The organism is Chitinophaga sp. 22620, assembly GCF_052044405.1.
Taxonomy (GTDB): domain Bacteria; phylum Bacteroidota; class Bacteroidia; order Chitinophagales; family Chitinophagaceae; genus Chitinophaga.
Map to the genome: position 1 here is coordinate 1,671,698 of NZ_JBQEMV010000001.1, position 57,671 is coordinate 1,729,368.

35 protein-coding genes (2 of these 35 running past the window's edge) are annotated in these 57,671 nt (G+C 54.0%); 29 read left to right on the top strand and 6 right to left on the bottom strand.

Annotation, left to right across the window (positions count from 1 at the left end; genetic code table 11):
- The 5 genes in view from ACTJIK_RS06935 to ACTJIK_RS06955 are tightly spaced (at most 34 nt apart) and all read left to right on the top strand, a layout consistent with a single transcriptional unit that may run on beyond the window.
- Positions 1–2,288: the 3' portion of a SusC/RagA family TonB-linked outer membrane protein gene (locus ACTJIK_RS06935; protein ID WP_440645631.1), read on the top strand. It extends 793 nt beyond the left edge of the window; 2,288 of the gene's 3,081 nt are visible here — the last part of the coding sequence; its start codon lies off the left edge, out of view; its stop codon occupies positions 2,286–2,288.
- A gap of 22 nt (positions 2,289–2,310) precedes the next feature.
- Complete coding sequence (locus ACTJIK_RS06940; protein ID WP_440645632.1) at positions 2,311–4,020, top strand: RagB/SusD family nutrient uptake outer membrane protein; 1,710 nt, start codon at positions 2,311–2,313, stop codon at positions 4,018–4,020.
- Positions 4,021–4,054: 34 nt separating this feature from the next.
- Positions 4,055–7,114, top strand: a complete 3,060-nt coding sequence (locus ACTJIK_RS06945) for a SusC/RagA family TonB-linked outer membrane protein (RefSeq protein WP_440645633.1) — start codon at positions 4,055–4,057, stop codon at positions 7,112–7,114.
- Positions 7,115–7,120: 6 nt separating this feature from the next.
- Positions 7,121–8,524, top strand: a complete 1,404-nt coding sequence (locus ACTJIK_RS06950; protein ID WP_440645634.1) for a DUF5005 domain-containing protein — start codon at positions 7,121–7,123, stop codon at positions 8,522–8,524.
- A complete protein-coding gene (locus tag ACTJIK_RS06955; protein WP_440645635.1) occupies positions 8,524–11,427 on the top strand; it encodes a discoidin domain-containing protein in 2,904 nt (967 codons plus the stop codon). The genes ACTJIK_RS06950 and ACTJIK_RS06955 overlap by 1 nt, the downstream gene beginning before the upstream one ends.
- 68 nt (positions 11,428–11,495) lie before the next feature.
- Here the strand turns inward: ACTJIK_RS06955 and ACTJIK_RS06960 are convergent, their stop codons facing one another.
- Positions 11,496–12,677, bottom strand: a complete 1,182-nt coding sequence (locus ACTJIK_RS06960; RefSeq protein ID WP_440645636.1) for a glucuronyl esterase domain-containing protein — start codon at positions 12,675–12,677, stop codon at positions 11,496–11,498.
- Positions 12,678–12,925: 248 nt separating this feature from the next.
- Between ACTJIK_RS06960 and ACTJIK_RS06965 the strand changes: the two genes are divergently transcribed.
- The 15 genes from ACTJIK_RS06965 (at position 12,926) to ACTJIK_RS07035 (ending at position 35,781) form a co-directional block, all read left to right on the top strand.
- The gene (locus ACTJIK_RS06965; protein WP_440645637.1) at positions 12,926–13,507 is read left to right on the top strand and encodes a sigma-70 family RNA polymerase sigma factor; all 582 of its coding nucleotides are present in this window, start codon (positions 12,926–12,928) and stop codon (positions 13,505–13,507) included.
- Between the two features lie 62 nt (positions 13,508–13,569).
- Positions 13,570–14,718: a FecR family protein gene (locus tag ACTJIK_RS06970; RefSeq protein ID WP_440645638.1), complete on the top strand. Its 1,149-nt coding sequence runs from the start codon at positions 13,570–13,572 to the stop codon at positions 14,716–14,718.
- Between the two features lie 175 nt (positions 14,719–14,893).
- Complete coding sequence (locus tag ACTJIK_RS06975; RefSeq protein ID WP_440645639.1) at positions 14,894–18,208, top strand: SusC/RagA family TonB-linked outer membrane protein; 3,315 nt, start codon at positions 14,894–14,896, stop codon at positions 18,206–18,208.
- Between the two features lie 19 nt (positions 18,209–18,227).
- Positions 18,228–19,682, top strand: coding sequence for a RagB/SusD family nutrient uptake outer membrane protein (locus ACTJIK_RS06980; protein WP_440645640.1), 1,455 nt, complete (start codon positions 18,228–18,230; stop codon positions 19,680–19,682).
- 14 nt (positions 19,683–19,696) lie between these two features.
- Positions 19,697–20,464: a DUF4843 domain-containing protein gene (locus ACTJIK_RS06985; RefSeq protein WP_440645641.1), complete on the top strand. Its 768-nt coding sequence runs from the start codon at positions 19,697–19,699 to the stop codon at positions 20,462–20,464.
- An 18-nt stretch (positions 20,465–20,482) separates the two neighbouring features.
- Positions 20,483–22,015, top strand: coding sequence for a PKD-like family lipoprotein (locus ACTJIK_RS06990; RefSeq protein ID WP_440645642.1), 1,533 nt, complete (start codon positions 20,483–20,485; stop codon positions 22,013–22,015).
- Between the two features lie 21 nt (positions 22,016–22,036).
- On the top strand, positions 22,037–23,401 hold the full coding sequence (locus tag ACTJIK_RS06995; RefSeq protein ID WP_440645643.1) for a TlpA family protein disulfide reductase: 1,365 nt from the start codon (positions 22,037–22,039) through the stop codon (positions 23,399–23,401).
- Between the two features lie 148 nt (positions 23,402–23,549).
- Positions 23,550–24,245, top strand: a complete 696-nt coding sequence (locus ACTJIK_RS07000) for a FadR/GntR family transcriptional regulator (protein ID WP_440645644.1) — start codon at positions 23,550–23,552, stop codon at positions 24,243–24,245.
- An 877-nt stretch (positions 24,246–25,122) separates the two neighbouring features.
- A complete protein-coding gene (locus ACTJIK_RS07005; protein WP_440645645.1) occupies positions 25,123–26,241 on the top strand; it encodes a sialidase family protein in 1,119 nt (372 codons plus the stop codon).
- 12 nt (positions 26,242–26,253) lie between these two features.
- Positions 26,254–29,235 carry a SusC/RagA family TonB-linked outer membrane protein gene (locus ACTJIK_RS07010; protein ID WP_440645646.1) on the top strand — a complete coding sequence of 994 codons (2,982 nt, stop codon included), beginning with the start codon at positions 26,254–26,256 and terminating at the stop codon, positions 29,233–29,235.
- A gap of 106 nt (positions 29,236–29,341) precedes the next feature.
- Positions 29,342–30,841, top strand: a complete 1,500-nt coding sequence (locus ACTJIK_RS07015; protein ID WP_440645647.1) for a RagB/SusD family nutrient uptake outer membrane protein — start codon at positions 29,342–29,344, stop codon at positions 30,839–30,841.
- Entirely contained in the window at positions 30,835–31,944 is a 1,110-nt protein-coding gene (locus tag ACTJIK_RS07020) for a sialidase family protein (RefSeq protein ID WP_440645648.1), read from the top strand. Before ACTJIK_RS07015 ends, ACTJIK_RS07020 begins: the two co-directional genes overlap by 7 nt.
- A 16-nt stretch (positions 31,945–31,960) precedes the next feature.
- Positions 31,961–34,498, top strand: coding sequence for a sodium:solute symporter family transporter (locus ACTJIK_RS07025; RefSeq protein ID WP_440645649.1), 2,538 nt, complete (start codon positions 31,961–31,963; stop codon positions 34,496–34,498).
- Between the two features lie 3 nt (positions 34,499–34,501).
- Positions 34,502–35,431 (top strand): DUF6772 family protein, encoded by a 930-nt coding sequence (locus tag ACTJIK_RS07030; RefSeq protein ID WP_440645650.1) that lies wholly within the window; start codon positions 34,502–34,504, stop codon positions 35,429–35,431.
- Positions 35,432–35,442: 11 nt separating this feature from the next.
- On the top strand, positions 35,443–35,781 hold the full coding sequence (locus ACTJIK_RS07035) for a hypothetical protein (RefSeq protein WP_440645651.1): 339 nt from the start codon (positions 35,443–35,445) through the stop codon (positions 35,779–35,781).
- A gap of 129 nt (positions 35,782–35,910) precedes the next feature.
- On the opposite strand, the gene ACTJIK_RS07040 is transcribed toward ACTJIK_RS07035, so the two are convergent.
- The 5 genes from ACTJIK_RS07040 to ACTJIK_RS07060 all read right to left on the bottom strand — a co-directional run bounded on the left by ACTJIK_RS07040 (position 35,911) and on the right by ACTJIK_RS07060 (position 44,148).
- On the bottom strand, positions 35,911–37,044 hold the full coding sequence (locus tag ACTJIK_RS07040) for a redoxin domain-containing protein (protein ID WP_440645652.1): 1,134 nt from the start codon (positions 37,042–37,044) through the stop codon (positions 35,911–35,913).
- Between the two features lie 20 nt (positions 37,045–37,064).
- On the bottom strand, positions 37,065–38,585 hold the full coding sequence (locus ACTJIK_RS07045; protein ID WP_440645653.1) for a RagB/SusD family nutrient uptake outer membrane protein: 1,521 nt from the start codon (positions 38,583–38,585) through the stop codon (positions 37,065–37,067).
- A gap of 13 nt (positions 38,586–38,598) precedes the next feature.
- Positions 38,599–42,057 carry a SusC/RagA family TonB-linked outer membrane protein gene (locus ACTJIK_RS07050; RefSeq protein WP_440645654.1) on the bottom strand — a complete coding sequence of 1,153 codons (3,459 nt, stop codon included), beginning with the start codon at positions 42,055–42,057 and terminating at the stop codon, positions 38,599–38,601.
- A gap of 198 nt (positions 42,058–42,255) precedes the next feature.
- Positions 42,256–43,362 carry a FecR family protein gene (locus tag ACTJIK_RS07055; protein ID WP_440645655.1) on the bottom strand — a complete coding sequence of 369 codons (1,107 nt, stop codon included), beginning with the start codon at positions 43,360–43,362 and terminating at the stop codon, positions 42,256–42,258.
- A 165-nt stretch (positions 43,363–43,527) separates the two neighbouring features.
- Positions 43,528–44,148, bottom strand: a complete 621-nt coding sequence (locus ACTJIK_RS07060) for an RNA polymerase sigma factor (RefSeq protein ID WP_440645656.1) — start codon at positions 44,146–44,148, stop codon at positions 43,528–43,530.
- Positions 44,149–44,496: 348 nt separating this feature from the next.
- Between ACTJIK_RS07060 and ACTJIK_RS07065 the strand changes: the two genes are divergently transcribed.
- The 9 genes from ACTJIK_RS07065 to ACTJIK_RS07105 all read left to right on the top strand — a co-directional run.
- The gene (locus ACTJIK_RS07065; RefSeq protein ID WP_440645657.1) at positions 44,497–45,120 is read left to right on the top strand and encodes an ImuA family protein; all 624 of its coding nucleotides are present in this window, start codon (positions 44,497–44,499) and stop codon (positions 45,118–45,120) included.
- 259 nt (positions 45,121–45,379) lie between these two features.
- On the top strand, positions 45,380–46,879 hold the full coding sequence (locus ACTJIK_RS07070) for a Y-family DNA polymerase (protein ID WP_440646140.1): 1,500 nt from the start codon (positions 45,380–45,382) through the stop codon (positions 46,877–46,879).
- A 284-nt stretch (positions 46,880–47,163) separates the two neighbouring features.
- Positions 47,164–50,358, top strand: coding sequence for an error-prone DNA polymerase (locus ACTJIK_RS07075; protein WP_440645658.1), 3,195 nt, complete (start codon positions 47,164–47,166; stop codon positions 50,356–50,358).
- Between the two features lie 126 nt (positions 50,359–50,484).
- On the top strand, positions 50,485–52,866 hold the full coding sequence (locus ACTJIK_RS07080; protein WP_440645659.1) for an ABC transporter permease: 2,382 nt from the start codon (positions 50,485–50,487) through the stop codon (positions 52,864–52,866).
- 63 nt (positions 52,867–52,929) lie between these two features.
- On the top strand, positions 52,930–53,904 hold the full coding sequence (locus ACTJIK_RS07085) for a hypothetical protein (RefSeq protein ID WP_440645660.1): 975 nt from the start codon (positions 52,930–52,932) through the stop codon (positions 53,902–53,904).
- 107 nt (positions 53,905–54,011) lie between these two features.
- Positions 54,012–55,406 (top strand): S41 family peptidase, encoded by a 1,395-nt coding sequence (locus ACTJIK_RS07090; RefSeq protein WP_440645661.1) that lies wholly within the window; start codon positions 54,012–54,014, stop codon positions 55,404–55,406.
- A 131-nt stretch (positions 55,407–55,537) separates the two neighbouring features.
- Positions 55,538–56,116 carry an RNA polymerase sigma factor gene (locus tag ACTJIK_RS07095; RefSeq protein ID WP_440645662.1) on the top strand — a complete coding sequence of 193 codons (579 nt, stop codon included), beginning with the start codon at positions 55,538–55,540 and terminating at the stop codon, positions 56,114–56,116.
- A 98-nt stretch (positions 56,117–56,214) separates the two neighbouring features.
- On the top strand, positions 56,215–57,222 hold the full coding sequence (locus ACTJIK_RS07100; protein ID WP_440645663.1) for a FecR family protein: 1,008 nt from the start codon (positions 56,215–56,217) through the stop codon (positions 57,220–57,222).
- A 149-nt stretch (positions 57,223–57,371) separates the two neighbouring features.
- On the top strand, positions 57,372–57,671 hold the 5' end (the start) of the coding sequence (locus tag ACTJIK_RS07105; protein WP_440645664.1) for a TonB-dependent receptor domain-containing protein. Its footprint extends 2,805 nt past the window's final position; 300 of the gene's 3,105 nt are visible here — the first part of the coding sequence; it begins with the start codon at positions 57,372–57,374; its stop codon lies off the right edge, out of view.

A 57,671-nucleotide genomic window follows, 5' to 3' on the forward strand; every position in this document is an offset into this window, starting at 1 on the left:
AAACCGGCGTGCAGCAATCTGTGAGCCTGCCGAAGCCTTTGCCTTCCTGGCAATATGCTTACCTGCTGAATGAAGCCCTGCAGAACGACGGTAAGGAACCTTTGTATAAAGAAGCCGACTTCCTCGCCTTCCGCAACCATTCCAATCAGTATACCCACCCTGATGTGAACTGGTACGACGCGATCCTCAGAGACAATGCCTTTTTATCCCGATACAACCTGAACGTTAACGGCGGCGGCAACGTGGCCCGTTACTCCGTTTCGCTGAACTACACCGATCAGCAGGGCATGTTCAAAACCTCCCCCGGCGCCAGCTACAACACCAACGCCGGCCTCAAACGTTACCTGATCAATACAGACGTGAGCATAGACGTGACCGACAACCTGAACGTAGGCATGCAGATCTTCGGCCGCCTGCAGGAAGGAACGCAGCCGGGGGCGGGCACCGGCAACATTCTCAGTACGCTGCTGGCAACGCCCAACAACGCCTATCCCATCTACAACCCCAACGGCAGCTGGGGCGGCACCAACAACCTGAACCACAACCTGCTCTCGCAAACGCTCAACAGCGGCTATATCCAGGACAACAGTAAAGATGTAATGGCGAATGTGGACCTCCGCTACGACCTGGGCGACTGGGTACCGGGGCTGTCCGTAAAAGGAAAAGGCAACCTGTCCATACAATCCGCCAACGCCATAGACCGCAGCAAGCAGGAGCTGGTGTACCAGATGGCCGTCACCCAGGGCGATACGATATATAACAAACACGGGGACGCTATTGCCCAGCGCAACAATTTCATGTCGGTATTTAACGCGCAGTATTTCTTCGGGCAGGTATCGCTGAACTACGAAAGGCAGTTTGGCAGCCATGGCCTGAATGCCGTGGTGCTGGCGGACAGGAGGCAGACGACCTTCAATTACGACCTGCCGGGCAAGGCCACGAATATTTCAGGGAAAATATCCTACAACTACGCAGATAAATATTTCATTGAAGGGGCAGTGAACAGGAGCGGCTATAACCGCTACATACCCAGCAAACAATACGGCACCTTTTTCGCCGGCGGCCTTGGCTGGGACCTGGCGCAGGAAAATTTCCTCAAAGGGACTACAAACTGGCTGAGCCAGCTGAAGCTGAGAGGCACTTACGCCCACACCGGCAACGGGATCGACAATTCAGGGTATTACATCTGGCGGCAGGCTTTCAGCGAGAACAACGGCGTTGGCGGCGGCATTTACGAACAAGGCTCCGCCCGTTCTCCGGCATCCGGCTTCCAGGAAAATGGCCTGGCCAATGTGAATATTTCCTGGGAAACCGCGAAGAAGCTGGACATGGGGATCGACGTTTCCCTGTTCAACGACCGCATACAGATAACGGGGGATTATTACCACGACCGTTATGAGAACATGCTGCAGATAAGAGGCAAAAGCATCGCGCTGTCCGGCGCCAGCTATCCGCCGGAAAATATCGGCGTGAACCTGTACCAGGGCGGCGAGCTGACCGTTACTTACCAGGGCCGCGTGAACAGCTTCAATTATTTCATTACCGCCAACGGCAACATCGAGCAAAGCAAAGTCATTTATATGGACGAGCAGCGCCGGGAATATGAGTGGAACAAAAGAACAGGGCAGCCGGTGGGCATGCGTTTCGGCTACATTGCCGACGGGTTTTTCCAATCCGCCGAAGAAGCCACAGGGAGCGCCACCATTGCAGGTTACAAGCCGGTACCGGGCGACATACGGTATAAGGACCTGAATGGCGACGGCGAGATCAACCAGTTCGACGAGGCGCCTGTGGGCACTTATAAGCCGCGTATCTATTACGGCGCCACCATCGGTTTTTCCTGGAAAGGGATTGAGGCGAGCGCACTGTTGCAGGGCGTGGCCAACCGCGTGAATTACGTGGCCAATTTCGCTACGGAGATGGGCTTCCAGTTCAACAACTTCACCTACGGCCAGGCCTACGAGCAGATCACCGGCCGCTGGACGCCGGAAACAGCCGCTACGGCTACTTATCCCCGGTTGACCGCGGACGCGAACCATACCTACAACAAAGCATCCTCTTCTTTCTGGGTGCGCGACGGCAGCTACTTCAGGCTAAAGAACCTGAGCATCGCCTACAACCTGCCATTCAGCTGGACGCGGCGCATCAAAGTAGGCGGCGTCAAAGTGTTCGCCAACGCGCAAAACCTCTTTACACATGCGGCCTACGACTTTGTAGATCCCGAAGTGGGAGTGGGGGCTTATCCCATACAGCGCGTGCTGAACACCGGTATCAATGTTAAATTCTAGTCAGCCATCTAAATAAAGCACAATGAAGCAATTCCGCATAATGATATTCCTGGCCGGCTGCCTTGCTGCCCTGGCGGCCTGCAACAAGGATTACGAAAAGATACCGCTCGAACAGGTTACCATAGAATACGTTTTTGATAAAGATGATTCGCTGGGTACCTATGCGAATAAATTCCTGAACAGCATTTACTCCAAACTCCCCGGCGGTTACAACCGCGTGGGCGGCGACCTGCTGGATGCCGCTTCAGACGACGCCATTTCCGGGCTGACAGGCACTTCCGCCGTGTTGCAGCTTGCTACCGGCGCTTATACTTCTTACTCCACTATCTCCGGGGAATCGCCCTGGAACGATGCTTACGCGGCTATCCGCTCCGCCAGCATTTTTGTGTCCAATATAGATGTGTCGCCGGTGAAGGAAAAGCTTCCTAACGGCCGCTCCATCCGTTATGCATGGAAGGCCGAAGCGAGGTTTATACGCGCGCTTTTTTATTTTGAGCTGCTGAAACGTTACGGTGGCGTGCCGCTGATGGGCGATAAAGTGCGTGAGCTGGGCGATGATGTACAGGTGGCCCGGAGCTCGTTTGCGGAATGCGTGAACTATATCGTGGGCGAATGCGATGCCATCAAAGACAGCCTGCGGCCCAACCCTATCGTGGCGCCGGAGCTGCACAGCCACCGCGCTACCAGAGGTGCCGCCCAGGCTTTGAAGGCCCGCGTGCTGCTGTATGCCGCCAGCCCTTTGTTCAACGGTCAGAATATCGCCGCCAACAATCCCCTCACCGGTTATGCCAGCTACGACAAAGAACGCTGGAAACTGGCGGCCGACGCGGCGCGCGAGCTGATCGGAGAAAATAAGTTCTCGCTGCTGCCGAATTTCAAAGATGTATTTATTACCCAGAATAACAGTGAGATACTCTTCTTCCGCCAGGGAGGGAATAATACTGAAATAGAAAAGACCAATGGGCCCGTTGGTTTTGCCATTACGGCGCGGGGCCGTACCAATCCCACGCAGGAGCTGGTAGACGCATTTCCCACGAATACCGGTCTGCCCATCACCGATCCCGCATCCGGCTACAACTCCAATAACCCTTACGCCAACCGCGATCCCCGTTTGGCCATGAGCATCATGTACAACGGATCACGCTGGCTGGGCGCTGAGCTGCAGACCTTCGACGGCGGTCAGAACAAGCCAGGCACGGGCTCTGAGCCGGGTTCAAAAACATCCTATTACATGCGCAAGTTCATGGGCAACTTCGAAAATGCCACCCAGTATGCCAATACCAGCCACGACTGGATCATATTTCGATACACAGAAGTGCTGCTCAACTTCGCCGAGGCCGAGAACGAATACAGCGGTGCTACCAGCGAAGTATACCAGGTGCTGAAAGACCTGCGCGCCCGCGCGGGCATAGCAGCAGGGGCAGACGGGATGTACGGCCTCAAAGACGGTATGACGCTTGAACAAATGCGGCAGGTGATCCGCAACGAAAGGAGGATAGAGCTGGCCTTTGAAGAGCACCGCTTCTGGGACATCCGCCGCTGGAAGATCGCGCAGCAGGTATATGGAAAACCATTGCACGGCATGAGCATCATCAAGGAAGGACCGGACTTTAACTACAACGTGGTGGAGGTTTTCAAACCCGTATTCGTTGCGCCGAAAATGTATTTCTATCCCATACCCTACGACGAAGTGGTGAAGAACGACAACATGCGCCAGAACCCGGGCTGGTGAGCCTTATTCCTTTCATGAATTATAACTGAAGAAGATGAAAAATATTATACTGTTCCTCCTGCTGACGGCTATGCCTTTATTTGCAGCCGCCCAGCAAAAAATCATCAGCGGCACCGTAAAAGACCAGAACGGTGTGCTGCCCGGGGCAGCCATTTCGGAAAAAGGCGTTCCCACCAACGGTGTGATCGCTGATCCAGACGGCCGGTTCAAGCTCACCTTAAAAGGCACTTCCCATACCGTGATCGTAAAGCTGATCGGGTTCACCGCGCAGGAAATAAACGTAGCGGGGCTCTCCGCCATCGACGTGGTGCTGCAGCCATCCACCCAGGGGCTGGATGAAGTGGTGATCGTGGGTTTCAACGCCGCCAAACGTATTACGAACACCGGTGCCGTGAGCGCCATTACCGGGGCCGAGATCAGGAATGTGCCCACGGCCAACGTGCAGAACGCGCTGATGGGTAAGCTTCCGGGTTTTGTGTCGCAGCAACGCTCCGGCCAGCCGGGAAGGGATGCCTCCGACTTTTTCATCCGCGGCGTTAGCTCGCTGAACGCGGATGGTAATAAGCCGCTCATCATTGTGGACGATATCGAATATTCCTACGACCAGCTGCAGCAGATAAACGTGAACGAGATCGAAAGTATTTCCATCCTGAAAGACGCTTCCACCACCGCGATATACGGCATCAAAGGCGCCAACGGCGTACTGGTGGTAACCACCCGCCGCGGTAAAAGCGGCCGCCCGCAGGTGAACCTGCGCGTGGAAACGGGGCAGCAGTCGCCGGTAAGAACGCCGGAGTTCCTGGATTCCTACAACACGGCTTTGCTCGTTAACGAAGCATATAAGAACGACGGCTTGCCGCTGAAGTTTACCGATGAAGACCTGGAGCTGTTCCGCAACGGGAACGATCCTTACGGCCATCCGAACGTGAACTGGTACGACGCTGTGTTCAAAAAACACGCTAACCAGGCCAATACCAACGTGGATATTTCCGGCGGCACCGAAGCCGTGAAATATTTCGTTTCCGGCGGTTTCCTTACCCAGAACGGGCTGGTGAGGGACTTTTCCGATCCCCGGAATGAAGTGAATACCAACTATTTTTTCCGCAGGTATAATTTCCGTTCCAACCTGGACATGCGCGCCACGAAAACGCTCACGCTCCGGCTGGACCTTACTACCCGTTTCGGCGACATCAACCAGCCGCGTTCAGCGAACGTAGTGTCTGAAGTGTATAACTTCGAAAAGATACATCCCTATTCAGCCCCGCTGATGAACCCTAACGGCAGCTATGCTTTCGCCGCCGATACCAAAGACGCGCTGCCCACGCTCAACGCCAGGCTGGCCAACGGCGGTTACAGCCGCAGCAAAAGAACGGACTTCAATGTACTGTTCGGCGCCACCCAGCAGCTGGACTTCCTCACCAAAGGCCTTTCACTGACCGGCCGTGTTGCTTACGCCGGCATCGAGCAATATTCGAGGAATCTTTTCCGCGAAGCGGAGCCGCCTTCATTCTATTATAATCCCGCCGACGGGTCGTATACGCTGGACCCGCGCGGTAATTACCGTTTGCAGAAATACCGCGTGACCGGCAACACCGATCTCTATAGCCGCAACGTGAACACACAGGCCTTCCTCAGCTACGACCGCGCTTTCGGCGCGCATACCTTTAATGCGCTGGCGCTTTACAACCGGCAGAGTTTCTCTTTCAAGTCCGATATCCCGGCCAACTTCAGGGGCTTCTCTTTTAAAGTGGGCTATAATTACAAACAGAAATACCTGCTGGATTTCAACGGCGCCTACAATGGTTCAGACCGCTTCCAGGCGAAAAAGAGGAATGGTTTCTTCCCAGCGGTGGGTGTTGGCTGGAGCATTTCGCAGGAATCGTTCTTCAAGGATAATGTCACTTTTGTAAGCCTGCTGAAACTCCGCGGTTCATACGGCGTGGTAGGTTCCGACGTTACTTCCGGCAACAGGTATCTCTTCCGCCAGGAATACTTCGAAGGCGGTGGTTATTCTTTCGGTGAAAACCATACGCAGACCGGTTCTGTTTATGAAGGTGAGCTGGGCAACCTGGACGTGACCTGGGAGAAAGCGAAGAAAGCGGACATCGGGCTGGACGTAAACCTGTTCAAAGACAAACTTTCCTTTACAATAGATTACTTCCATGATATCCGTTACGACCAGCTGGTACGAAAAGGTTCCGTGCCGAATATGCTGGGCGTGGGCTTCAGTCCCACTAATGTGGCCAAAACCAGCAACACCGGCTTCGATGGGCAGATCAACTACCGCGGCAACATCCGCAGCGTGAACTTCAATACCAGCCTGGTGTTCCAGTATTTCAAAAACAAAGTGCTGTTCAAGGACGAAGCGCAACCGGCGTTTCCCTGGCTGCGGGAAACCGGGCTGCCTATCGACCAGCCTTTCGGGTATACTTTTATCGGCTATTACACACCGGATGATATTGCGAAGATACAGGCCAATGCGCATGATAAACCCGCTACGCCGCTCACCGAGTATCCTATCCAGGCCGGCGATCTCAAGTACAAAGACGTCAATGGCGACGGTGTGATCGACAACAACGACCAGGGGCCGATCGGCAAGCCGAACCTGGCCAGCACCGTGCTGGGCCTTACGCTGGGCGCGAATTACAAAGGGTTTAGCATCAACCTGCTGTTCCAGGGTTCTTTCGGTTACAGCTTCAGCGTGGTAGGCACCGGTATCGAAACCTTCCAGAGCCAGTTCCAGCCCATCCACCAGGAAAGGTGGACGCCTGAGAATGCCGCCAACGCACAATTCCCGCGCCTGACCAGCAATCCTACCACCGTGAACAGCGCCCGCACTTATATGTCTGATTTCTGGCTGATAGACGCGCGGTATGTGCGCCTGAAAACGGTGGACCTGGGTTACCAGATGCCCAGCCGCTGGCTGCCGAAGCGCATCAACAACGCAAGGCTTTACGTGAGCGCATACAATCTTTTCACCTGGACCAATTACGATAAATACCAGCAGGACCCTGAAGTATCAAGCAACACCGCGGGCGACGCCTACATCAACCAGCGGGTGGTGAACCTGGGTATCCAGATCGGTTTTAAATAAAATAGCATGAACAAAATGATAATGCTGCTGATAGCAGGCGGCATACTGACCTCCTGCATGAAAAATCCGCTGGACGGTTATAAAAGCCAGGAACGCGCGGTCCTTTCGTTCAGGCTGCCTGAAGGGCAGGTGAGCGAAGCGGAGATCGTGAACGGGGCCGATTCCGCTACCATCACCGTATGGGTGGAAAACGATCCTGACCTGAGCGCGGTAAGCCCGCTGGTGACCGTTTCCAAAGGCGCTTCCGTATTGCCCGCAAAAGGAGTGAAAGTGGATTTTGCTTCCAACGGCAACCGTTATGCTTACAGGGTTACATCGGAAGCCGGTATTGCGAAATACTGGTATGTGCGCATCCTGAAGAAAGACGAACAGCCCGCCGGCCCACGGTTGGAACTGCTGCAGAGCAATGGCCGCTGGGACCCGCGTGTGACCGTTTACAGCGACCTGGATTATAATGATTACCTCACCCGCTACCAGGACTGGAACGGCGGCGACGGATGTTATTCCGTATTGCTGCCCGACGGCCGCATTGTATGGTCGTTCCAGGACAGCTTTTTCGGGCAGGTGAGCACCGACCGTAACCGTACCAGCAACGTCATGCTCCGCAACGCGGCACACTTGCAGCTGGATACTTCCTTACAGAGTTTTATACAACTGAACCCCGGCACCGGTAATCAAAGTCAGACCTGGATCAAATATGGCAACGCGCCCGAAGATCAGGACTGGTACTGGCCCGGAGCCGGCCAGGTGCATAACGGGAAATTCCAGATGTTGCTCAGCCACGTCAGGAAAACCGGCGGCGGCACCTGGGACTTTGTGCATGTAAGCACCGACCTGGCAATCTTCGACCTGCCATCCATGCAGCTCAGCCAGATCGTCAAAGACAAGGACCTGAACAGCAACTACAGCGCAGGCAGCATGAAAGCGCCCGACGGATATACTTACCTGTACGCCACGGAGAACGGTTTCCTCACTTCCTTCATGTATGTGGCCCGCGCCGCAGGCCACGATCTGGCGGGCAACTGGGAATATTACGGGCAGAACGGCTGGAGCGCCACACCGGAGAAGTTCAACGTTTGCAACGATATTTCACAGCCGAATGTATTTTATAAAGACGGCAAATATTATCTCGTATCCCAGCAGATCATCTTCGGCCTGGACATCTTAATATACGAATCCAGCACGCCCGTAGGCCCCTGGACGAACAAACGTACCCTGTACCGCATTCCTGAAAAATACACCGGGGAATTCATCACCTACAATGCCTTCGTGCATCATGCGCTGAGCAGGGAAGGGGAGCTCGTGATCTCTTATAACATCAACCCTGTGGACTTTAACAGCAATTTCAATAAACCCGCCAGTGCAGACCGGTACAGGCCATATTTCGTACGCGTATTCAATTGGAAATAATGTTCAGTAAGAAAGGAAAAGGATTTTTATGCCTGTTGTTGTTCACAGCCATGGCAGCAAAGGCACAGGAAAGGACGATCAGCTTAAACAGTGATGCAAAGGTACAGTGGAAGATCAAAGCGGCGGCTGAAGTGGCGCCTGGCACCGGTCTGCACACCGCGGGCTTTAACGGCAACGATTGGGTGAAAGCCGTTGTGCCCGGAACCGTATTCGGTTCGTTTGTGGAGGCGGGTTTAGAGAAGGATCCCAATTTCGGGGATAATATTTACAAGGTCGATAAAACAAAATACGACCGGGATTTCTGGTACAGGGCTGCTTTTACAGCTTCCGCCGGTAAAAAAGGCGAAAAGCAATGGCTCAATTTTGAAGGCGTGAACCGGAAAGCCGAAGTGTTCCTGAACGGCCGCCGCCTCGGACAGCTGGACGGGTTTATGGACCGCGGCCGGTTTGACGTGACGGGCATTTTGCAGGACGGCAAACCTAATGTGCTGGCCTTGCTGGTAAGCTGGCCCGGTACGCCGATCGTCAATTATTCCAGTCCTACCTACATTTCCAGCGCCAGCTGGGACTGGATGCCTTATGTGCCCGGCCTCAATATGGGGATCACGGATGACGTGTTCCTCAGCAGCTCCGGCCAGGTAACCATCACCGATCCCTGGGTGCGCACGGCATTGCCCGATACTTCGCGGGCCAAACTCAGCATCAGCATGGAGCTGGACAATCACTCCGCTGAAACGCAGGAGGGTACTGTGTCCGGCACGATCCAGCCGGGCGATATCCGTTTTTCAAAGAAAGTAAAGATACAGGCCGGGCAATCGGAGCAGGTATCGTTCCAGCCTGAAATTGAGCGCCCGCAATTGTGGTGGCCCAATGGATATGGAAGCCAGCCGCTTTATACCTGCGATCTGAAATTTACCGCCAGTGAAAATGTATCCGACGAAAAGAAGATCACCTTCGGGGTAAAGCAATACAGTTACGATACGCTGGGCGGCGTACTGCATATTCACATCAACGGCAGGCGCATTTTCGTCAAAGGCGGCAACTGGGGCATGTCTGAATACATGCTGCGCTGCCGCGGAGGGGAATACGATACCAAAGTGAAGCTGCACAAGGAAATGAACTTTAATATGATCCGCAACTGGATCGGCAGCACGACCGACGAAGAATTTTATACCGCCTGCGATAAATACGGCATCCTGGTATGGGACGATTTCTGGCTGAACTCGCATCCCAACCTGCCCAGGGATGTTTTTGCCTTTAACAGGAATGCGGTGGAAAAGATCAAGCGGCTGCGCAACCATCCCAGCATTGCCGTGTGGTGCGGTGATAACGAAGGGTACCCGCTGCCGCCGTTGAATGGCTGGCTCCGCGAAAACGTGGCGGCTTTTGACGGCAACGACCGCCTGTACCAGGCAAACTCACATTCCGACGGGTTAACCGGCAGCGGCCCCTGGACGAATTTTTTGCCGGCCTGGTATTTCACCAGATTCCCCGGCGGCTTTGGCGGAACGCCGGGCTGGGGCTTGCGCACAGAGATAGGCACCGCCGTTTTCACTTCTTTCGAAAGCTTTAAAAAATTCATGCCAGACACCAGCTGGTGGCCGCGCAACAAGATGTGGGACCTCCACTTCTTCGGCCCCTCCGCCGCCAACGCGGGCCCGGACCGGTATGATGATGCCATCAATAAAAGTTACGGCCCTGCTACGGGTATCGAAGATTATTGCCGCAAAGCCCAGCTGGTGAACATCGAAACCAACAAGGCCATGTACGAAGGCTGGCTGCATCATATGTGGAACGATGCGTCAGGCATCATGACCTGGATGAGCCAGAGCGCTTATCCCAGCCTGGTATGGCAGACCTACGATTATTATTATGATCTCACCGGGGCGTACTGGGGCGTTAAAAAAGCCTGCGAGCCCCTGCATATACAATGGAGCGCCGCGGACAATTCCGTGAAGGTGATCAACACTACTTCACAGGATTACGGCCAGCTTCACGCCGAAGCCATCGTGTATAACATGGGCGGTACGCCGGCAAAAGGATTCGGCCGCAAAGCCATGGTAGATGCGGCTTCCAACACCGCCACACCTTGCTTTGACCTGAATTTCAATATGGACAACCTGGCGTTCAAAAAGCAGGCCGTGGCTTCTTCGTTCTCCCCTGAAGGCGGCGAAGCCGGTGCAGTGGCGGATGGCAGCACCGGATCGCGCTGGAGCAGCGGGTATACGGATAATGAATGGGTGTATGTGGACCTTGGCGCCAGCCAGGAAATCAGCAGCGTGGTGTTGCATTGGGAAACCGCTTACGCCCGTGCGTATAATCTCCAGGTTTCGGGCGATGCGCAGTCCTGGACAAATGTATACATCAGCGATACTGCCAAAGGCGGCCTTGAAACCATTGCCTTCAAGCCGGTGAAAGCCCGGTACGTACGCATGCTGGGCCGCAAACGGGCTACAGAATGGGGGTATTCCTTGTATGATTTTGAAGTGTATGGGAAAAAGAACACCACTTTATCTGATGTACAGTTTATCCGCCTGCTGCTGAAAGATGCACAGGGCGGCTTACAATCCGAGAATTTTTACTGGAGGAGTAGTCGCATGGCTGATTACACGGCATTGGCCCAACTGCCGCCCGCGCGGCTGAAAGTTTCTTCCAGGCTGGCGACCCGCGGCGACAGTTCTTACGTCAGCGCAACGATTGCAAATCCCTCGAAGACTCCGGCGTTCGCGGTGCATGTGCAGCTGGTAAGAGCTGATAATGACGAACGGGTATTGCCGGCGGTCATGAATGACAACTATTTTACGTTGCTGAGGGGTGAAAGCAAACAGCTGGAGATCGTTTTCGAGGAGAAGCTGCTGAAGGACGGGAAGTATAAATTGCTGGTGACGCCTTATAATAAGTGATCCTTTCAGGTATTGCTGACGGGCACTGTGATGTTGATTACCACCATCGCTGTGCCCGTCCATACTTTTTAGCGATCTATCTTAAAATGAATATCCGCGAACCGGATAAAATGTTGCCAGTCAAAAATTGTCATATCGTGCTCGCCTGTGCGGTTGTGATAGCCCAGTATGGATGCTTCTATTGCCGTGTCGGGCGCAGGCGGCGTGGCTGGGAGGGCTGACTTGAGGTTATAGAGGCCATAAACCTTTTCCGCATTTTTTAAAGAAAGGAAAGTGCCCGTAGGGTCCGCCCAGAGATCTTTCGTGGCGTTCGTGGCATATACGGGGCGCGGTGCAATCAATGCTATCAGCATATGCTGGTCTACCGGCAGCTCGTTTTCCTGGTCGTTGTATTTTTTGTAATTATTATTGAACCAATGCGGAAAGGTACTGTTGATGCGGCTTATACGCTCCCCGAATTGCCGCCTTGCCAATGCGGCCCCAGAATTGCCTGAACAGTTGCTGATGCAGAGCGCAAACCGCTGATCCTGCGCGGCCGCCCACAGCGCAGCCTTCCCTCCGCGCGAATGCCCTACCACTGCCACTTTCCAGGGATTTACCAGCCGTTCTTCCTTAAAATAGTCCCTTACCCGCGCCGCTCCCCAGGCCCAGGCGCCGATGGCTTTCATGCCGTTATCTGCCTCCAATTGCTCTGGATATAACTGCAAAACACCGTTCATATAAGTATCCTTATTGTCAGGCGCAAGATCGCTGACGTGAAATGCTGCAATGGCATAACCGCTGTCGATCACCATTTCCGCGGGCCAGAACGGGCTTTTTTCTTTCCTGTCGGGATCGGTAATGTTTTTACCGCGATTGTTGATCAGCAGGAAGACCGGCGCAGGCCGGGAGATATTGTTGGGAACGAACAGTACAAGATGGATGGCCACGGACTTCCCCATGCGGTACACCGTGATGCGGGTTTCTTTCAACCTGGCCTTTCCGTCCATCGCCCGGGGCTCTTCCCGCAGGGTGACGAAGCGGATGCTGTCAAAATCCTGCGGCATTTGGCCGTAGATATTGTCTTCGAATAAGCGGAGTATTTCATGCCGGCGGACGTGGTTCCAATCCAGCACATCGGCTACTTTCCTGCCTTTCAGCGTCAGCAGCGGGTCGGGGAGTGTGTAGGCCGGTACTTTGGATTCGTCGTATTGTTGTGCCTGCGCGGCCATGCAGCATAGCAGGGCGAGGATGAAGGGGATGGTTTTCATGCGTGGGAATTTTTATGACCGGATACCAAAATAGAGTTTTATTTCAAAAGATTATACCAGGTCTGCACCGCTCCTCAAAACGATTTTTCCCTCTTTCATCTAAATTTCATTTAACTTTTTACCTTTGCTCCCAAAATCTGCCGTTCTCATCCGCGGCAAATGCCAAATTGTAATCGACGTATTTTTCGTTCCTGTTCTATCCTGCCACCCCGTATTTGAGACATATTAAACCAGGAACTAATTGATAAGTGCCGCCTGAACCGCTACATATTGATGAATCTGCTCTGCTTGTTCGCATCGCTGAAGGTGATGAGCAGGCTTTTTCTGTTCTGTTTTTTACGTGGGCCACGCCGCTCGCCGCTATCGCCATGAAGATAGTGAAGAACGAGTATGCCCGCCAGGAAGTAGTACAGGAAGTATTCATCAAGGTTTGGCTGCACCGCGATAAGCTGGGCAAAGTGGAAAACCTGGGAGCCTGGCTTCGCAAGGTCACCATCAACCAAAGCCTGCTGGCCCTGCAACGCCATGCGGCCGACGATAAACGGCTGGAAGCCATCCAATTAAGACAAAGTTCCTTTGACAATACCAGCACCCTCGAACTGAAAGAGATCCGCCACCTGGTGCACGAAGCCATTGAATCCCTTCCCCGGCAACGGAAAACCATCTACCAGCTGAACCGCGTGGAAGGAAAGACCACCCGGGAGATCGCCGAAGAACTGCAGCTGTCTCACGGCTACGTTCGCAATGCCCTCAGCGCGGCCCTGGCGGCTATCAGGGAACGGCTCACCGCTTCCGGGCTGCTGGCGCTGATGCTTTTACTGCACCGTTAAAAAATTTTTTTTCCGGGATAATGACAAAACCCCGCTTGCCATGATCTTATACTATGAACAGCATGGAAAATACCCGATTACATCATCTGGCGCAGGATTTTCTTGACAACAAACTGGACGCGGCAGGCCAGCAGGAATTCTACGCACTCCTCGGAGATCCCCGCCAACGGGAGGCCCTTGCGGAAATATTCATGGAGCTCACCGGGCAGCCTGATATGGACCTGGCTTTTGATCCCAGCCTCCGGCCTTTGCTGGACAAGGCGACTGCGGTGGACCGCCCCCGTACAGCGCCAGTGCGGCGCATGCATTACTGGGGCTGGGCGGCGGCTATCGGGCTGCTTGTGCTTGCAGGCAGCGTTTACCGTCTTACCGAACAACGCGGCGGCATTGCCCCTACGGCCCACACGAAGGCCGGGAATGTTACACCCGGCAAACAGGGCGCGGTGCTCACGCTGGCAGACGGCTCCACCGTATTGCTGGATAGTATGAACAACGGCGTGGTGGCCAGTCAGTCCGGCACCAATGTAGTGCTGGACAACGGCCAGGTGGTGTACGATCCGGAAGAGACCGCCGCGGCAGCCGCAGCATATAATACGATCTCCACGCCAAGAGGCCGGCAGTTCCGCGTTGTATTGCCCGATGGTACAAAGGTGTGGCTGAATGCGGCATCATCCCTGCGTTACCCGGTGGCATTTACCGGCAATACGCGCGAGGTGCGGATCACGGGGGAAGCTTATTTTGAAGTGGCTGCAGACGCCACTAAACCTTTCTCCGTTCACTTCAGTGAAAAGGGCGTTGTGGAAGTACTGGGCACGGCATTCAACATCAACGCCTATGCGGACGAACCGCTGGTGACAACAACGCTGCTGCGTGGCAGCATCAGGGTGAACAAACAGCAGGTGCTGCAACCCGGGGAACAGGCCAGCATCAACGATAACGACGGCCTGACCGTGGAAAGCAGTGAGGACGCGGAAGACGCGATCGCCTGGAAGAACGGCCTGTTCATCATGCGCGGCACAGACCTGCCGGCATTGTTCCGGCAGATATCAAGATGGTATGATATAGAAGTAGACATGAGAGGCACGCTACCCGACCGCACTTTTGGCGGCACTATCGGGCGGAATGTAAGCCTGACAGACATAATCGAAGCATTGAATATTTATGGCGTGAATTGCAGACTGGAAAACGGCAAACTGATCGTACAACCATAAAAGCATTGGCCCGGAAAAAAAAGAAAACCGCCCCGTCTGACTCACGGAGCGGCTATTAAGGTCGGGCTAATAAACCAAATACAGGTTCTGTTTTATTTATCAACCAAAACCAACCAAATGTATGCAATTAATTGCGTTTTTGGTCCGGCATTTTTATGTCCCAGCCGGATCGTTGTTGAGACCGTTACGGCGTACGAAAATCGCTGCTGCTCTTCTCCTTGTTGTAAGCCTCTATGCCAGCGCAGCTTCTGCGCAAAAGATCACGCTTAACCTGAAACGCGCTTCCCTGAAGGAAATTTTCGGAAAGCTGGAATCGCAAACGGGCATGTCGTTTATGTGGGATGAACGGATCTTACGAAAATCCACGCCACAGGACGTGCAGGTGAGCAACGCCACCCTGCCGGAAGTAATGAACATTGTGCTGCGCAACCAGCCGCTTACTTACCGCATCGTCAACAAAATGGTGGTGATCAACGAAAAGATCGTGACCACCACACCCGGCGAAAATATCCTGCAGGAAATTTCCGGCGCTGTGCGCGATGAATCCGGCAAGGCCATTCCTCTTGCGACAGTGCGCATAAAAAGTACTACCCGCGGCGCTGTGTCTTCGCCGGACGGTGCATTCAGGCTGGAAGTGAGGGATTTTCCGGTGACCCTGCAGTTCACTTGCCAGGGCTACGTTCCGCGGGAAATAACCGTAACGGGAGCGGGCACGCTGAACGTGGTGCTGCAGAGATCGCTGTCGCAGATCAATGAAGTGGTGGTGACCACCGGTATTTTCAACCGCAAAAAGGAAAGCTTTACCGGCGCCGTAACCACCGTTACCGCCGAGCAGCTGGCCCAGTTCGGCAACCGCAACCTGATCACTTCCCTCCGCAACATCGATCCTTCCTTCAACATCGTGGAGAGCAACACCTTCGGCTCCAATCCCAACCGCCTGCCGGAAATACAGATCCGCGGCAACTCCAGCCTTCCCAATGTGAACGAGCTGCAGGATGAAACGCGGGTGGGTATGAACACCCCGCTGGTAGTGCTGGACGGCTTTGAATCTTCCCTTCAAAAGCTGCTGGACATCAACCAGAACGAAGTGGAATCCATTACCATGCTGAAAGACGCCTCGGCCACGGCCATTTACGGATCCCGCGGCGCCAACGGCGTGATCGTGATCAAAACCAGGGCGCCGCAGCCGGGGAAACTGCGCCTGTCTTACCGCGGCGATGTGAACATCGAAATGCCTGACCTCACCGCCTACGATGTGCTGAATGCCCGCGAAAAGCTGGAGCTGGAATATAAGGTGGGCCTGTACGACAATGCCCGCGCGGAAAACGACGTGGTGCTCAAACAGTACTACAACTACCTGATGAGCGAAGTGAACCGCGGCGTGGAAACAGACTGGCTTTCCAAGCCCGTGCGCACCGGCATCGGCCAGCGCCATAACCTGCGCCTGGAAGGCGGCGATATTGCCTTCCGTTATTCTATTTCCGCGCAGGTGAACGATATACAGGGCGTCATGAAAGGCTCCGCCCGCCGCACTTTCAACGGCACCATCAACCTTAGCTATTATTACCGCAACATCCGGTTCACCAACAGCCTGCTCATCGGGCTGGGCGAAAGCGCGGAATCTCCCTACGGCTCATTTTCCGATTATGTGAGGATGAACCCTTACTGGTCGCCTTACGACGAAAAAGGCCGCGTGAGGAAACAGCTGGGCTACCCCGGCTCCAATATTTACACCGGCCGCTGGAGCCCGCTTCCTACCAACCCTTTGTATGATGCTACGCTTAATACCTTCCAGGAATATAAAACCACAGACATCACCAACAATCTTTCCGTAGAATGGCGGCTCCATCCTGATCTTCTCTTCAGGGCAAGGCTGGGGCTTACGAAGATGAACTCCGATTCGGATTATTTCCGTCCCGCGGATCATACTGCGTTTGCTTCTACTGAGAACATCCTCCGCAGGGGTTCCTATCAATACGGCGTGAACAAAGGCTTCCGCTACGATGCAAGCGCCAACCTCAGCTATACCCGCCAGTTCGGTTCACACGCACTGTTCGCCGGGCTGGACTACAACATCCGCGAATCCCGGGCATCCGGCTACAGCTTCCTCGCCGAGGGCTTTACCAATCCTAACTTCGATTTCATTTCCATGGCCCTGCAATATGCGGAAGGCGGCAAACCGGGCGGCTCCGAAAGCCTTTCCCGGTCCGTAGGCGTTACCGGCAGCATGAACTATACCTACGACGAACGCTATTTCATGGACCTCTCCCTCCGCTCAGACGGCGCTTCACAGTTCGGCAGGCTCAACCGCTTTGCGCCTTTCTGGTCTGCCGGCCTCGGCTGGAACCTGCATAAAGAATCCATGTTCAAAGACCTGGCGTTCATCAACCGCCTGAAGCTGCGCGGCTCCGCGGGCGTTACCGGTTCGCAGAACTTCAATGCTTACCAGGCTTTGTCTACCTACCGCTATTTCACAGACGACCGCTACTACAACTGGACGGGCGCTTACCTGCTGGGCCTGGGCAACGAGTTCCTGAAATGGCAGCAGAAAATGAACTACAACATCGGGCTTGAAGCGGACCTTTTCGACCGCCGGCTGAGCTTCGTGGCAGATTATTATATCGAAACCACCAACGGCCTTATATCCTCTGTAGACCTTCCTGCATCCAGCGGCTTTTCCAGCTATATCGAAAACATCGGGAAACTGGAGAACCGCGGGATAGAGCTGAAAGCCACCGCGTTCCTTGTGCGTAATGCGCAGAAAGGGATTGCCTGGAGCGTTAGTGGCGCGCTGGTGCACAATGTGAACAAGATCGTGCAGATATCCGATGCGCTCAAAGCTGCGCAGAAAAGCATTGAGAACGCCGCAGGCGCGGTTCCCGGCTTCCTGTACAAAGAAGGATATTCTTCCAACACCATATGGGTGGTGCCTTCACTGGGCATAGACCCCAGCACGGGCAAAGAAATGTACCTGGACAGGAACGGGCAGCCCACCTATACCTGGAACTCGCTGGACCTGCGGGCCAGCGGCATCAGCGAACCGGCTTACTTCGGCAACTTCAGCACGATGCTGCGGTATAAGAATTTCTCCATGAACCTGTCTTTCGGTTACCGCTTCGGCGGCCAGCTCTACAACCAGACGCTGATCAACAAAGTGGAGAACGCGGACTACGCCTACAACGTGGATGCCCGCGTGTACGACAACCGCTGGCAGAAACCGGGAGACAACGCGGCTTTCAAGGGATTGCTGGTAACGGCCCGCACCAACCGCACCTCGCGTTTCGTGCAGGATGAAAAGACGCTTACCATGCAGAACGCCAACTTCCAGTACGACGTTAAAAGCGCATTCGCTAAAAAACTGAAGATGCAGGCGCTGTCGTTCTCGGCAAACATGGCCGACCTCTTTTACCTGTCTACCGTACGGCGCGAAAGGGGCACCAATTATCCCTTCTCCCGCCAGATGTCCCTGACCGTAAACGCTATGTTCTAACCAGCAAACCAGTAATCCAATGACATCGAGTAAATATATTATTGCGGGACTGCTGGGGGTGGTGTTATGCACTACCTCCTGTAAAAAGTGGCTGACCGTGCAGCCCAAGACGCAGATGCCCGCCGACGCGCTGTTTACCACCGAGAGCGGCTTCCAGGATGCGCTCACCGGGGTGTACATCCAGATGAAGGCGGCCTCCGCCTATGGCCAGCATATGACCTTCGGCACAATTGAAAGGCTTACCTCTTCCTGGGATGTGACCAGCAATACCACCGAGCAGCGCCTGGGCCTGTTCAACTATTCAGACGAAGGCGTGCAGTTCGCCCTGGCCAACATATACGGGCAGGAATACAAGATCATTTCCAGCATCAATGCCATCCTGGCGGAAGTGGACGCAAAAAAGGATGTGTTCCTTTCCCCCGGCTCGTACGAAATGATGAAAGGCGAATGCCTTGCGCTGCGTGCTTATTGCCACCTGGACCTGCTGCGGCTTTTCGGGCCGGTGCCGGGTAATATACCTGGCGGAACCGTGCTGCCGTATGTAAAAAAGATATCAAAGGATCCGAACCAGCACATAAGCTACGAACAATACCAGGCCGAGCTGCTGAACGATCTTACCGAAGCTGCCGCCCTGTTGAAGGACGTTGATCCGTTCACGAAATATTCCCAGGCCGATCTTTCCAATCCCGGCAGCAGCAGCTCTCCTTTCCGCCCAGACAACACTTATTCCGCATGGCGTTTCCTGCGGATGAACTATTACGCTGTGAAAGCATTACAGGCCCGCGCTTACCTCTGGTTCCAGGACAATGCTTCCGCTTACGCCTGCGCCAAAGAAGTGATAGACGCCAAGAACCCTGACGGCAACGCCAAGTTCCGCCTCGGTGTGCTGAGCGATATGTCCGGCGGCAACCTGAACCTTTCCATGGAGCATATGTTCGGGCTGTACGATTTCCAGCTGGCGGTGAAGTATGAAACGCATTTCCTTTCCGGCAACCTGAAGAAAGGCAGCGCCGTTACCACGGTGAACAACCAGCTGTACGGCAATACCGGTACAGACATCCGCGAAACCAACCTCTGGTCGCTCATCACCCTGGGCAGCGGTTCTAAGTGCCATATCATGAAGAAATACATGGCGGCCACGGAAAGCGCAGTGATAGCGCCTTTCCAGATACCGATGCTGCGCGTCAGCGAAATGTACCTCATTGCCGCGGAAACAGCCCCGGCAGGAGAGGGCCAGCAGTACTGGGATGCGTTCCGCACCGCGCGCAACATTTCCATTGTGCCGCTGCCTTCCGATCCGGTACAGCTGCAGCGCGACCTGGTAAAAGAATACCGCAAAGAATTTTTCGCGGAAGGGCAGGCGTTCTTTGCCTATAAACGCATCAACGCTCCCAAGGCCAGCTTCCTCTGGGCGCCTTCCGCAGCTACCATCAACTATGTGGTGCCGCTGCCTTTAAGTGAATTTGTTCAATAACAAAAACGTAAAGAATGAAGCAGATATTAACGATAGCTATGCTGACCGCTTTACTGGCTGCCTGTAAAAAAGATCAGTATTACCTCTACAACGATACGGCACGCTTGCAATTCGGGCCGGCGGCAGACCGTATCTATACGGTTTCCTTCGAAATGGCCGATACGGTGAAGCCTTATACCTTTTATTACGAACCGGCTGCCGTCACGGAAGACACCGTGTACTTCGATATCTACGCCATCGGCGGCGTAAGCGGCAAGGACAGGCCTTTCACCCTCGAACAGGTGGCCCTGGAGGGAGTGGAGAATGCAGTGCCGGGGGTACATTATAAACCTTTTTCGGACCCCGCGCTGAAAGACCTGTACGTGATAAAAGCAGGTAAGGTGCACGACTCCGTGCCCGTCATCCTGCTGCGCGACCCTTCGCTGAAGAACAAAAACGTGCAGCTGCAGATACAGGTGAAGGCCAACGAGCATTTTCAGCCGGGAGAGGTCAGGAAGCTGTGGAGAAGGGTGGACTTTACCGACATGCTCAGCCAGCCCGCCGCCTGGAACGCTTCTGCCGTGCAATATTACTGGGGCAAATACAGCCGCGTGAAACACTCTTTCATGATCGAACAGACGGGGGAGAAGTGGGACCAGGAGTTCCTTGTTTTTGTGAATACGGATTATGCGCTGCTCACCTTCTGGAGGCTGAAACTCCGCACCCTGCTCACAGATTACAACAACGCGCATCCCGGCGAACCGCTGACGGATGAAACAGGTGAAACCGTCGTATTCCCTTAATCTTCAAACAGCTTTTTCATGAAATTGATATATCAAAGCCTGGCCGCCTGCTGCATGCTGCTGATCAGCTCCTGCTACAAGGACCATGGCAATTATACCTACGACGCGCCCGAGGAGATCACCATCACCGGTATTGCAGGCTCCTATGATAAAGTTTCGCTGGTAGACAGGCTCACCATCGACCCGCAGGTTAGCTCCAGCGATCCCAAAGCCGAATTCACGTATTGGTGGGGCATCTACGAAACAAATGTGCAGGGCTCTGCGCCCAAAGTGGATACCATCGGGCGTACCAAAGCGCTGGATTACCTCGTAACGCAGCCGGCCAAAGGCTGGGTGCTGGTGTTCGGCGCAAAGAATATGCATACCGGGCTTAGCCGGATCGTAACCGCCGGCGTAAACGTGATCACCCAGTTTACCCGCGGCTGGTACGTGATGAAAGACGATGGCGGCCATACCGATGTGGACCTTTTCCTGACGCCTTCCGGCATTGCCCCGGCGTCGAAGGTGGAAAATGTGTTTTCGATGGTGAACAACCGGAAGCTGGACGGGGAAGCAAGACTGTTTGGCTTCTATACCAATTACAAATCCAACGTTACCGGCACGCTGGCCAACACCAGGTCGCTTTTCATCCTTTCCGACAAAGATGCCAGCGTGGTGAACATCAATACTTTCAAAGAAATACATGGCCTCAGCGGCCTGTTCTACGAAACGCCTTCCGTGAAAAAACCGGGCAGCATCAGCGAAGCGTCGCAGGCCAATTATTTTGTGAACAACGGGCACCTGCACAGCATCTATTCAATGTCTGCCAACGTGGGCCTGTTCGGCGGCAAGCAGCTGCGCGACGACAACAACAGCCCTTACAGCCTTTCAAAATACTTCCTGGCATATTCGTTCTGGAATCCCTTCTTCTTCGACGAGCTCAGCTCTTCCTTCGTTTCCGCCACCGGTACGGGTTCCGTGCTGTCTGCCGTTAGCGACGATAGCGGCACCGAAATGCCGGCCAACAGGAATAACAAAGAGCTGCTGTTCATGGGCGTCAAATCCACCAACCCGTATACAGGCGTGGCGCTGTTCCGCGATAAGACGGACCCTGCGTTGAAGATATTGTCCATCATCACACCATCCAATTTTACGCTGAAGATGGAGAACGATACGCTGGCCCCAACAGACAAGCTGGGCGCGGCGGAACGTTTCGGGCTGATCGTGGCGGATGAGAATATCCTGTATTTCTCAGCCGGCGGCGAAGTATGGTCCAGGAACCTGAGCAACGGCGCGGAACAATTGCAGTTTACCGTGCCGGCAGGTGAGAAGATCACGTTTATCCGGCACCGTAAGTATTCGGGCAGCACTACCGCCGAGCAGCCTTTTTATTACAATTATATGCTGATAGGCACTACTGCCAACGGTAATTACAAAGTGCGCGCATTTTCGAAAACATCCGGCAACCTGGCCGCCAGTCCCGTTTTCACGATGGAAGGGAAGGGCAGCGTGGGAGACGTGATCTACATTGCGCCGCCTATGAGCAATACCACTTATCCAAACAGTTACTAACCAAACATTATCAGAAAAACAATGAAAAAACTGCATCTGGGTTTAATGGCCCTTCTTTGCCTGCCCGCCCTTGTGGAAGCGCAGGTCACCATTTCCGGTGAATGGACGCGCCGGCACGACGGTAATGTTCGCCTTTACCGCGTGGAGCACGGAAGACTGGAAGAAGTAGCCGCCGCGAAGCCTGGCGCCGATTCCGCTTTCGGGTTTTATTACCGCCCTGAAAGGGAAGGGTTTTACGTGATCGGCAGCGGCCATGCGCAAACGCCCCAGGACAAATACGCCTTCTATTTCAAGCAGAACGACCAGCTGAACCTGAAGGTCACCGATACCTCGTATGTACTGACTGGCAAGAACTCGCCGGAAAACCTGGCAGTGGAGAAGTGGCATAATACGCTGCTGCCGCTGGAAAGGAAAGGCGTTTATTTCATGCAGACCAGGAGCACATATGCGGACTTCTTTCCCATGCTGGAAAAGATCTGGCAGCAGGTGCAGCAAACAAAATTTGCATCCACCGGCAACAAGCGGTTCGATGCCGAGTTTATGAAGTTCCGTGAAATGGACCTGCTCCACGTTACCGCCGAGCTGCTGAGCACACCCCGCTCCGCCCATCCTTCAGCGGCGGACTATACCCCTTATTTCAAAAGCATAGATGTGCCCTATTATACAACGGACACGCGGCTGCTGCGTTATCCTTATGGCATACGAATGATGCGCACCCTGCAGATGATGCCTGCCCGCCTGGGTAAGGGCGATGTGACCGATTACAGCATCGAAGCGCGGATGAAGGGCATTGTGAACGATACGCTGAAAGGAGAGATCGTGCTGCAGCAGGCTGCGGGGCTGAAGACTTTCCTGGGGTATGCGGACCTGGACCAGCAATACGGCAAATACCTGCTCACCCGCGACCAGACCATCCGTGCCAACGGTATCAAAACGGAACTGGCGAAGAAAGCCACCGCCGCGGGCGGCCCGGCGGTCAACTTCACCTATCCCGACGTGAACGGCAAACAGGTGTCGCTGAGCGATTTCAAAGGGAAAGTGGTGCTGGTGGACGTTTGGGCTACCTGGTGCGGGCCCTGCAAAGGGGAGATACCTCACCTCAAAAAGCTGGAGAAAGAAATGCACGGGCAGGATGTATTGTTCCTGAGCGTGTCTGTGGATGAGCAGAAGGATCACCAGAAATGGAAAGATTTTATTGCCAGCGAAGAACTGGGCGGCGTGCAGCTGTTTGCCAGCGGCTGGAGCGATATTGCAAAGTTCTACAACATCAAGGGCATTCCGCGGTTCATGGTGTTCGACAAAAAAGGGAACATCGTTTCCACGGACGCACCTCGCCCGTCTAACAAAGAATTGAAGCTGCTGCTGGAGAGCGAGGCAAAAAAATAAATTTTCCTGACCAACCCTTAAGGGGAGAGGCTGCCTGCGGGTGGCCTTTTCTTTTTTAGTTAATAATCAATAGATTAATTTCATTTAACGCATTAATGGAAGAAGCGTATATATTTGTAGTACATAATAGCAAAGTCAATCGGGCAAGATGAAGGATGAGTTAATCAACGATCTGAGTAAAAACCTGGGAAGGGTAAAGTCCAATACGATGGCTGACGACGTGGAAGTGAAGCTGCGGCAGTATTTGAAGAAGATGTCGCTGAAACCGGGCGACCCGCTTCCCAAAGAGACAGATCTCGCTGAAGCATTGGGTGTTAGCCGCAATGTGGTAAGGGAGGCGCTGAGCCGCCTGCGTATGCTGGGGATGATCGAGACCCGCAAGCGGAAAGGCGCTGTGCTGGCCAGTCCTGATATTCTACAGGCCTTCGAGCGGGTGCTGGACCCGCTGATCATAGACGATACCACGCTCAGGGATATTTTCGAGCTGCGGCTTGTGCTGGAAATGGGGCTGGCAGACCTTCTGTATGCCCGGATGACTTCCGAAGACATTGACGAGCTGGAGAAGATCGCCAACAGCGAGATCAATAAAGACAAGTCTTTCCTGGTAAAAAACGAGATTGCTTTTCACGGCAAGCTTTATGAAATGACGGGGAACGGTACGCTCAAGCGGTTCCAGATCATGCTGCTTCCCATTTTCGCATATGTGATCACCCTGGTGAACAAACCTTACAGCGGGAAAGTGGATCACCGTGGTCTGGTGGACATTCTTAGGAATGGCACAAAGGAGGATTTCAAAAAGGGCATGTACGAGCACCTGAAGCCTCACTTCGACCGGTTGAAGTAGTGTGATGCGCCGTGGTTCTGGGATACTTGCACTTCTGGTCGGTGGGTTGGTGTATACACCGGCTTTTTCTGGTTCAGGTTATCCTCCGCTGATATTGTACATGGAACAAATGCGCCGGTGTATACACTGGCGGTTGATCCTCCCCTCATATTGCGCTTCCGCCTAAGTTGCTGTATACACCGGTTCTTTCTGGTTCAGGTTATCCTCCGCTGATATTGTACATGGAACAAATGCGCCGGTGTATACACCGGCGGTTGATCCTCCGCTAATATTGCGCTTCCGCCCAAGTTGCTGTATACACCGGCTTTTTCTGGTTCAGGTTATCCTCCGCTGATATTGTACATGGAACAAATGCGCCGGTGTATACACCGGCGGTTGATCCTCCGCTAATATTGTACATGGAACAAATGCGCCGGTGTATACACCACCGGTTGACCTCCGCTAATATTGTACATGGAACAAATGCGCCGGTGTATACACCACCGGTTGACCTACACTAATATTGTACATGGAACTAATGCACCGGTGTATACACCGCCGGCTGATCCTCCACTAATATTGCGCTTCCGCCCACGTTGGTGTATACACCGGCGAAGGTTTGTCTTGGTCAAAATTATCCCCGTTAAATAATGTACTTAGAACCAATGCGCCGGTGTATACACCGCCAACTGCTAATCCAGGAGACAGATATCACCGGTATATACACCGTCTTCATTTACTAAGAATACCTCATACTCTTCCCGCGCATATGAAAAGCCCTCTCACGGATTTTTTCCGCAGAAATTAGGAAAACTTAAAAATTCTCTTTTATTTTGTCTATATGTAGTACATATAGGACAATATAATTTCCGGGTACCAAAACTCAATCTCCACAGTTATGAGCATAAGCACGTATTTACTGCTTACAGGCTTCCTTTTGCCATCACTTTTTGACAGAGCGCCTCTGCCCGTCCTTGACCTGTCGGCTGATACCAGCCGCCACGTTATCGTAGCGCAGGGTACAAAAGATATCTATAACGGGCAGCCAACTACCGCACTGATGCCTGACGGGAAAACCATTTACTGCGTGTGGACCTACGGCCATGGCGGCAAATGCGGCCCCCTCAAAAAAAGCAGCGACGGCGGCCGCACCTGGGCCGCAGAGCCCGTGCCTTCCAACTGGATCACCGCTGCAAACTGTCCCGCTATTTACCTGCTGCCCAACCCCGAAGGCAAACAAAACCTCATCATATTCGCCGGCAGCGGGGCAGACCGCAACATGCAACAAGCCATTTTCGACGGTAAAAACTGGAGCACCATGAAAGGCAACGGGCTCGGGCCCGTCGGCATGCCGTTCTGCACCATCGTTCCCATCAACGGCGGCAAAAGATTGCTGGGCATGACCAACCGCAGAAGGCCCGGTGAAATGGTGGAAAAAAAATCATGCATCCTCGTACAAAGCATTTCCAACGACGGCGGCCTTACCTGGGAACCATTACGCACCATCCTGGACACGGCCGGCCTGAAACCCTGCGAACCGGAGATCATCCGCTCACCTTCCGGCAAACAACTCCTCTGCCTCATCCGCGAAAATGAAAAGAAAGTATCGCTGTACATGCTCAGCAACGACGAAGGCGCCACCTGGACTACCCCGGAACCCCTTCCGGAGCCGCTTTGGGGCGACCGGCACAAAGCGAAATACAGCGCGGACGGAAGGCTGGTAGTCGTTTTCAGGGATACGGGCGGGAACAGCTCCACCAAAAATGCCTACGTGGCCTGGGTAGGCACATACGATGATATCATCAGCAAAAAGCCCGGCCAGTACCGCATCAAATTATTGCACAGCTATAAAACCTGGGACTGCGGCTACAGCGGCATCGAGCTGCTGCCGGACCAGACGTTCGTAGCGACGACCTATATCAAATACCAGCCCGGAGAAAATAAAAATTCGGTGGTCAGTACACGCTTCAGCCTCCAGGAAACAGACATGATGATGGCCGCCAGATCACAACAGTAAAAAATTCACGACATGAAAAAGAGAATCTTCTCCACGTTATTCACGCTATGCATACTGCCCGCACTTTTCCTCCGCGCGCAGGAAAAAAAACTGGTGGTAACGGGCGCCGTCACTGCACAAAACGGTGAAAAGCTCGCAGGGGCAAGCCTCCTGGAAAAAGGAACCACCAACGCCACCAAATCGGACACGGCGGGAAACTTTAAGATCGGGGTTTCCAACGCCAACGGCACGCTGATCGTTTCATACGTTGGTTACAAAACAACAGAAATAAAGATCGGCGGGCAATCCAAGATCGACATTATGATGGAGCTTTCATCTGCTTCCGTGCAGGAAGTAGTGGTGGTGGGCTATGGCACACAACAGCGTAAAGACATTACCGGTTCCATCGCTTCCATTTCCTCCGCCGCTATTAAGAACCAGCCGGCCGTGAGTGTGGACCAGCTGATACAGGGACGCGCCGCGGGCGTGGATGTATCGCAGGCTTCCGGCGCGCCCGGCGGCCGGCTGAACATCAGGATCAGGGGCGCCAGCTCGCTGAATGCCGGCAACGAACCGCTTTTCGTAATAGACGATGTGCCGGTGTACAACAACAGCAAAGACCCTTCAGGCACTTCCTACGGAACATTTACGCCCACCAACGCGCTCGCTTCGCTCAACCCGAACGACATCGAGTCCATCCAGGTGCTGAAAGACGCTTCCGCCACGGCCATCTACGGTTCCAGGGGATCGAACGGCGTGATTATCATCACCACGAAACGCGGATCGGGCAACAAAATGACGGTGGACTATAACGGCTATTACGGTGTACAGACCATTGCGAATAAACTGGAACTGATGAACGGCCGGCAGCATGCGGAATACCTGAACGACTGGGCAGTTTCGCGCAACCTGCCCGCGCCTTTTGCAGATCCCGCCGCCATTGGCAAAGGTACCGACTGGCAGGATGAGCTCTTCCGGTCCGCCGCCATCCAGAACCACCAGGTGTCATTGTCCAGCGCAAAAGGCAACCTGAAATATTTCGTTTCAGGCAACTATTTCAACCAGGACGGTATCGTGGTCAATTCAAACCTGAAACGCTATTCCTTCAGGGTGAACGCGGATGCCAGGCTTAGTGAAAAAGTAAAGTTCTCCCAGTCGCTTTCTTTCGCCCGGACCATCAACCGGTCTGTGCCCACCAGCGGCGCGGGGGGCGGCAACGTACGGTCCGTCGGCGAAAAAATATACGCTACTTCGCCCACCATTCCCGTATTCGACGAAAACGGGGAATATGTGGATTACTGGTACAACGCGGCAAAAGCTGAAAGCCCGTTAGCGTCATTGCTGACCATTAAGAACAAACTGCAGGGCGACAATTTCCTCGGCAATGTTGCGCTGGAATACAAGCCCATCGAAAACCTGACGTTCAAATCGCTCGTTGGCGTGAACCTGATCAACAGGAACAACCAGGAATATTATCCCAGGGCCACCACCTATATTGGCGGGCTGCTGGGCGGCCTGGGCATGATCGGTGAAAGGAAGGTCACCAATATCCTCAACGAAAACACCGTCAGGTATACGAAGATCTTCCGCGAAAAACACAACGTGGAATTGCTGGGCGGCTTTTCCTGGCAAAAGGAGCAGGACTTCAGCACAACCACCGAGCCCTCAGGCTTTGCGGATGACAGGCTGGGTATTAACTCGATTGGCAGCGCCACCGGTTCCACCATCATCAATTCTTCGCTGAACGAATGGGCCATGGCGTCTTTCCTGGGAAGAGCGAATTACCAGTATGATGATAAATACCTGCTTACCGTATCATTCAGGGCAGACGGTTCTTCCAAGTTCGGCGCTTCGAACAAATGGGGGTATTTCCCTTCAGTAGCTGTGGGGTACCGCTTGTCTGAAGAGCCGTTTATGAAAGAGCTGAAATTCCTTTCAGACCTGAAGATCAGGGGCAGCTACGGTCTTACCGGCAACCAGGAGATCGGCAGTTATCAGTCCATCGCCACGCTTTCCACTTCCAACTTCTATATTTTCGACAACAAGTTATTTCCCGCCGCGCGGCACAACAGGCTGGCCAATGGCGAGCTGAAATGGGAAAAAACAGCGCAGTGGGATATCGGCCTCGACCTTGCCTTTTTCGACAGCCGTTTAAGAATGACCGCGGATTATTATAAAAAAGATACCCGCGACCTGCTGTTCACTGTAGACCTGCCGGCCTATTCCGGCTACAGCAGCGCATTGTATAATACAGGCGGATTGCAGAACAAAGGGTTCGAGGTGAACCTCGGCGGCGACATCTTCACCGGCGATTTTACCTGGACTGCCGATCTGAACTTCGCGCGGAACAAAGCGGAGGTCACTTCCCTGGGCCGCGCCACATCCACTACTTTATTTGTAGGGTATCCTCCCGGCAACTTCCTGGGTTATGTTTATGAAGGCGTGTTCCACAACCAGGCAGAGATCGACGCACAGACGGCACAGGTGAATGTTAAGCCGGGCGATGCAAAATACCGGGACGTGAACCAGGATGGCCTCCTGAATGCGGACGACAGGATCGTGATGGGCAATTCCCTTCCGGAATTCATTTATGGGTTCAACAGCTCATTCGGATATAAGAATTTTTCGTTGACAGTATTCCTCCAGGGCGCCGCCGGGGCGGACAGGGTGGAGAATACCGGCCTCACGGACCCCTCGGATGCGGGGAACAAATCGGTGAACCTCCTGAACCGCTGGTCTTCCCGGAACCCGAACAGCAATATACCACGGGCGGGTTTCAGCAATGTGCTCACTTCTACGTACCAGTTAATGAATGCTTCGTACCTGAAGGTCCGCAACGTACAGCTCAGCTATACTATCCCTTCTTCGCTGCTGCCGAAGCTGGCGGGGTCAAGCGTATATGTGTCCGGCCAGAACCTTTTGACGCAGACGGATTACATCGGGTATGATCCTGATGGCGGCGGGGATTATCCCACGGCCACCACGCTCATGTTCGGTATTAACCTGAAGTTATAAACAAAAAAGAATCCGGTCATGAAACCGAGCATAATAAATCCTTCTTACACAGGAGAAATGTTAATGCGAGGTTCCATCCGACCGCTAAAAAATTAAATATTAACGGATGAAACATATTTTTCTTTTCCTGATGGCCGGCATGTTGTTAGCATCATGCAGCAAATTCCTGGAAGAAAAGCCGCAGAGCTTCCTCTCGCCGGAGAATTATTACAAAACAGCGGAAGACGCATTCGTTGCGCTTACAGGCGCTTACGATGCGATCGGCAGCGCCAGCGAAACATTCATAGCAAGGCGGCTGCAGTACATCACGTGGTTTGCCTCAGATGAAGCTTTGTCGCCCGCGCTCGCCCCGCAGAAGCCGCTGGATGAATTCAGCTATGTAGCGGATAACGACGACATATCCCGGACATGGAACAATATGTATGCCGCCATCAACGCGGCTAATATCGTTATCAACCGCGTTGCGGGCATAGCCATGAACGATTCCCTGAAAACGCAGTACCTGGCGGAAGCCCGGTTTTTGCGGGCGCTGAGCTATTTTTATGGTGTGAGGTTATGGGGCGATCTGCCGCTGGTTACCTTCGAAGTTGCTTCGCTCGATGAAGTGGACATTGCAAGGTCTCCGGTGAGCGATATTTATAACCAGATCATTGAAGACCTGGTGTATGCCGGGGAGCGCCTTGCGCCAACCAACCAGAACGGAAGGGCCAGGAAAGGAGCTGCCAAAGCATTGCTTGCAAAAGTATATCTTACAAGGGCTTCATCTGTAGCGGCGCAGCAGGGAGATTACCAGCGATGCGCAGACCTCTGCAGCGAAGTGATCGCCATGCCGCAGCATACGCTTTTGCCTGATTATGAAAAAGCGGTTGGCGCGGAAGATGAATTTAACAGGGAATCTTTATTCGAGTGGCAGGGCGACCGTGTTTTGATCTCCGCCGGCGAGCTCAGCATATTTGGCGCATTTGCCTTGCCAAGGGGCATGCTCGTTGTTCCCGGCCAGGCTGCTTCTGATGGCGGCGGCATTGCTGCCGAGGTGGCATATTTTAACCGGTATCCCGACAATGATTACCGCAAAGAATGCACGTTTTATACCTCCGGACCCGATAAGAACGGGAATACGGTTACCTGGCAACAGCTTGCGATGCCCTATCCCAGCCCAGCGAGGAAGTATGTGAATAAAAATGCCACAACAAGGGATGCGGCCGCGTTTGGCGGCAATTTCGTGGTGTTAAGGATGGCGGACGTGTACCTGATGAGAGCGGAAGCATTGAATGAAATTTCCGGCCCGACGAATGATGCATATGCGATGATCAACGCCATCAGGGCAAGGGCCAGGAACAGGAACGGATCAAACCCTTCCGCAACACCGGCAGACCTGCAGGGATTGTCGAAAGATACATTCCGTGATGCGGTGCTGAACGAAAGGGTGCTGGAGCTTGGGTTCGAAGGCCACCGCTGGTTCGACCTGGTGAGAACAAAGCGCCTGGTGCAAACCATCAAGGCCATCCATCCTGAATACCCGGTGACGGCTAAGCACCTGCTTTTCCCGATACCGGCCAATGAAGTTAAACTGAATCCGAAGATCAAACAGAACCCGGAATGGTAAAAATAACAAGGATACTGACGGCCATGCTGCTGCTGTGCACACTGCTCGTGAAAGGGCAGCATGTGCCGCAGCGGACGGTGCTCTGGCAGGCCAATGAGAACAACATCCTGGCGCATTTTGTGTATGGCCTGGCCGTTACAAAAAAAGGAACGATCCTGGCGTTCGCGGAAGCGCGGATCACGGAAAGCAAAGACGACGGCGCGCATCACCTTGTGCTGAAACGAAGTACGGACGGGGGGAAGACCTTCTACGCATCGACTCTCGTGAGCAGCAGCAACGGCCAGTCCTGGACCAATCCTACGATCGTGGAGGACGGCAAAACCCGGGAACTCTTCCTGTTCTACGCCCTGAATCACAGGAACGACAGTACGCAGGTATTTTATATCACCAGCAAAGACGATGGCCTGACCTGGTCCGCCGCTACGGAGATCACCCGCCTGTTCGACGGGAGCCCGAATGGATGGACCTTTCATCTCCCCGGCCCGGGCCATGGCATCCAGCTGAAGAACAAGCGGCTGGTGGTGCCGGTATGGCACCGGAAAGCCATTTCCTTCGTGGCTGCCGAACGGAAATACGGGGTGAACTGCCTCTACAGCGACGATCACGGTAAAACCTGGAAAGTTGGGGAAGATGCGCCGGTGGGGGAATTCAACGAATCGCAGATCGTGGAAAAAAAGAACGGCGACATCCTGCTGATAGGGCGCACCTATTCGCAGCAGGAAGGTTCTTTCCAGGCGAAAGTGGTGAGCCGCGACAAAGGACAAAGCTGGTCCGCACCCATCATGTACGACAAAGGCCTGACGGGTGCGGTTTGCGATATCGGGCTCACCCGTTATGCGTTCAAACCCAATATCATACTGGTTTCGCAGCCTGCCGATCTTAAAAAGAGAAGGGATCTTACCATCCGGCTGAGCAGGGATGAAGGCGAAACCTGGCCGGTGAGCAGATTGCTCCAGGAAGGCGGCTCTACTTATTCGGACCTGGCAGTGCTGCCGGATAAAAGTATCATTTGTTTATACGGTCACGGCGGCGCAAAGCATATGCCCGATACTGTTTCAATTGCACGGTTCAGCTTAAAGTGGCTGCTGGAAAATTCAAAATAAAATGCGGATCAGTTTCATGAAGAATATATGGTTGTGGTGCTTGGGCATTTTTATGATGACGCCTGTACATACAATGGCACAGGGCCTTTCGTGGGACAAGTCCGGCAACCTGCCCGTGAAGGAAGGGCTCAGCCACACGATTGCGGGCGTCAGCAATGGCGTATTGATCGTAGCGGGCGGCGGTAATTTTGACAAACCGCTTCAACAGGGCGGTCAGAAAATTGTATACGACCGCATCTACATCGCGAAAGATGCCCGCGCAGCGGAATGGACCGAAGCAGGGCGATTGCCCGCGCCGCTGGCCAATGCCGCGGTAGTGGGCCTGGACGGCGGTTTGCTTGTAATGGGCGGTACAGATGGCCAATCGGTTTCTGATAAGATATTCCTTTTGCGCTGGAACGCGGTTGCAGGGAAAGTTGAAACAGACACCGCTTTTCCCCGGCTGCCGGCGGCGCTATCTTCTTTATCCGCCGGGAGGATCGGTCATCATATTTACATCGCGGGCGGACAGGACGGAAATGACCACCCACAGCAAGGTTTCTGGCGGCTGGACTTGTCGCCGGAAAGCGGCAGGCAGTGGCAGCCGTTGCCCGCATGGCCCGGCGCTGCGCGCTCCGGTGCGGTGATGGCCACGCAAAGCAACGGGGAATATGAATGTTTGTATTTCTTTGGCGGAAAAGGAACAGCGGGGTACCTGAAAGACGGTTTTTCCTACGACCCGCGCCGCAATAAATGGAAACCGATGGAAGCAATGCCCAGGGCGTCATTCTACAGTTCGGCGCTGCCGCTGGGGCAAACGCATGTGCTGCTCTTCAGCGGGTCCGACGGGCATGATGCGGACAAAGCCATTGAGCTGGGTGACAACTATCATATGCCCAGCAATGTGCTGGCTTATCATACCATCACCAACACCTGGACGGAATTCAGCAACATGCCGGCCGGGGTGGCAGGCGCTGCGGCAGTACGCTGGAATAACAGGCTGCTGCTGGTGGGCGGGGAACTGCGGCCTGGCGTGCGCACCGGTGCAATACAAATGGCCACGCTGCAAACCGTTCGGCAAAAAAGCCAGTTCGGCTGGATAGATTACACGACGCTGGTGGTTTACCTGGCGGGGCTCGGCTTCATCAGCTATTACTTTTCGAAGAAAAAACAAACCTCGGAGGATTACCTGCTGGGGAGCAAAAATATTCCTTACTGGGCCGCGGGTATCAGCATCATGGCCACACAGGTGAGCGCCATCGGGTTTATGAGCATACCTGCGAAAGCGTATGCCGTGAACTGGGCCTACTTTGCGGGAGTGTTCACCTGGTTTATCGCCGTGCCCATCGTAACGCGCGCTTACATCCCGTTCATCCGGAAGATCAACGTGGCCAGCGCTTACCATTATCTTGAAGAACGTTTTAATTCCGGCGCGCGCCTGTTCGCCGCTTCCGTGTTCGTGCTATATCAACTGGCGCGGATGGGACTGGTGCTATACCTGCCCTCGCTGGCGCTGGCCGCTGTTACGCCTTTGGATACGGTTACCTGTATCCTGATCATGGGCGTGCTGAGCACGGTGTATACCGTAATGGGCGGTATTGAGGCGGTGATATGGATAGAAGTGGCCCAGGCTGCATTGTTGTTCGGTGGTGGCATCGTTTGCATGGTACTGGCCATTGCAGGCTTGGAAGGCGGGCTCAGCGATTTTTTTGTACAGGGTATTGCCGATCACAAATTCAGCCTCGGGGAAAGCGAATGGGATTTTACTTCCTCCTCGCTGATGGTGATACTGATCGGGAACATATTCATCCGCCTCGGCAATCTTACCAGCGACCAGGCCGTGGTACAACGGTATATGACCACCAGCAGCCTGAAGCAGGCGCAGAGGAGCGTCTGGGCGGACGTGTGGGTTTCGATACCCTGGGCACTGGTAGTGTACGGCCTGGGAACGGCGCTGTATATCTATTACAAGCAACACCCGGATCAGCTGAACCCCGCCATCGCGTCGGACGGCATATTGCCGATGTTCATCGCGCAACGCGCGCCGGTAGGGCTCAGCGGGCTGATCATCGCGGCCATATTCGCGGCTTCCATGTCCACGCTCGAAGGTTCCATACACAGCGTGGCCACCATTTTTACCACAGATTTTTATGCCAGGTTTAAAAAGAATATCACGCAAAAACAAACGGCCGTCACCGCAAGAATAGCCACGGTGGTGCTCGGCGTTTTTGCGACAGGGCTTTCGCTGGTATTGGTGTACATGGACGTGAACTCTATACTGGATGTGTTCCAGGAGATCACCGGCCTGTTCATCGGTGCATCCGCGGCCCTTTTCATGCTGGGCATCTTCACCAAAAGGGCCAATTCCACCGGGGCTTTGATCGGCGCTGTCAGCAGCGGGCTCATCCTGTACCTGGTAAAAACCATGACGCCGCTCAGCTTCTGGCTCTACAGCGCGATCGGTTTCCTGAGCTGTTATATCATCGGGTACCTGGCCAGCTGCATTTTCCCGGGGAAAAAGGGTTTGCAGGGACTGACGTATTATACCATCAACGATAAACTAAAAGAAAAATAAGATATGCAACAAGTGATTGCGCTGGAAGCAGGTTTGAACAAATACCAGCCGCTAAACAGGATCATCTGTTATGATGATTTCGACAGAGGGCTGAACGGATGGATGGACCTGCATCCCAATTATGTCGGGAAGGACTTTAACACGCTCAGGTACAGCCATGTCGATAAAACGCAGTGGGGGCCGCTGATGCTTAGCAGCGCCAGTTTCAGGCTGGCGGGTACGCATGGTTCGATGGACGGTACCTACTCCCTGAAATTATCCACGCGGCCCGTGGCCAATCCTTACACGGAAGCGCCGGCGCCGGGAAGCCTTTCGCACGGCATCAAACGGCTTACCACACACCTGCCAAGGGGCCTGCGGCAATATGAACTATGGTATGCGTATACGCCTGAGCAGGACCGGCAGGGCCTCAGCGAGCAGGCCATGCGCGCATTCGGCGTCTTCTTCGATATCCAGGATGACGAGTACAGGTATTTTATCGGTGCGCGGTATGTGAACGCCGTGAACGGTGAAATGGTCCGCCGCTGGCAGGTGTTCAAGGCGAAAGACGTGACGGATGTGCAGTGGGCCTATGGCGTGGAAGACGACTGGTGCAAAATGGGCATCGACGCCATGTGGTACGGCAACCGGTACGCAGACGGCTCCACAGACGGGTTCGAATGGATCCCGGACGGTTACCAGGACCTGTGCTATAACGAAAGCGACGATAAGATCAACTGGAGCTACCTGCGGCTCCTGATCGATACGGAAAAACGGGAGTACGTAGAGCTGCAGTCCGGCAACAGGACCTTTGATCTGAGAGGGGTGAAACCCACCCTCACAGCACCTTACGCGAGAATAAAAGGTTTGTTCAACCCCAGCATGTGGGTGGAAAACGATACGGACAGACGGGTATTTTTTTACGTGGACTCAGTGGTTATTTCAGCTGAATAATTATTAAAAAGATGATGAGACAGTTTCATGCTGCTGCGGTAGAACGCAGGAAATATTTTAAAGGAGAGATCAGCTCGCATCCCATGGAAGCGGGATGGGCGGGAGAAGCTATTTTTTTCCTGATCGTTGAAGAGTTGAAAGGAAAGGACGCGCGGGTAAACGCTTTCGTGGAAATTTCGGCGGACGGCATTAACTGGATCAGGGAAGGCGCGGCTTTCCCTGTGATAGACCAGCCCGGGCATTATTTCTGCAAAGTGAGCCACTTCGGCAACTGGCTGCGGATCAATGGTGAAATATCCGGGCAGAACGCTGAAGTGAAGGCCTCCGTTCACCTTCACCTGAAATCATAGCTGACGCACAGACACAAATCAGGACATAAATATCAAATCAGGAAGCTACCTAAAGTTGACTTCAAAACTGGAAAAAAAAACCGCCGGGTGTTTACCCGGTGGTTTTTTTCATTTGATCTTACTTTCCGTTCAGTTTACCAGCACTTCCGCCAGTTTCTTTTCCAGCGCCTCACCGCGGAGGTTTTTCGCGATGATCCTGCCCTGCGGGTCCAGCAGGAAGTTCTGCGGGATGCCGCGGATGCCGTACAAACGCGCCACTTCATTTTCCCAGAACTTCAGGTCGCTTACCTGCACCCAGGTGAGCTTGTCGTCTGCGATCGCTTTCAGCCAGGCTTCTTTGCCGGTGGGCTGGTCCAGCGAAACGCCAAGTACCTCGAAGTTTTTGGATTTGTATTTTTCATACGCCTTCACCACATGCGGGTTTTCAGCGCGGCAGGGTCCGCACCAGGAAGCCCAGAAGTCGATCAACGTATATTTTCCCCTGAAATCGGTCAGCTTCACGGGTTTGCCTTCGGTGTCGTTCTGCGTGAACTCGGGCGCCTGCGCGCCGATAGCGGTGTTCTTCCAGCCGGAGAGCACTTTGGCGAACGCTTTGCCGTGAGTGCTTTCCTGCACACGGGGGGAGAGGGAGCTGAAGATGCCTTCTATTGTCTTCACATCGTCGGGCATGGAACCTGCGTAGGATTGCAGTGCATCTACCGCGATCACGGTATTGGGATTGGCTTTGACGTAACCCAGCAGCGCCGTTTTTTCTTCTTCGTTGATCGCTTTGTATTTATCGCGGTAGCTTTTCTGGAATGCTTCACTTTTGCGGGTGGCTTCATCCGCCGCGGAATATTCCTTACCCAGTTCGGCGTATTTGGCTTTCATGGCTTTGGTGGCTTCGTTCATGCGGTTGTAATCCGCATTCAGCGGGCCTCCGCTCACTACCGCTTCGCCGATCCCTTTTTCGCTGGTGATCTTCACCGTGCCTTTTTCAATATAAAAACTGAGCGATTCCATACGTATGGCCCTGCCTTCCTGTGGCCTGGGGCGCACCTGCAAGGTGCCGCGAACGGGGTTGGCAACTTTGCCCTTGAAGGCGAAGGCGCCCTGTTCCACGTCAGCAGAATCGGTGATGTTTTCCGCCCCGTTCCTGTAGTACAGGTAAGCTCTTGAAGGAGTGCCGGGATCTGTCACCTTGCCTTTAATTTCAAAAGGCACTTCCTGGGCGAGCAGCGTCAATGGCAGCAACAGCGCGGCTGCCGAGATCATCTTTTTCATATGGATGTATTTTTTTGATTTTAGAACGGACGGGTGTCGAGCGGGATGTTCCAGCCCGGGTTGTATTGTAAAATGGTGTTTGAAATATTGAGGATGAAGAAATCTGAATCCACATCCGCTTCGAATTTTTCGGTACCCAGCATGTGCACGATCCTGGCTTTGTGCCAGGGTTTGCCCGGCTCCAGCGAAAAACGCTTCAGGTCCAGCAGGCGTTTGATGCTGCCGATGGGTAATTCGCGGCGGCGCTCGTCCAGTACGGCTTTGATCACTTCATCCTGCGTGCCTGCGGCTACCTGCGGCGTGCCGGTTACGTAACGGTACTGCCGCAGCAGGTTCAGGTCCGTAAGGGCTTCCGCAAGCCTGTTGCTACGGGCGTAGGCTTCGGCGCGGATGAGCAGCAGCTCGGGATAGGAGAACCCGGTGGTCATCTGCGATTTGGAACCGCGGTAATATTGCACGCGCTCGCCGTCGTCGTAGGTAACGTTGTTGTAAGTGGTTTTGTAACCGGGCGCGGTGAGGAAGAAGAACTTGTACCGGAGGTCGCTGTCCTTGTCAAAAAGCGCGGTGAACTCAGCGGAAGGGTAGCTGCTGGACGAACGGCCCGCGCCGGCGTCGGTGGACCGGTACAGGAGTATCTCGCGGCTGTTCACGGCAGACAGGAAATTGTCCGGCGCCTTGATGGTGCTGCTGATCACGTTTGCGGGATTGGTCCAGGTGAAGTCGTTGTAATTGTACAATACCTTGCCCGGCCCGGCGGAAGCCGTTGCGGCGGTCCAGGCGAGATTGGCGTAATAAGCCGCGCTGTCGTACCTGTGCGTGAAGAGATGGTAATAAGCCAGCATGGTCTGCACCGCCGCTTTATTGGGGCGCGAGGGCCAGTTGGTGTTATCCGGCGCATCGGGAAGCGCGGCATGCAGGTCCTGCGCAACGAGCGAAAATATTTCTTCCTGCGTGGAAAGGTCTATCATGGGCGCGGTCACATCCGAACTGGTGAGGTAAGGAATGGTACGCGTGCTGTTGTTGCCGCCCGGCTTGTAAACGGGGCCGTAGAGCAGGGAATGGTGAAAATATCCCCAGGCACGGCCCGCCCTCGCCTGCGCCACCACGCTGCGCGCATATTGCACATCGCCGGAGCTGAGGTTCTGTATCTTGCCGATGCCGTCTATCACGTTGTTGAAATAAGCGGCGGCGCGATAGGTACCCCAGTCCCAGAAATAATCCGCGGTGTTAGGGTTGCTGTAAGGCTTACGGAAAGTATAGGCATTGTACCGGTCGATGTTCGGGTGGTTGTTCGCCTTGTAAGATATTTTACCGATGCCTTCGGAAAGCTCCAGGTTGTCTGTAAGATAACCCGGCATGCTGCCCAGGTTGTTGTCCAGGAAATTGAACTGCACAATGTAAGTGTGGTCCAGCAGGTGATCGAAATCCGCCACCTCGGAGGGTATCAGCTTTCCTTTCGGTTTCACGTCCAGGAACTTGTTGCAGGCGCTCAGCAGCAGGACTCCGGTTATAACGCTGATATATATACGAAATAGTCTCATCCTTTTTCAGTTTTTAGAGGGTAAACATGATTCCTACATAGAATTCCGGCCGCAGCGGCAGCGAGGTGTAGCCTTGTTCTGTAAAGGCTCCAGTACCGCCTGTGGTGTTCAGCTCGGATATTTCCGGATCGCGTTTGTCGCTGTTGGCCGTCAGCATAACGAGGTTGCGGGTCTGGAAATATATTTTGCTGTCTTTCACCCCGGCTCTTTTCAGCAGGTTCGGGTTCAGCGTATAGGCTACGGTTACGTCGCGGAGCTTCATGAAGCTGGCGCTTTCCACCAGCACGTCGGCATACGGGAAGTAGAACATGTCCATGTTCCAGGAAGTGAGTTTCGGATAGATGGTGTTGGCCTCGTCGCCCGGTTGCCGCCAGCGTTTCGCCACATTTTTGTTGATGTAGTTGGAACCGGTGAACGCGTCCTTCCGCAATACATTCCCCAGGCGGGCAATGAGCATGAAAGAAACATCGAAGCCTTTGTAGCCGAAGGTGTTGGTAAGGCTCATCACGTAAGGCGGGCGGGTGGTGCCGGCATACACAAGATCGCCCACGGCTGCGTTTCCGCCGCCCATCTTTTTGCCGGACTGGTCGTAGAACTGCGCTACGCCATTGTTGTCCAGCCCCGCAAAGCGGTAGGCATACAACGCGTCGAGCGGGTCGCCTTCTTTTCGGATGGCGCCGTTGGTAAGGGAAGAGGGATATATGTAGTTCACGTTATACTCTTTCACCTTGTTCTTGTTGTAAGCGAAAATGAAGTAGGCATTCCAGCTGAAAGCGGGGCGTTTCACAATATCCGCGTCCACAGACACTTCGAAGCCCTGGTTGAGGATTTTGCCGGCGTTCTTTACGAGCGAGCTGAAACCGCGGGTAGGGTCGATGGCGTCTGAAGCGAGGATGTCTTCGCTGTTCTTATGGTAGTAATCCAGCGTAACGCGAACAAGGTTGTGCGCGAACCCCATATCCAGCCCCAGGTTAGTCACTTTCGTTTTTTCCCAGCGCAGGGAGTTGTTGGGCGGCGAGGAGATCACGTAGTTGATGTCGCCGGTGAGATTGGAAAAGGTGCCCGGAGTCACGATCAGGAAAGGCCCGTTGTTGAGCGAGATATTCCCGTTGATGCCGTATGAGCCGCGGATATTGAGCTTGCTGATCCAGGGTACCTGGAAGAACTTCTCCCGCGAAAGCTTATACGTGGCGCCCGCGCTCCATAAAGGTTTGTAGCGGTACTTCGGATCTGTGCCGAAGAAGTTGGTCTGGTCCAGCCGTACGCTGCCGCTCAGCACGATCCGGTTGTCGTATTCGTAGGAACCGTTGGCGTACCAGCTCACGAAACGGTTGTCGTTGAACGAATAGCTGCCGATGCTGGCGGTTGGGCGGCTGGTGCCCAGCATGTCCGCATTATACAAGCCGGCATTGTAATCCGCATAGTTGAAGGTAGCGAAAGTGCCTGCCTGGTCGTTGTACCCGAAGCGGGTGGGATAGGTGTTGTTGTCGGTTTTGGTCTGGCTCACCTCCATTCCCGCGATGGCGGCCACATAATGGCGCAATCCCAGGTTCCGGTTGAAGCCCAGCTGACCTCTCAGCATGTACGACTGCATGATGCCCCTGCTTTCGTTGACCATCGCGCCATCGGGGATGTAGTGTTTGGAAGGGTTGGAAATGGATGTGGCGTCGTTGTAATGCTGGCGCATACGGTAGGAATTCTTATCGTAAATGGAACGGGAGTTGGTATTGCTCCTGGACCAGTTGCCGCCTAATTCCGCGGTAAGCCCTTCAAGAATAGTAGCCTGGATGTTGCCGCCGAAACGGAGCAGCAGTCCCTGTGCGTTGGTGGTTTCCAGCGCCAGGTCTTCCAGCGGGTTGTAATACATCGGTTTCAGGCCGGCCATGGCGGCGTAACGGTCTTCCTTCCTTTTGTTCTTCGTGAACACCTGCGCAGGCTGGCCGGTAACCGGGTCCACGACCAGGCTGTAGGGCTGGAGCAGCGAGGTGGAAGTATATCCCAGCAATTCGGACCATGAGCGCACGGGCGAGCGGCTGGTGTTGTAATTGACGTTGGTGAAGAGGTTGACGCCCAGGTTTTTCACCGGCCGCCATTCGTTCTTGAAATCCACGATCAACCGGTTGTCGCTGGAGCCCACGCTGTTGCCCTGGTTGGAGATGTAACGCACGGCGGCATTCAGCGAGCTTTTTTCGCCGCCACCTGTCAGGGAAATGTTGTGCTGCTGGGTGAACTGGTGCCGGAAATAATTTTTCTCCAGCTGCCCGATGCCGTTCTGCTGGCGGAGTGTGGCAATGCGGTCGTCCGCTTCCTTGGCCGTCACCCATCCCTGCGACTTGGCCACCAGCAGGTAATGCACTTCAGACAATGAACTGTAGTTGTTGTAAGTGTTCAGGTAAGTATTCTGGTCCTGGTTGTAAAGGTCTATTTCCGCATCTACATAGTCGGAGGCGGAAGCCCTGTTCAGGTAGCTGACCTGGGGTTTGAGGGTGATGCCGGTGGAGCCGCGGTATTGCACGCGGATAGCGCCGGAACGGCCTCTTTTGGTGGTGATCACGATCACGCCGTTGCTGGAGCGGGCGCCGTAAATGGACGCGGCTACAGCGTCTTTCAGCACGGTGATGCTTTCAATGTTATCTATGTTAATGCTTTCAAGGTCGCCCTGCGTGGGGTAACCATCTACCACCAGCAGCGGCTTCCTTTCAGCCGTAACAGTGGATACGCCGCGTATCTCCACGTTCCCTTCCTTGGTGATCACGACACCCGCGGCCTGCCCTTCCAGCGCGGCTCTCAGGTCGGGCCTGAGCTTCGATTCGAGGCGGGCGGGAGAAATGAAGGAAAAAGAACCCGTGGCCCGCTCCGCGGAAATGGTCTGGTAGCCGGTATTCACCACCTGCACCGCTTCCAGCCGGCTGGAAGCGGGCTGTAATTGCAGGGCGAGCACGGTACGGCCGGAAAGGCTTAGTTCCTGGCGGGTGAAACCGAGCGACGAAAATATGAGCACCGCGCGCTTGTCCACACCGGGCAGCGTAAACTCGCCCTGGTCGTTGGTCTGCGTGCCCTTCGTGGAGCCTTTTACGATCACGGACACACCGGCCAGTGGTTTGCCGTTTTCGTCCGTAACGCGGCCCGATATGTTGACTGCCGGGTCTTCCGCCACGGGCACGGGTTGTACGGGCATTACACGGCGCACAAGGAAAATGGTTTTGTCTTCGATGGAAAAATCCAGGCCCTGGTTCTGCAGCGCCTGTTTCATCAGTTCGTCCACCGGAACGTTCTTTACACGGAGGGTAACCGGCGATGCCTGTTGCAGCAGGTCGTAGTTATAAAACACGATATAGCCGGATTGCCGCTGGATGGCTTTAAAAACGGTGGTAAGCGGCACATGCTGACCTGTGAAGCTGACCCGTTGTGAACGGGCGGCGGCGCTTACATGCAGGAAGCCGATCAATAAAAGATAGGTAGACAGTTTCATAGCCCTCCATAAAACTTTGTGGTGGTACAAGGCATTCAAAAAATGCATAGATTTGACTTTGGTGATAAAATTGGTTCGCGTCAATAGTATCGCCCCGGCCGGCAATGTTAGCGCATTACCGGCTTTTTTACGGGCTGGTTGGTTGTTGGTTCGTTACTCTCTTGTCTAATAAGCGTTTGGTTTTTTAGTTAGAAAATATTATTGCAGGACTGTTATTTTTCTCCCGTCTATCCTGAATTTCACCTGGTTCTTTTCCAGTATCCGCAGCACGCTGCTCAGGGGCAGGCTGCGCTGCATGCCGCCGCCGAAGCGCAGATGCGAAACATTCGCCTCGTAAGCGACCGAGATGTCGTACCAGCGTTCCAGCTCTTTCATCACGGCGTGGATGTCCGCATTACTGAAGCTGAAATATCCGTTCTTCCATGCCACGGCATGCTCGGTATCCGCCGGTCCTACCTGAACCCGGCCGCCGGCCTGCACCGCCTGCTCGCCGGGCGACAGCTGGTGGCCGTTCACTTTCACCGCGCCTTCCAGCAGGGTCACATTCGCCGTTTTTTCCCCGGGGTAAGCCATCACGTTGAAGTGCGTGCCCGTCACCCGGATGTTCATGCTGTCGCTGGTTTTCACCACGAAGGGCTGGGAACTGTTCTTCGCCACTTCGAAATATGCTTCCCCGCTCAGCTCCACGATCCTTTCATCATCTTCGAACGACGTCGGGAAATTCAATGTGCTGGCGGCGTTGAGCCATACGGCCGTGCCGTCCGGCAGCATCACACGGTATTGCCCGCCGCGCGGCGTGGATAATTTGTTCCAGGCCACCGGCGCTTTTTTGTCCGTGGCGGCGTAAGCCAGCTGGCCGTTTTGCAGCTTGGTGACCTTCGCATTGCCCTGCTGTGCCAGTACGCCGTCTTTCGCATCGTCCAGCGTGATCACGGAGCCATTGGCCAGTGTGAGCGACGCCCGGTTGCCTCCAGGCGGCACATCGTTTTTGTAGCGGCCTTCCATGGCTGTGCCGGCCGGCGGCATAACCTCCCGGGTGGCCAGCAGCTGCCAGGCCCCGACGGCCAGGATGGCCGCTGCAACTGCCGCGGCTGTCCATTTCCACCAGCTGCGCCGCAAAGGCACTACCGGCGTTCCCGCATCAGAGCGCAGGATGCGTTCCTGCACCGGCTGCCAGCGGGCGGGGTTGTAAGGTTCATGCTCAGACGCGTCTAACATGAGTTCCGTCAGAACGGCGAGAAAAAGCTCCTCGTTCCGTTCGTCCTGTAAAAGATCGTTCAGCTCTTTTTCTTCAGCCTCAGACATACGGTCATAGAGACGCTGACCAAGTAAGAACCTTAGTTTGTCTTCCTGCATAAAATCGTAAGTATCATTAATGGAATAGTGCCAGTCTAAGAGGCCAGGCGCCCCTTTTCAATAACTAAGAATGCGCCGGGGCAAAAAAGGACCTATCGTCCTGAAAATATTTTTTTACAGCATCATCGCCATATGTGCGGCCCGTGCGTTCAGGCAAAAAAGGATCAGCAGCGCCGGGATGTGCTGCCCATGTCTGGCCAGGTGTTCCCGGATATCCCGCAAAGCCAGTACCAGCGTGTTTTTTACTGAATTCGGTGAAAGCCCCAGGCTCTCCGCGATCTCCGGGATGCTGAGCCCCTGCTGGCGGCTCATGATGAAAATGCGGCGGCGCTGCGGCGGCAGCTTCGAGACCGCCTGGGTAATGAGGCGCTGTGTTTCGTGCAGGGAAAGTTCTGCAGCGGGTGTGTTATCCGCTTCTTCTCCCGGCCAGGCATCGCTTCGCAATTGCAGCTCGCGGGCTTCCTTGCGGAGGTAGGTGTAGCATTCGTTGGCCACCACTTTGTAGAGCCAGGCTTTGGCGTGCGTAATACCGGCGAGCTTGTCGCGGCTGAGCCAGATGCGTAAAAAAGAAGACTGGATCACCTCTTCGGCGGCGGCGGCCTGCTTTACCATACGGAGAATGAACGGGTAAAGAACCGGCACCGATTGCCGGAAAAGTGTATTAAAGGCGCTCTCGTTCCCTTCGCTGATGCTTATGAACAGTTGGTTGATGTTATGATGCAGTAGCTCGTCCATGTACTGGTAACCTGTTGCCGCGGTTGGTTGATAGTTATTGCTTAAAAGTAGTAAAAAATGAACGGAAAAAGATGTTTGTGTAAAAGGGAAGCTGGCCGGGATGCAGAGATGATACGGTGAGCGGAGCAATATGCTGCCAGGTTCTTATGGATTTCCGGCGAAATTATTTTAACCGAATACTAAAATATTTAGTATAATTGCTAAATAATTGAGTAATCAGATTAACCAGTATCAGACATGTGCGGCGGCAAAGCAGATATCATTGCTGCTCTGCAAAAGGAGATCCATTCCTTGCAGGGTTATAAGGCAGGAAGCGATCATGCTGCTGTAAATATTGGTTTGGGGCCCGTGCTCCGTTCATTTCCCGATGCCATTTTCCCCACCGGCGTTATTCACGAATTCCTGACCGATGCGCCTGAGCAAACAGCTGCGTCCGGCGGTTTCATTGCCGGTTTACTGGCTGCGATGATGCAGCGGGGCGGCGCCTGTATCTGGATCGGTACTACGCGCAGGCTTTTTCCACCGGCGCTGAAGGCTTTCGGTGTGGAGCCGGACAGGTTCATTTTTGTGGACCTGGTGCGGGGAAAGGATGTGCTCTGGGCGATGGAGGAAAGTTTGAAATGTGAAGGATTGGCGGCCGTGGTGGCGGACCTGGGGGAGATCAGCTTCACGCAGTCCCGGCGGGTGCAGCTGGTGGTGGAGCAAAGCGGGGTCACTTGTTTCCTGCTGCGCACCGATCCCCGGAAGCTGAACCCGATAGCCAGCATGGCCCGTTGGAAGATCACGCCTTTGCCGAGCCTGTTGGAGGATGGCATGCCGGGAGTAGGATTTCCGCGCTGGCAGGTGGAACTGTTAAAGGTCCGCAATGGTAGTCCCGGTATATGGAACGTGGAATGGTCAGCCGGGCGGTTTGTTATGCTGCCGGAAGAAGCGCCTGCTGCTATGCCGGGCGGGAAAAGAAAAGCGGGGTAAGATGGTGAAGCGGTATGTGACGATATGGTTTTGTTATTTGAAGGCGTATAGGTTAACCGGGCGGTTTGTTATGCTGCCGGGAACAAATGCCTGCTGCCATGCGGGGCGGGAAAAGAAAAGCGGGTAAGATGGTGAAGCGGTATGTGACGATATGGTTTTGTTATTTGAAGGCGGATAGGTTAACCGGGCGGTTTGTTATGCTGCCGGGAACAAATGCCTGCTGCCATGCCGGGCGGGAAAAGAAAAGCGGGGTAAGGTGATGAAGCGGTATGTGACGATATGGTTCCCTCATTTATTGACGGATTGGATGATCCGCCGCCGCCCTGAGCTGCGGGATATATCATTTGTATTTGCGGAACCCTCGCATGGGCGGATGATGATCACTGCCGCCAGCAAAGCAGCGCAGGCGCAGGGTATCACAGAAGGCATGCCGGTAGCGGATGCAAAAGCGGTCGAGCCTTCCCTCCAGGTGTTCGACGGCCGGCCCGGCCTGGAAGAAAAACTGCTGAAAGCGCTGGGAGAATGGAGCATCCGCTTTACGCCCATCGCCGCGCTGGACCTGCCTGACGGCCTGGTGCTGGATGCCGCCGGCTGTGCGCATCTTTGGGGCGGGGAAGCGGCTTACCTGGAAGAGATCATCACCAAACTGCATACTGCGGGATTTGATGTGCGCGCAGCTATGGCAGATACCATTGGGGCGGCATGGGCTGTAGCCCGCTATGGTACGGAGTCCTGCGTCGTTCCGCCCGGTGAGCAGGCTGCTGCATTGCTGCCCCTGCATCCCGCCGCATTGCGCCCCGATCCTGCTGTGCTGACGAAGCTGCTGAAGCTCGGGTTTCACCGCATCGCGGGTTTTGCCAGTTTACCGAGGGCAGTGCTGCGCAGGCGTTTTGGGGAAGACCTGCTTACAAAGCTGAGCCAGGCATTGGGGCAGGCTGAAGAATTTATCCTGCCCATTTATATTAACCCGCCATACCAGGAAAGGCTGCACTGCCTGGAACCGATCCGCACAGCCACCGGTATCGGTATTGCGATAGAACGTTTGCTGGAAACATTATGCCGGCGCCTCGAATCGGAAGGCAAAGGCCTGCGGACCGCCGTACTGAAATGCTGCCGGGTAGACGGGAAAACGGTGCAGGCGGAGATCGGCACCAGCCGCGCATCGCACAGCCCCGCACATTTATACAAGCTCTTCGAACTCAAAATACCCACCATCGAGCCTGCGCTGGGTATCGAGCTGTTTGTGCTGGAAGCGCCGAAAGTGGAAGATACAGCACCACAGCAGGAAAAGATCTGGGCATCAGGGCCGGGGCTGGAAGATGCTTCTGTGGCGGAGTTGCTGGACAGGCTGGCAGGAAAGGCAGGCGCGGATGTTATCCGGCGTTTTTTGCCCGATGAGCATTACTGGCCCGAAAGGTCCGTTACGCCGGCATCTTCCCTGAAAGACAAACCGGCCGCGGGCTGGCGGCTGGACAGGCCCAGGCCTATCCTCCTGCTGCCAACGCCTGAAGCCATCAATGTAACCGCGCCCATTCCCGATTATCCGCCTATGCTCTTCCGCTACAGGGGCCGCCTGCATGAAATAAAAAAAGCCGACGGACCGGAACGCATAGAACGCGAATGGTGGCTGGAAGCCGGGGAGCACCGCGATTATTATACCGTGGAGGATGAACAGGGCCGGCGCTACTGGCTGTTCCGCTCCGGGCATTATAACGAAGACCAGCGCGGGCAGTGGTTTATACATGGTTTTTTTTCGTAGGGGGAAGCGTATGTGCTGCATCGCAGGAAAACGTAAGGAATTGGATATGCCTGCGACTAACACAACTCAGTGCAGGTAGTAGTTTATGCGTTTTTTCATAAAGGGAAAAGCATACGTGTGCTGCATCGAAAGGAAACGTGGACATATTGAACATGCCTTTTGGTCAACGCTGATCAGCGTTGATACTGGGTCATGCATGTTTTTTAAAAGAAAAGGCTATGTGGTATTGCAAGAGAAAAAGATCAGCGCCGGCATTGGCGTATACGTTTTTATAAAGTGAGGATATGCGGTATGTTGAATTACAGGTAACCAGCAATTTCAGTTTCCTCCGGGGCGCTTCGCATCCCGAAGAACTGGTGAGCCAGGCCGCGGAATATGGTTATGACGCTATCGCTATTACAGACCGCAACAGTTTTGCCGGGATCGTACGTGGCCACGCCGCCGCAAAGGAAACCGGCATCCGCATCATTCCCGCCTGCCGGCTCGATCTGCTGGATGGTCCCAGCCTGCTGGCTTATCCTACAGACCGTGAAGCGTATGGCCGGCTTTCAGCACTGCTCACCGTTGGTAATCTCCGCGCTGAAAAAGGAGATTGCCATTTATACCGGCAGGATGTATACGGCCACCGCCAGGGCATGAAATTCATTGCGGTGCCACCCGCTACGCTGAATGCGCAGTTTGATCTCGATGAAGAATTTAAAGCCGCATTGCAGCAATACCGCGAGGTGATCGGCAGCGATCTGTACCTGGGCGCAAGCCGTTCCTACGACGGCGATGATCAAAAAAAACTCTACCGGCTTTCGCGCCTGGCCGAAAAGCTGGACATTCCGCTGGTGGCCACCAACGATGTGCATTATCACATCCCCGAACGCCGGGAACTGCAGGACGTGCTCACCTGCGTGCGGGAAAAATGTACGGTTTACAACGCAGGATACCTGCTGCTCAGCAACGCGGAACGTTACCTGAAACGCATCGATGAAATGCGCCGCCTTTTCATGAAATACCCTGACGCTATCAGGCGGAGCACGGAGATCGCGGATGCATGCCGCTTTTCGCTGGACAGCCTGAAATATGTTTACCCCGAAGAGATCACCACCGGCGGCCGCACGCCGCAGGAAGAACTGACATACCTGGCCTGGGAAGGCGCACACCGGCATTTCGGAGCACACATTCCGGAAAAGATCGCCTCAGCCATCAATTATGAGCTGGCCTTTATGGAAGAAATGAACTATGCTTCCTATTTCCTGACGGTATACGACATCGTACGGTTTGCCCGCAGCCAGGGCATCCTGTGCCAGGGGCGGGGATCAGCGGCCAATTCCACGGTATGTTATTGCCTCGGCATCACCGCGGTGAACCCCGAGAAATTCGATCTCCTGTTCGAACGTTTTATTTCATCCGCAAGAAATGAACCGCCGGATATTGACGTGGATTTTGAACACGAGCGCCGGGAAGAAGTGATCCAGTACATCTATGACAAATACGGCCGCGACCGGGCCGCCATCGTGGCTACCGTTACCCAGCAACGCCAGAAAGGTTCCGTGAGGGACGTGGGAAAGGCCATGGGACTGTCGCTGGATATGATCGACCGGCTGAGCGGTGCATTATCTTATTTTGATGAAGGGGTGGACGAAGACCGGATCAGGGAAGAAGGCCTTGACCCGGCAGACCCGCATCTGAAAAAAGTAATAGAACTGACGGAACAGATGATGGGCTTCCCGCGGCAGCTGGGGCAGCACACCGGCGGCTTCGTGATCACGCGCGGAAAGCTGACCGACCTCTGCCCGATCATGAACGCGCGCATGGAAAACAGGACCAGCATTGAATGGAATAAGGATGACATAGACGTGCTGGGCTTCCTGAAAATAGACGTGCTGGCGCTGGGCATGCTCACCTGCATCCGCAAAGCGTTTACCCTGGCGGAGGAACACTACGGCCTGCATCTCACGCTGGCCAATATCCCGCAGGACGATCCCGCTGTGTACGAAATGATCAGCCGCGCGGATACCCTCGGCGTATTCCAGATCGAAAGCAGGGCGCAAATGTCCATGCTGCCAAGGCTGCGGCCTGAAAATTTTTATGACCTGGTGATAGAAGTGGCCATCGTGCGGCCGGGGCCGATACAGGGGGACATGGTGCATCCCTACCTGCGGCGGCGCAATGGCGAAGAAGATGTTACATACCCTTCGAAGGAGCTGGAAGATATACTGGGCCGCACTTTAGGCGTACCGCTGTTCCAGGAGCAGGCCATGAAAATAGCGATCGTTGCCGCAGGATTTACGCCGGCGGAAGCGGATGAATTACGCCGGAGCATGGCTACTTTCAAATCGCACGGGAAGGTATCGCGTTTTGAAAAGAAACTCGTGGATGGCATGGTGGCAAACGGGTATGAAGAAGATTTCGCCCGCCGCGTATTCCGCCAGCTGGAGGGCTTCGGCAGCTACGGCTTTCCCGAAAGCCATGCCGCCAGCTTTGCGCTGCTGGTATATGTCAGTTCCTGGCTGAAATGTTTTTATCCTGACGTATTCGCCACAGCATTGCTCAACAGTATGCCGATGGGCTTTTACCAGCCCGCGCAGATCGTGATAGACGCGCGCAGGCACGGGGTGGAGGTCAGGCCCGTGGATGTGAACCACTCCATGTGGGATAATACGCTGGAAGATGGCGCGGAAAAATACAGGGCCATCCGCCTCGGTTTCCGCCAGGTGAGCGGGCTGAAGCAGAATGATATGGACAAGCTCACCGCCTCGCGCGGAACCGGGTATACCAGCATTACCGCGCTGCGCGATGCCGGCCTGCCGCAAACCACGCTGGAAAAACTGGCCGATGCGGACGCTTTCCGCTCCCTCGGGCTGGACCGGCGGCAGGCGCTGTGGGAAGTGTCCGCCCTGCACGATACGCCTGTGGCAATGTTTGCCGGCCAACCTTCTCCCAGTGCCCACGAAGCACAGGTATCGCTGCCGTTTATGACCGAAGCGGAACACGTGATACAGGACTATGCCGCCACTACTTTATCGTTGAAGGCGCACCCGGTAAGTTTTGTACGGGAAAAACTAAAGCTCCTGCATGTGCTCAGCACCCAGGAGATCTACGAAACAAAAGACGGCGCGATCGTAAAAGTAGCGGGGCTGGTATTGGTGCGGCAACGGCCGTCTACCGCCAGCGGCATCTGTTTTATCACCATTGAAGACGAAACCAATTTTTCCAACCTGGTGGTGTTTGAAAGCCTGTTTGCGAAATACCGCAAAGAGATCGTCCAGTCGCGGCTGCTGATGGTGGAAGGCAAGGTGCAGCGGGAGGGGGAAGTGGTGCACGTGATCGTCCAGAAATGTTATAACCTCACCAAACTGCTCAGCGGGCTCACCATTCCCGGCAACGATGACCAGCCTGTGCTTGCCCCGGCCGAAGTAAAAAAACAAACAGGTATCAGCGAAACTGACGCAAAGGACGTATTTTACAAGGGACGGAATTTTAAGTGATGCCCTGCCCGGATTTGAACGTTTTTTGTCCGGATATGGACAATTGCTTCCATCCATGGTATTGATTATCATATAATTATCCCATGGCATCATTCGTGCGCCAGCCTCCGCAGCAAATACCAATATATGCTCAGGAACAACCTAAAGATCGCTTACAGGAACATCTGGAAAGACAGGGTGTACAGCATCATCAATATTCTGGGCCTCGCCCTGGCCACCACCGTCTTCCTGCTGATCGTCCACTATGTGCGGTTCGAACATAGCTATGAAGATATTCATGCCAAAGCGGATAACATTTACCGGGTAACGCTGGATCTTTACAACGGTTCAGAATTGGTAACAACGGATTGTGAAACCTATCCCGTATTAGGCCCGCGTATGCTGAGGGATATGCCCGAAGTGAAAAATTACGCCCGCGTGGAGCATATCGGCCCTACGGAAGTAAAGTCCGGGGACAAAGGATTTATTATAGACCGGGTATTTGCCGCCGATTCGCAATACTTCTCCATGTTCGATGTTGATTTTATTAAGGGAGATAAAAGCCGGGCGCTCACCAGTCCCGACCAGGTTTTGCTAAGCGGAACGGCCGCCAGGAAGATCTTCGGGGAACAGGACCCCATGGGCAAGGTTTTGCGGATGCACCATTTCACCGTAACAGTGGCGGGCGTATTCAAGGATATCCCCGGAAACACGCATCTTAAATTCGATATGCTGCTTCCTTTCTCGCGGGTGACCACCACCGATCCCTTGCTGAATTCATGGAACAGCAACAATAACTATACTTACGTAGAACTGACGCCTGGCGCTACACTGGCCGCACTGAACCGGAAACTCCATAAGTTATCGAAAGAGCACCTGAAGCAGGAAATACTGACCGCCGCTCCCATCAAAGATATTCACCTCTATTCCAAGCGCTCCTACGAACCGGAGCCGCCCGGGAACATCAATACAGTAAGGTTCCTGCTGATCATCGCCATCCTTATCCTTTTGATCGGCTCGGTGAATTATGTGAACCTCACCACCGCACGGTCTTCCGAAAGGCTCAAAGAAGCCGGTATCAGGAAAGTGCTGGGCTCCTCGCGCCTGGGGCTGATCCGCCAGTTCTTCCTGGAATCGCTGATCGTAAATTTTATTTCATTTATACTCGCGCTGGCACTGGTGTACGTGCTCATGCCCGTTTACCTGCAGCTTGTGAACAAGCCGGTGGACTTACAGATCTTCAATTCCGCTTCGTTCTGGATCACCTGCGTATTGTTATTCGGCATGAACTGTTTACTGTCGGGCCTGCAGCCTGCCATCATGCTTTCTTCCGTGAAACCGGTGGTGGTGATGAGCAGAACTTCCGGCAGCGGCGGCGCAAAAGGAGGGGCATTGAGGAAAACGCTGGTAGTAGGCCAGTTTGCCGTGGCCATCGTGGTGCTGTCCTTTATCGTCATTATTTACCGGCAGCTGCAATACATGCGGGAACAGGATAAAGGGATGAACATCAGCCAGGTGCTGGTGATCAACGAACGCTACGACGGCAGCAGCGATTCCCTGAGGGAGAGTAAACATACGGCACTGCGCAGCGAGCTGCTCAGGCTGTCCGCCGTAAAAGGCGTAACGGCCTCGGCGGCATTACCCGGCGTGGATGTAAACGATCTCAATACCACCAACAACGTACGGAAATTAGGCGCCGAATTGAATGGGTACAACTTTTACACCTATGCGGTGGACGCGCACTTCCTGCCGGTCATGGAAATAGAACTGGCCGCAGGCAGGAATTTCAGGGAAGGCGGGGAACAGGGTTTGGATGTGCTGATCAACGAAGAAGCTGCCCGCTTGCTTGGTTTCGCGTCGCCCGAAAAAGCGGTCGGCCAGCAGATATTCTATGGTACAAACCGCACGGTAGTAGGCGTAGTGAAGAACTTCAACCAGCGTTCCTCCAAAGAAGCGCGTATTCCCATCATCCATTATTATAAGCCGGACAATGCGCAGTATTTTGCCGTAAAGCTCAATTCCACCGACGCCCGGAGCGTAATTGAGGCCGCGGAAAAAATCTGGCAGGCAACTTATCCCGGGAGGGCGTTTGATTATTTTTTCCTGGACCAGCTGTACGATCAGCAATATAAGGCCGACCGGCAATTTGGCAGGATCATAGGCGTATTCACTGTTTTTTCTGTCTTCATCACCTGCCTCGGCCTGCTGGGACTTACCGCTCACAATATTGCACGCCGCACAAAAGAGATCGGCATCCGGAAAGTACTGGGCGCGAGCGTCACAGAGATCGTCCGACTTTTTGCAAAGGACTATGTGAAGCTGGTATTCATCGCGATGGTAGTAGGTGTGCCTGTTGCCGTATGGGCACAGCAGCTGTGGTTGCAGGACTTTGCGATACGTGCTTCCATGCCCTGGTGGATCTTTGCGCTGGCGGGAGCGGTCACCCTGCTGATCGCATTGTTCACCGTCAGCCTCCAGTCCGTAAAAGCCGCGCTGGTGAATCCTGTGAATAGCCTGGGCGCTGAATAAGCTGTATACTATTCACCTGGCGGCGGCGTTATAGACGGGCACAATCCCAAACATTCCCGCCAGATGAAAAAATATCTCTTTCTTTTATTTTACCTGTTACCTTTCACCGGCTACAGCCAGCATATCCGGCATTTTATTTTCTTCTCCCGCGACAGGCACCTGTTGCAGGATTCCGCGTTTTATAACAACCCCGGTGTGGCCGGCGCGCAGGTCACTTATCCCTGGAGAAAACTGGAGCCGCGGAAGGACGTCTACGATTTCAGCGAAATCGAATCGGATGTTTTATTCCTCGCCTCAAAAGGGAAAAAATTATTTATGCAATTGCAGGATGTGACGTTTGACAGCACCATCAATGCTGTGCCGGCCTATCTTTTAACAGATCCTGTGTATAGCGGCGGGCAGGCCGCGCAATATGGGATCACCAAAGAAGGAAAGGCCATAAAAGCCGGCTGGGTGATGCGCCGCTGGGACGATGCTGTGCTACGGCGTTTCCACCTGCTGATAGAAAAACTGGCCGAACGTTTTGACGGCCGGATAGAAGGGATCAACCTGGCGGAAACGGCGGTAGATTTCCCGAAGGTGGAAGGGCTTGTGCCGCAGGGCTTTACGCCGGAAGCATACCTGGAAGGCGTTAAAAAGAACATGCGGGCTGTAAAGCAATACTTCCGGCAGTCCACCGGCTTGCTGTACGCCAATTTTATGCCTTACGATTCGCGAGCGGACCTGGTGGCTTTATATGATTATGCAGTAAAGATTAACATGGGCATGGGCGGGCCGGACATAAAAGTTTACCGCGAAGCGCAAATGCAAAACAGTTACCCGCTGATACGGAGCCTGGCCGGTAAAGTGCCTACCGGTGTGGCGGTGCAGGAAGGTAATTATTCCGTTATCCATCCCAAAACAGGGAAGCCGGTTACGGAGCACGACATCCTGGATTTCGCGACGGATTACCTGAAGCTTGATTATATTTTCTGGTGCACGGAAGCGCCATATTATAAAGAAAAAGTTTTGCCGCTGTTAACCTCACTGGGCAGGTAGCCCCGGATACCCTTGCAGCGGCTCTTTCAGCGAATTAATGATAAGTTCACTCACGATAATTTTCTCCGCGCCGGAAAGTCTGTAACTTTTCGTAAACGCTTAGTAAAGTGAGATCCCTTGTTTTTATAACCTTATTCCCGGTCCTACTCGTATTGTTCACCAGTTGCTCCAAAAACGACGCACTGCCCGACCCGTACCCCACGGACAGTCTTGGAAAGATCAACCGCTGGATGCTGGACAGTATGCGGCGCTTCTATTACTGGAACGAGCAGATCCCAGCCAAACCTGATCATTCGCTCAGCCCGGAACTGTTCTTCAAAAGCCTGCTTTCTTCCTCCGACCGTTTTTCCCATATCAGCGGGCCCAATGTGCCGCCTGCCACCAATTCCTATTTCAGTTTCGGGTTCCATTATGCAATGTTGCAGGTGCCCGGGTATGATCATTATATCGGCGTGGTAACCTTCGTGAATGTAAACGGCGCGGCAGACCGGGCCGGATTGAAGCGGGGCGGCTATTTCATGAAAGTGAACGGCCGGCAGATAGACGCACAGAATTTGAGTGAGATCAACCGTCAGCTGAATGAAAAAGGAACCATCACCCTGACTGCGGCCATATTCAACAATAATGCGTGGGAACCCGGCGCGGACATACCGCTCAGCCCCGGCTATTCCCGCGAGAACCCCGTGTATTACACCCGCATTTTCACCAAAGGAAGCACCAAAACCGGTTACCTCTATTATACTTCTTTCGACGAATCCTTCGACGGCAGCCTGCTGGATGCTTTCAGGAAATTTAAAGAGGCTGGCATCAGCGAGCTGGTGCTGGACCTGCGGTACAACGCCGGCGGCAGCGTGGCCAGCAGCGCCAAGCTCGCGGCCCTGGTTACGCATAAGCTCAATGCGGGCGAAGTGTACGCCATTTACGAAGGCAACCGCAACGAAGGCCGCCGCACGCGTACGTTGCAGGCCGTGCTGAATACCTCCGCCAGCGCGGCGGGGCGGCAGTACAGCGATCTGCAGCCCAACCAGCTGCAGCTCAGCAGGGTATTTGTGCTTACCACCAAAGCCACCGTGTCTGCCGCAGAGCTGGTGGTTAATAACCTGAAACCTTTCCTCAGCATGGTGCAGATCGGGGAGGCCACCGCAGGAAAAGATGAGGCCAGCTTTACGATCACGGACCAGCGCACACCGCGCCAGGTAGACTGGACGCTGCAGCCCATCGTCTACAAATTGTTCAACAAAAACAGCGAGGGAGGTTATTCTGCGGGTCTCGTGCCGCAATACGCCCTGTCTGAAGCGGGCGTGCTGCCCCTGGGTGCAATTGGAGACGGCAACGATGTGCTTACCGCCAAAGCGCTGGAAATAATTTACGGCCCCGGCTTCACCGGTACGCCAACTGATTTGCGGACGGCGCCGCCGCACCGGCGGATACAGGTAAAACCGGTGTATGAGTCCGCAACAGAACAGGCGGCCCGGTCCGCGCCCGTCTCGATAGTGCAATGAAACTCAGGCGGATAGCCTGTGTACGCACCATGGTGTGTACCCGAATTAACCTTTAATTAATAGACAGCAGCCGGGCATTTGTGGAATTTAAAAATACATTTGCCGCGCAGCTTGAAAAAGCAGGTTAGCATATGAACTTCCTTTCCAGTGAAATAAAGAACGGTAATGAGCTGGCTTTCAGGGATTTTTTTGATAGTACATATCCCCGTGTACTCGCCTACCTGAGAAAATTTTTCGAGAAAGACAATGCCTATATGGACGATATCGCCCAGGAAGCTTACGTAAAGCTCTGGCAGAACAGGGAACAGATCGATGAGAACCAGGCGCTGGAGAACTACCTGTTCGGGATACTGAAAAATACTGTACTGTCCTATTTCCGCACCCTGGCTTCCACTAAGAAAAAAAGCTCCGTTTACATGGCTTCCCTCCGCCAGGCTGATGCGGCGGATAATAACGTTATCCGGAACATGCACCAGAAGGAATGCAACCAGGATTACGAACAGGTGATGCGCGGCATCAGCCCGCTTAAGCAGCAATGTTTCAGGCTGCACCGGGAATATGGCCTCACCTATTTCCAGATCTCCGAAAAGGAAGGCATTGCTATCAAAACCGTGGAGAAATACATCCGCGAAACCTCCCGCATACTTCAGTCGAAATTGTTATCCCGTATACAGTTCTGCCTCGCATATGCAGTGCTGGTCAATATATAGCCCGTTCTCCTCTTTTTCTTTTCCCGCAGGAACCACGCTTAACAATTTGGTAATACGTTTCGTGGAGGGATGAAACACCTGTTCTGCGTATTTATGTCATGGATATTCAAAAAATACGGTCATACCTGAAAGGGCTGGATGCAGGAACGCTGCAACCGGAAGAAGAAGCCTGGATCATTCAGTTCCTGGAAAATGCGACCCAGGAAGAACTGGCGGCCGTTTTCCCGGACCCGGAATGGAATACCCTGGAAGAGACGGCCGTGGACCCTCAAAAACTCGATCATGTTTACAAGAATATTACGGCTGATATCAGGCCTGCTGCTGCACAGGTAATTCCGATGAAAGCCTGGTGGCGCAAGACCTGGGTAAAAACCGCCGGCGCCGCCGCCATACTTGTGGCCGGGGCAGTGGGCTTCCAATTGAGCAGGCCCGGCAGGCAGCAACAACATGAAGCGGCGATGGCCGTTGCCTGGAAAACCGTTACCACGGCGGCTGGCCAGCGCATCGTGATCCATCTGAACGACAGCTCTGACATTTACGTGAACGGCGGCAGTACCGTAATGTATCCTGAAACCTTTGCAAAGAACAACCGCGAAATAAAGCTGGTGGAAGGAGAAGCCTTCCTGGACGTAGCGCAGGACCCGCAGCGGCCTTTTAAAGTTACCACCGGCAACATCCAGGTGGATGTGCTGGGCACTTCCTTCAACGTACGCAATTACGCAGACGAGGCGGAAGTGGACGTGGCCGTGAAAACCGGCAGGGTAGCGGTGAACAGCACAGGCAGGGAGAACGTGCTGCTGCTGCCCGGAAGGAAGGCGGCGTTCAGCAAGCTTTCCGCTGATGTGGCGCACTCGGAAATACGGACCGCTTCCATCGATGGCTGGATCAATAACGATCTTGTGTTTACGGATATGAAACTGGAAGATGTTTTCAGGCACCTGCGATATAACTATGGGCTTGATTTTAAAGTAGAGAACCAGGAAGTGCTGGACAAACATATAAGAGGAACATTTCACAGGAAAAGCAAGGAGGAGATCATTCACCTGCTGAGCAAAATGGCGCGGTTCAGTTACCAGATAAATGATTCACTGGTTATTATACGTTAATGAAATACCTGCTTTCAATTATAGCACAAACCAAAAAGTAAAAAACAAGAATGAACAATTGTACGAAAAAATCTCCTGCAAGGGGGAAAGGGGAATCTTTTGCCCGGACAAAAGCATCAAGATCATGCGTTTTGCTGATCCTGTTTATTTTGTCAACCAATTTAGTAGTCGCACAAACTAAAAAGCTGACGCTTTCATTGAGTAAGGCGCCTTTAAGTGAACTGATCGCCCGGATCGAGTCCCAGACCGGTTATGTGGTGAATATGGTGAAAGAAGAAGTGGACCTGAACACACCTGTAACTGTAAATGTAAGCCAGGCCAGCATCCAGGAAGTGTTAACCCTGGCATTGAAGGGAACGGCTTATGTATTCAATATCGAGAATGATGTAATTATCCTCAACAGGAAACCCGTAGCCAGAACCTCGGCCGGCAAACTCACCGGCCAGGTG

Coding starts and splice junctions, on each gene's coding strand:
- ACTJIK_RS06995 (WP_440645643.1), top strand. CDS start 22,037: ATGAAAAAACTGCATCTGGGTTTAATGGCCCTTCTTTGCCTGCCCGCC.
- ACTJIK_RS07095 (WP_440645662.1), top strand. CDS start 55,538: ATGAACTTCCTTTCCAGTGAAATAAAGAACGGTAATGAGCTGGCTTTC.
- ACTJIK_RS06970 (WP_440645638.1), top strand. CDS start 13,570: ATGGAAAATACCCGATTACATCATCTGGCGCAGGATTTTCTTGACAAC.
- ACTJIK_RS06980 (WP_440645640.1), top strand. CDS start 18,228: ATGACATCGAGTAAATATATTATTGCGGGACTGCTGGGGGTGGTGTTA.
- ACTJIK_RS07075 (WP_440645658.1), top strand. CDS start 47,164: ATGCGGTATGTTGAATTACAGGTAACCAGCAATTTCAGTTTCCTCCGG.
- ACTJIK_RS07100 (WP_440645663.1), top strand. CDS start 56,215: ATGGATATTCAAAAAATACGGTCATACCTGAAAGGGCTGGATGCAGGA.
- ACTJIK_RS07015 (WP_440645647.1), top strand. CDS start 29,342: ATGAAACATATTTTTCTTTTCCTGATGGCCGGCATGTTGTTAGCATCA.
- ACTJIK_RS06950 (WP_440645634.1), top strand. CDS start 7,121: ATGAACAAAATGATAATGCTGCTGATAGCAGGCGGCATACTGACCTCC.
- ACTJIK_RS07055 (WP_440645655.1), bottom strand. CDS start 43,362: ATGTCTGAGGCTGAAGAAAAAGAGCTGAACGATCTTTTACAGGACGAA.
- ACTJIK_RS06940 (WP_440645632.1), top strand. CDS start 2,311: ATGAAGCAATTCCGCATAATGATATTCCTGGCCGGCTGCCTTGCTGCC.
- ACTJIK_RS07085 (WP_440645660.1), top strand. CDS start 52,930: ATGAAAAAATATCTCTTTCTTTTATTTTACCTGTTACCTTTCACCGGC.
- ACTJIK_RS06960 (WP_440645636.1), bottom strand. CDS start 12,677: ATGAAAACCATCCCCTTCATCCTCGCCCTGCTATGCTGCATGGCCGCG.
- ACTJIK_RS07020 (WP_440645648.1), top strand. CDS start 30,835: ATGGTAAAAATAACAAGGATACTGACGGCCATGCTGCTGCTGTGCACA.
- ACTJIK_RS07025 (WP_440645649.1), top strand. CDS start 31,961: ATGAAGAATATATGGTTGTGGTGCTTGGGCATTTTTATGATGACGCCT.
- ACTJIK_RS07005 (WP_440645645.1), top strand. CDS start 25,123: ATGAGCATAAGCACGTATTTACTGCTTACAGGCTTCCTTTTGCCATCA.
- ACTJIK_RS07010 (WP_440645646.1), top strand. CDS start 26,254: ATGAAAAAGAGAATCTTCTCCACGTTATTCACGCTATGCATACTGCCC.
- ACTJIK_RS06945 (WP_440645633.1), top strand. CDS start 4,055: ATGAAAAATATTATACTGTTCCTCCTGCTGACGGCTATGCCTTTATTT.
- ACTJIK_RS06985 (WP_440645641.1), top strand. CDS start 19,697: ATGAAGCAGATATTAACGATAGCTATGCTGACCGCTTTACTGGCTGCC.
- ACTJIK_RS07035 (WP_440645651.1), top strand. CDS start 35,443: ATGATGAGACAGTTTCATGCTGCTGCGGTAGAACGCAGGAAATATTTT.
- ACTJIK_RS06955 (WP_440645635.1), top strand. CDS start 8,524: ATGTTCAGTAAGAAAGGAAAAGGATTTTTATGCCTGTTGTTGTTCACA.
- ACTJIK_RS07060 (WP_440645656.1), bottom strand. CDS start 44,148: ATGGACGAGCTACTGCATCATAACATCAACCAACTGTTCATAAGCATC.
- ACTJIK_RS07045 (WP_440645653.1), bottom strand. CDS start 38,585: ATGAGACTATTTCGTATATATATCAGCGTTATAACCGGAGTCCTGCTG.
- ACTJIK_RS07050 (WP_440645654.1), bottom strand. CDS start 42,057: ATGAAACTGTCTACCTATCTTTTATTGATCGGCTTCCTGCATGTAAGC.
- ACTJIK_RS07000 (WP_440645644.1), top strand. CDS start 23,550: ATGAAGGATGAGTTAATCAACGATCTGAGTAAAAACCTGGGAAGGGTA.
- ACTJIK_RS06990 (WP_440645642.1), top strand. CDS start 20,483: ATGAAATTGATATATCAAAGCCTGGCCGCCTGCTGCATGCTGCTGATC.
- ACTJIK_RS07070 (WP_440646140.1), top strand. CDS start 45,380: ATGAAGCGGTATGTGACGATATGGTTCCCTCATTTATTGACGGATTGG.
- ACTJIK_RS07040 (WP_440645652.1), bottom strand. CDS start 37,044: ATGAAAAAGATGATCTCGGCAGCCGCGCTGTTGCTGCCATTGACGCTG.
- ACTJIK_RS07030 (WP_440645650.1), top strand. CDS start 34,502: ATGCAACAAGTGATTGCGCTGGAAGCAGGTTTGAACAAATACCAGCCG.
- ACTJIK_RS07080 (WP_440645659.1), top strand. CDS start 50,485: ATGCTCAGGAACAACCTAAAGATCGCTTACAGGAACATCTGGAAAGAC.